Genomic DNA, 54,659 nt, shown 5'->3' with positions numbered 1-54,659 from the left:
AATCGCCGGGACGCGACCCCGCTGCTGGCTCACGCCGACGCGGAGGCGACCTGGTGGTCGGAGGGGCTGGTGGTCCAGACCCTGACCGTTCTCGCTCACTGCCAGGCGACCGAGCGGGCCGACCGGTTCGCGTGGCTCCCCGCGCTCCTCGACCACGACTCGCCACAGGTGCGGGCAACGGCGCTGTCGGCGTTCGCCCGCCAGGGCTGGCGCCGGGAGCTCCGCGAGCGCGTCGACGCCGAGCGGGCGCTCGCGGACCCGGAGCCGGCGGTCCGGACGGCGGCCTACGAGCTGTTCGGCAAGTGGGGCGACGGTGAATCGGTCGACTGGCTCCGGTACGGCGTCTACAACGATCCCGACGACCGCGCCCGGCTGGCGGCCGCCCGGACCCTCCGGCGGGTCGGCGGGCTCGAGAGCGTGACCGACGGGACGGGCCAACCGGACGAGGCGGTCGCGCGGACCGTCGCGTGGGCCGGGGCCGAACGACGGACGCCGAGGAGGGTTGCGACCGGATGGACGTAGCCGCCGGCGTCTCGACGGCCCTCTGGCTCGCCAGTTGGTTTTTCGTGCTCTACTTCGCGCTCGTCAACGGCAGCTACCTACTGATCCACCTCGTCTCGATCGCGGTTCTGGCGGGCAACGTCCGCGACTGGCTGATCGAACCGGCCTATGAACCACACAACTCGCCGTTCCTGCCGGGGATCAGCGTCGTCGTCCCCGCCTACAACGAGGAGGTGACGATCGTCGAGACCGTCCGGTCGCTTCGCAACTTAGAGTACGGAAACTACGACCTCGTCGTCGTCAACGACGGTTCGACCGACGCCACGCTCGACGTACTCGTCGAGTCCTTCGACCTCGAGCCGATCGAGGCGCCGGTCCCCGTCGACCTCCCCTGCGAGGAGGTCCGGGGAGTCTACCAGTCCCCGCGGATCGACCTCGTCGTCATCGACAAGGAAAACGGCGGAAAGGCGGACGCCCTCAACGCGGGCGTCTTCTTCACCGACCAGCCCCTGTTCTGTGCCGTCGACGCCGACACCGTCATCGAGCGGGGGGCGCTTCTGGAGGTCGCCGAACCGTTCCTCCGGGATCCCGACCGGACGATCGCCACCGGCGGGGCGGTCCGGGTCGCCAACGGCTGTTCGATCGGCCGCGGGGTCGTCCGGGAGGTCGGACTCTCGAGGAATCGTCTGGCGAACCTCCAGGTCGTCGAGTACCTCCGGGCGTTTCTCTCGGGACGGATCGGCTTGAGCGGGATCGGTGGCCTCCTGATCATCTCGGGGGCGTTCGGCCTCTTCCGGACCAGTGCCGTCCGGGAGGTGGGCGGGTACTCGACGGACACCATCACCGAGGACATGGAGCTGATCGTCCGGCTCCATCGCGAGTTCGCGGGCGAGGACTACCGGATCGAGTTCGTCCCCTACCCCGTCGTCTGGACGGAGGTGCCCGCCTCGCGGGCGGTACTGGCCCGCCAACGGGGCCGCTGGTTCCGGGGAATGGTCGAGACGCTGTGGATCCATCGCCGGATGATCGGCAATCCGAACTACGGCGTCATCGGGCTCGTTGCGCTCCCCTTTTTCCTCCTCGTCGAGACGATCGGCCCGCTGATCGAGGGCGTCGGCTACCTCCTCGTCCCGATCGCCTTCCTGCTCGGGATCCTGAACGCCCCCTTCTTCCTGCTCTTCCTGGGGATCGCCGTCGGCATAGGCACCCTCCTGTCGTGGCTCTCGGTGCTGAACGAAGTCGTCAGCTTCCGGCGCTACCGGAACCCGCGGGACATCGCTAGGCTGCTCGGCTACGGCCTCGTAGAGCACGTCCCCTACCGACAGTGGAAGTCCTGGATCGCCTGGGTCGCGGTCGTCCGGTACCTCCGCGGGGAGGGCGGGTGGGGGGAGATGATCCGGGTCGGCTTCGACCAGTAGGTGCTCCCGCCGGGACGCTTACGTGTCGATGCCCCCGCTGAACCGTTCGGGCGTTCCGAGAGTTCGTCGAACCGATTCCGGTTTCGGCGGCGGCGTCGGCTTTCTCCGGGGAGGCGCTCGACCGCCACGAGGTCGCCCTCGTCGTCGAACCACGAGAGGAGGGCGTCGCACTCGCTTGCGCCGGGGAGGATCGGGTCGTCGGTCTCGAGGACGGCCCGGTCTTCGCTCTCGACGAGGATCACGACGAACCGTCCGTCGACGATCCGGTCGACGATCGCGACCGCGGCGTCGGACGAGGTCGCAAACGGCGGACCCGTGGCCTCCCGGGGTGGGAGCCCTCCACCCTCGCCGCCGGGCGGTTCCGGGCCGGGCGGCCCGCTCCCGTCGCGGACACTGGTTGCCGTCCCGAACAGCGAGGCGAGGGCGATCGCCGCGAGCGTTCCCAGCACCTCCAGCACCGTCCGCCGTCCGTAGGCGCGGTCGGACATGGCCCGCCTGGGCCCGTCATCGCGTAAAAACTCCGGGACCGACGGGAGCTCCGAGGAGATGGACGAGGGAGTGTCGTGGACCGCCCTCTCGAGGACGGCCGTCGAGAGTCGAGACCTGCCGCCGGGAAGAGAGACTTAGTCCAGCTGTTCGCGGTCGATGGGGTCTTCGATCTCGCCGACGACCTCCTCCAGGAGATCGGTGACGGTCACCAGCCCGACGACCTCGCCGTCCTCGATCACGAGCGCGAGCTCCTGGTTTTCGGCCTGGAACTGATCGATCGCGTCGCTGACGTCGGCGTCGGGCGACAGCGTCATCGGCGGCGTCGCGATCTCGGCGAACCCGATCTCGCCGGACGCGAGTTCCTCGCGGTGTTTGGCGAACAGCGGCGAGTAGATGACGCCCTCGAAGTCGGTCAGTTTCTCGCCGACGAGGGGGTACCGGGTCCGGGGGCTCTCGGCCATCCGTCGGACGTTCTCCTCGACGGAGTCGGCCGTCGAGAGGGTGACGATCTCCTCGGCGGGCACCATCACGTCACTGACGGGCTGTTCGCCGACGTAGAGGGCGTTCATCACCTCGCCACGGCGTTCCTCGCTCAGGTCGCTCTCCTCTAGCACCGTCCCGAGACTGTTTCGCAGGTCCGCCCGGGACTCGATGACCTCCGTCTCGGTCTCGGTCCAGGAGCCGGTCATCTCGATTCCGAACAGCCGGAGGGTCCCCTTTGCGACCCAGTCGCCGAACTTGATCAGCGGCGAGATCAGCCACGCGAACCAGTACAGCGGGCCCGAGCCGTACTCACAGACCTGCTTCGAGCGCTCGACGCCGAGGTAGGTCGGCGTCTGCTCGCCGTGGGTGAGGTGGACCATGTTGATGAGGAAGAAAGCGAGGAGGGAGCCGGCACCGATCGAGGCCAGCCAGGTGTTCTGGAAGAACGGCTCGAAGATCGCGGCCAGCCCCGGTTCGGCGACGATCCCGAGGGCGATGCTGGTCCCCGAGATCCAGATCTGACAGGTCGTCAGATAGATCTCGAGGTTGTCGGTCATCTCCCAGGCCCGCCGGAGTCCGGGGGTATCGAACTCGGACTCGGGATACTGTCGCGCCCGGGTGAGGCCGAACTCGATCGCGACGAAGTAGGCGTTGATCAGAATGAGCGCGACCCCGGCAAACAGCCGCGCACCGATCTCGAGGGGTTCCATCACCGGCCGGTACCGACCCGCGCCATAAATGAGTACGGAATCCGATCAGTTGCCGTCGTCGTACTCGTATTCGGCCTCGGGGTCCTCGACCCCCTCGGCTCGCGAGCCGACCCAGGCGCCGAGCGAGATCCCGTAGACGAGGTGGGCGGCGTGAAAGAGCGCGAGTTCGTCCGCCTCGAGTCTGATGTCGAGTAGTTCGTCGAGCATGACCTGCGAGCCGAAGGCCGACATGGCCATTCCGTAGACGGCGCCCCAGACGAGCCCGCGCTGTTCGGGCTCGATCGAGCGTTCGGACTCGAGCAGAGCGAACAGCCCGCCGAAGAGGGCGCCGCCGCCGACGCCGTAGGCGAGGTGCAAGAGGAGGCCCATCGCCGGGTGGTCCTCGGGCTCGCCGCCGCTTACGTACTGCGCCCAGAAGTTCGCCGAGGGCGGCAGCGACCGGAGGATCGGGAGCCGGAAGGCGGTCATGATCAGCGTCGCGACCAGGCCCGCCTGGAGCCCACGGGCGCTTGCGTACGCCGCGTGCTCGAGCCGCGAGCGTGCGGCCGGACGGTCGGAGATCGATCGGTCGGTCACGTTCGGGCCGACGGGAAGCGGGAAGTTAAGCCCCGGTCCGGCAGGGCCAGGTTTCGGCCGGCTCCCGCCGGGTCCCTGGCCGACGAACGACGGCCGGCCGGAACACCTACTCACGTAGGGGGTGGACTCGTGCGGGGTCGGAGCCAACTACGCGTGCCGTCCACCCGCGGACGGCGGCCCCGGGGGCGCACGTGGGAAAACGGGGCCACTCCGATTCTCCTCGCCGACGCTTCGGCCGCGAGCCGGGACCCTTTATGTCGTCGTTCCGCTAGGGCGAGCCATGGCAACGGAGCCCCGGGAGGACCCGGCCGACGACCGCCGGGCGAACTACGACTACGCGAGCGACGACGTCGACCGGCCGGCCCTGGTCGCCGATCTCGAGGACCGCGTCGAGGGCGACGTCCGCTTCGATTCCTATTCGCGGGAGCTGTACGCGACCGACGCCAGCGCCTACGAGCTGACCCCGATCGGGGTCGTCTTCCCCCGCTCGACTGACGATGTCGCCGCGGTCGTGGAGTACTGTGCCTACCGGGAGATCCCGGTGCTCCCACGGGGTGGCGGGACGAGCCTCGCGGGCCAGACCGTAAACCGCGCGGTCGTCCTCGATTTCACCCGGTACATGAACGACGTCGTCGCCGTCGCGCCCGACGACCGGGAGGCGACCGTCCAGCCCGGGGCGATCCTCGGGAGCCTGAACGAGCGCCTGGCGACCCACGACCTGAAGTTCGCACCCGATCCCGCCTGGGGCGACAAGAGCGCCATCGGCGGCGCGATCGGCAACAACTCGACGGGCTCACACTCCCTGCAGTACGGCAAAACTGATGCCTATATCGACTCCTGTGAGGTCGTCCTCGCCGACGGCACTCGCACGGAGTTCGGCGAGGTCACCCTCTCGGAGATCGCGAAGCGAGCGGACCCCGACGGCGACCTCGAGGCCCGGATCTACGCCGAGATAGAACGGATTCTCGAGGAGGACGCCGATGCGATCGGCGAAGCGTACCCCGACCTCAAGCGAAACGTCTCGGGGTACAACCTGGATCGGCTCGTCTGCGAGGCGCGGGGAGAGCCCCTGCCGGGCGACGAGGAGACCGGCGAAGCCGGCACGGTCAACCTCGCGCGCCTGCTCGCGGGCAGCGAGGGAACGCTGGCGATCGTCACTGAGGCGACCGTCTCCCTCGAGCCGGTGCCCGCGACGAAGTCCGTCGCCCTCCTCTGTTATGGCGGGCTCCACGAGGCGATGGCCGACGTCGAGAACGTCCTCGCACACGATCCCGCGGCCGTCGAGGTTCTCGACGACGTCCTGATCGACCTCGCGCGCGGGACCGCCGAGTTCGGCCCCGTCACCGGGATCCTCCCCGACGGCACGAACGCCGTCTTGCTCGTGGAGTTCTACGCCTCCGGCCCCGAGGAGGGTCGCGATCGGGTCGCCGACCTGCTCGCCGACCGCGTTCCCGATGCCGATCCCGAGGGAGAACCCGCCGAGGAGATCCCCGACGGCGGGGACCCGATCGCCGTCGATGCCCTCGAGGCCTACGACGCCGAGGAGCGCGCGACGTTCTGGAAGCTCCGGAAATCGGGGCTTCCGATCTTGCTCTCGCGGACGACCGACGAGAAACACGTCTCCTTCATCGAGGACACCGCCGTTCCGCCCGAATCCCTCCCCGAGTTCCTCGAGGGGTTCGAGGAGATCCTGGAGAGCTACGACACCTACGCGAGCTTCTACGCCCACGCCGGTCCCGGCGTGCTCCACGTCCGCCCCCTGATTAACACGAAAACGGAGTTCGGGCTCGACCAGCTCCACGGCATCGCCGACGAGGTGACCGACCTCGTGGTCGAGTTGGGGGGATCGGTGTCGGGCGAACACGGCGACGGCCGCGCCCGAACCCAGTGGAACCGGAAGCTGTACGGCGAGGGGGTCTGGGAGGCGTTTCGGGGGCTGAAGACCGCCTTCGACCCAGACTGGCTCCTGAACCCGGGCCAGGTCGTCTACCGCGAGGGCGACCCCACCGATCTTCGAGAACACCTCAGGTTTTCCCCCGACTACGAGTTCGAGTCGGGCTTCGAGCCCGCACTCGAGTGGGACAACGACAACGGGATGCAGGGGATGGTCGAGCTCTGTCACGGCTGTGGGGGCTGTCGGGGCGACCAGGAGACCACCGGCGGGGTGATGTGTCCGACGTTCCGGGCGAGCCGCGAGGAGATCACGAGCACCCGCGGCCGGGCGAACGCGCTCCGGTCGGCGATGGACGGCGACCTCGAGCCCGGGGAAGCGTTCTCCGACGAGTTCGTCGAGGAGGTGATGGATCTCTGTATCGGCTGCAAGGGGTGTGCGATCGACTGCCCGAGCGAGGTCGATATGGCGAAGCTCAAAGCCGAGGTGACCCACGAGTACCACCAGCGAAACGGCGCCACGTTCCGCGACGAGCTGTTCGCCCGCGTCGAGGAACTGTCGAAGTGGGGAAGCGCCCTGGCGCCGCTGTCGAACCTCGCGCCGAAGGTTCCGGGCGCCCGCAAACTCATGGAGGCGACCGTCGGGATCGCCACGGACCGATCGCTACCGACGTTCCACCGGGAGACCTTCGAGGACTGGTTCGACGAGCGCGGGGTAAGCGCCGTCGACCCCCACGAGGCCGACCGACGGGTCGTGCTCTACCCCGATACCTACACCAACTACTCCAATCCGGCGGCGGGCCGAGCCGCGGTCCGCGTCCTGGAGGCCGCGGGCGTCCACGTCGCGGTTCCCGACGTCTCCGACACCGGTCGGCCCGCGTTCTCGAAGGGCTTTCTCGACCGCGCTCGAGAGACCGCCGAGGAGAACGTCGATGCGCTCTCGCCGGCGGTCGAGGCGGGCTACGACGTCGTCGTCGTCGAGCCCTCCGACGCGGTCATGCTCCAGTCGGACTACCTCGACCTCCTCTCCGGGGAGGCCGTTCGGGAACTCGCCGCCAACAGTTATGGAATCTGTGAGTACGTCGATCGGTTCGACCTCGACGGCCGACTCGAGTTCGAGGCACCCGGGACGGCTCTGGCCTACCACGGCCACTGCCATCAGAAGGCCGCGGCGCGGGACCACCACGCCGTCGGCGTCCTCCGGCGGGCCGGCTACGCGGTCGACCCGCTGGACTCGGGGTGTTGTGGGATGGCGGGCTCCTTTGGCTACGAGGCCGAACACGCCTCGATGAGCGAGGCAATCGGGTCGGTGCTCTACGACCAGGTCGAGGCCAGTCCCGGCGAGCGGGTCGTCGCTCCCGGCGCGTCCTGTCGGACCCAACTCGGCGACCGTCCCGGAGCGGAGGCGAAACCGCCGACGCCGATCGAACTCGTCGCGGCGGCGCTTTCGGCGGAGTGAGACGCCCTCACCCGGGCCGACGCGTAACGCCGTAACGGGCCTATCGCAAGGTTAAAGGCCGGATCGGAGGGAGATACGAACAGGAATGCTCGAGCTACCCCTCCAGGCGATCGACAACGTCCTGCGCCAGTTCAACGTGGGACAGATCATCCTGGGCGTGTTCCTGTTGTCGATCCTGGGCGTCTTGCCGCTGAAGTCGATGAAGGTCGTCGGGCTCGTCCTCATCACCTTCGGCGCGGTCTTCCTGTTGTTGCCGACCTCCCTGGCCGGCGGGTCGATGCTGTTCCGGATCGCGGGCGTCGGCCTCGTCGTCGTCGGGCCGATGATGTACGCCGTCGCCGAGAGCTGATCAGTCGCCGACGAGTTCCTCGTAGCGCGCTCCGGTCTGTTTCAGCGTCTCCGTCGAGTGGAGCCGATCGTGGGCGACCGGCAGGTAGTCCGCGGCGAGTTCGTCGATCTTCTCCCCGACCGCCTCCCGGTCGCGGCCGTGGATCATCGTAAAGAGGTTGTACGGCCATCCCTGGTCGGGCCGGCGGGGGCGGTGATAACAGAGGGTGACGTAGGGAAGCCCGCCGGCGCGCTCGCCCCACTCCTCCAGACGGTCGTCCGGGACGTCCCAGACGACCATACAGTTGGCGGTAAAGCCCGTGACGACGTGGTTGACGACGCAGCCGACGCGCTTGATACAGCCCCGCGCGAGTAGCCCTTCGATGGCCGCCGTAACGTCGCCAACGGGGACGCCGAGTTCAGCCGCGAGCGTCCGGTAGGGGGTCGCCGAGAGCTCGAGACCCTCCTGGATCGCAAGGAGGAGTCCGGCCTCGAACGCCGAGAGGTCGCCCGCGGCCTCCTCCCCGACCTGCGTCGCGGCGGCGTCCGTCGTTTCGACGCTCTCGCGGGCGAAGCGATCGCCGTTGACGACGGGGAACTCGAGGTCGATGTAGAACTCCGTGTGCATCGGGAGGTCGAGGGCCTCGAGGCCGGTGCGATCCTCGATCCCGCCGACGATCCGCTCGCGTTCGGCGAGCGAGCCCGCGGTGACGACGAACCACATGTTCCAGGCGTGGTCCCGGCGGTAGTTGTGGTTGACCTGGCGGTAGCCGTTGACGACCTCCGCGACCCTCTCGAAGCGCTCTTCGGGGACCCGGAGGGCGGCGAGCGTCGAGGAGCCGATGGCTGGCGGGTTGAGCACGGGCCCGAACCGGCGGAGGACCCCCGCCTCCCGGAGGCGGCGGACGCGCTCGACGGCCTCGTCCTCCTCGATCCCGAGGTCGCGCCCGACGGCCCGGAACGGCCGCTCCTGGATGGGGAAGCCGCTCTGGTAGCCGTCGATCAGGGCGGCATCGACGTCGTCTATCTCGTCGCGCCAGTCGCGCGACAGCTCGTTCATTGGCCGATCTAGGGACACACGGCAGGTATCGCTTTCGGCTTTCGTCGGGGGCGACCGCCCGCCAGGCCGCCCCCGGCGCGAGGATAGTTTATAGTGGCCGTGCCGCCGAGAGGGAGGTATGGGGGACCGAGAGCGGCTCCGGGAGTTCGTCGCCGACGACCTCTGGCTGCTGATCGGGATCGTCACGTTCGGCCTCATCAGCCTCGCCGGGATGGCCGGACTCGGCGGGCTCGCGGGGGCGCTCTCGATCGTAGGCTGGTTCGTCCTCGCGCCGATCTTCCTGTTCTGGGGCGAGGAGATCGCGGAGATCCTCTTCGAGGACGAGGAGCCGTCGATGTCGGCCACGAGCGAGCGCGAGGACGACGCCATCGACGAACTCAAACGCCGGTACGCCGCCGGCGAGATCGACGACGCGGAGTTCGAGGCCCGCCTCGAGCGCCTCGTCGCCGTCGAGGATCTCCCCGAGGACCTCTTTGCGGACGGCTCTTCGCGAACGGACCCGATCGGGGACCGATCGACCGAGCCGGGGTCTCGCGAGCCCGAGCGCGAGCGATAGTCCTCGCCGTCGAACGCGGGGACTCTGCCGGTTCGGACGGCGGCGGAAACTGCCCGTTCGTCCGGAATTCGAACGGAAGCGGGACGCTTTTGCGGCCGCCGGCCCAACCCGGACCATGGCACACGCGACCCAGGAGTTCGGCGAGTGGCCGCTCACGCGGCTGATGACGGAGGTCGTCGGCTCGGGACACAAGTCCGCCGAGGACATGAGCCGCGAGCAGGCTCGTGAGGCCCTCCGGCGGATCCTCGCGGACGAACCCGACCACACGACGCTGGGGGCGTTCTGGCTCGCGAACCGCTGGAAGCGCAACACGCCCGAGGAACTCGCGGCCTACGCCGACGTCATGCACGAGGAGAGCGTTTCGAGTACCGCCCCCGACTGCGATCCCGTCGACTGCGGGGCGAACTACGACGGGAAACACACCTCGGCGCTGCTGGGCGTCGGTGCCGGCGTCGTCGCCGCCGCAGCGGGCACCCCGGTCGTGACCCACTCCGGGGACCGCGTGCCGACCCAGAAGGCGACCGCGTACAAACACGTGCTCGACGAGCTCGGCGTCCGGACCGACATAGAGCCCGCAGAGAGCGCGGAGATGGTCGACGAGACCGGCTTCGGCTTCTACTACCAGCCCGCGTTCAATCCCGGCATCGACGGCCTCCACGACCGGCGGGAGATGATGGGCGTGCGCACGTTCGTCAACACGATCGAGACGCTCGCGAACCCCGCCGACGCCGACGTCCACCTCGGCTCCTTTTATCACCTCGCGTTCGCGAAGAAGACCACCGACCTCGTCGCCGAGAGCGACCACGCCTCCTTCTCTCGGGTCATCATGTTCCAGGGAATGGAGGGCTACGACGACATCCGACCCGGCTACACGAAGGTCGCCGAGTGGTCTCCTGAGCGATTCGAGGACTACGAGATCGAGACGGGCGAGTACGGGATGGACTTCGAGGGCGACGATCTCGCCGTCCCCGACATCACGGCCGACTCGGCAGCGATCACCGAGGCGGTTCTCGCGGGCGAGCGCCACGACGAGTTCGCCGACGCGATCGCGCTCAACGCCGCGTTCAGGATCTACGCCCGCCGCGACGTGGACTCGCTCGAGGAGGGCCTCGAGACCGCTCGCGACGTCATCGCCGACGGGAGCGCCGAGGCGGCCTTGGAGGAGCTCCGGGCGTTCTGATACCCGGCTACTGGATCGGGATCTCGACGAGCGCCATCCGGTCGGACGGAATCACCTCCTCGAGAGTGGTCTCGACGTCCGCCCACGTCTCCGGGCGGTGGCCCTCGATGCCGAAGCTCTCGGCGAACCCCACGAAGTCGGGGTTGGTCAGTTCGGTCCCGAAGTGGCTGCCGGTGTGTTCGATCTGTTTCTCCGAGATGAGGCCGTAGTCGTCGTCGTTGAACACGATGACGGTGTAGCCGAGACCGAGCCGCGTCGCCGTTTCCAGCTCGGCCCCGTTCATCAGGAAGCCGCCGTCACCGGTCGCGACCACGACGTTGTCGTCGGTGGCGAGATCGGCGGCGATCCCGCCGGGGACCGCGATGCCCATGCTCGCGAGGCCGTTCGAAACGATACACGTGTTCGGCTCGTACGTCGGGAACGATCTCGCGATGGCCATCTTGTGGCTCCCGACGTCGGAGAGCAACACGTCCTCGTCGGCCATCGCGTCCCGGAGATACGGGAGCGTCCGCTCGACCGAGAAGGGATCCCCCGAATCGGGCGTCCGGCGGACGTCCTCGACGATCCGTTCTCGGGGGCCACGACACCAGTCGGTCCCCCAGGTCGCGTCGATGCGCGTTCGCAGGCCGTCGAGGACGGCCGAGATGTCGGCGACCAGTTCGACGTCGGGGTTGTAGTGGCGGTAGACCTCTGCGGGCTCGTGATCGACGTGAACGATCGTCTTGTCCAGATCGGGGTTCCACGATTCGGGGTCGTGTTCGGCGATGTCGTACCCCACCGCGAGCACGCAATCGGCCCGCTCGATCGCCGCCGACGCCTCGCCGTTCGGCCCGGAGTCGAGCGTCATCAGCGAGCTGTCGTTCCGGTCCGAGATCGCTCCCTTCCCCATGTACGTCGCGACGACGGCCATCCCGGCGTGTTCGACTAACTCCTGGAGCCCCGTCGCCGCGGGCGTTCGGACCGCGCCGTTTCCCGCCAGAACCACCGGCGTATCGGCCGCCTCGATGAGGTCTGCTGCTCGATCGAGCGATCGCGTCCCCGGATCCGGTCGCTGGACGTGCTCGCGTGGGGGAAGCGGGTCCGCGTCGAGTTCCTCGGCAGCGACGTCCTCGGGGAACTCGATGTGGGTCGCGCCGGGTTTCTCGTACTCGGCCAGCTTGAACGCCTTGCGGACGGATTCGGCGATGATCTCGGGGTCCGTGATCTGTGTGTTCCACTTCACCACCGACTCGAACGTGTCGACGATATCGAGCGCCTGGTGGCTCTCCTTGTGCAGGCGCTCGAGCCCGCCCTGACCCGTGATCGCAACCAGCGGCGACTTGTCGAGATGTGCGTCGGCCACGCCGGTGAGGAGGTTCGTCGCCCCCGGTCCCAGCGTCGAGAGACAGACGCCGGCCTCGCCGGTCAGTCGGCCGTGGACGTCGGCCATGAACGCCGCGCCCTGTTCGTGACGGACGGGGATGAACTCGATATCGGACGCCTGTAACGAAAAGAGGAGATCCTCGAGTTCCTCGCCCGGGAGTCCGAAGACGTACTCGACGCCCTCGGTTTCGAGACACTCGACGAGGAGGTCGGATGCCTTCATCACTCCACCGGCACGTCGGTGTCGGGCTCGTCCGTGAGCCAGACCGTCTTTCGGTTGGTGAACTCCTTGATTCCGTCCGCCGAGAGCTCGCGACCGTACCCGGACTCTTTGATCCCCCCGAACGGAACTCTGGGATCCGATTTCACGAGTTCGTTGACGTAGACACAGCCCGCCTCGACCTCCGTGGCGAGGCGCTCCGCCCGGTCGAGATCTGTGGTCCAGAGACTCGCCCCGAGCCCGAACTCGGTGTCGTTGGCCTTCTCGATGGCTTCGGACTCCCCGCCGACGCGGTAGACCGCGGCCACGGGGCCGAACAGCTCCTCGGTGTCGGCCGGAGACCCCTCCGGGACGTCCGTGAGAACCGTCGGCGGGTAATAGGCACCCTCCCGATCGAGCGGCTCGCCGCCGGTTTCGACGGTCGCTCCCGCCTCGACGCTCGCCTCGACCTGTTCGTGAAGCTCATCCAGGAGGTCCTGGCGAGCCTGCGGCCCCATGTCCGTCTCTTCATCCATCGGATCGCCGACCGCGAGCGAGTCGACGGCGTCGACGAACCGGTCGACGAACTCGTCGTAGACCTCGTCGACGACGACGAACCGCTTGGCGGCGATACACGACTGGCCGCCGTTCTGGTTGCGCGCCCACGCGCCGGTCGTCGCCGCGGCTTCGAGGTCGGCGTCATCGAGGACGACGTACGGATCGCTCCCGCCGAGTTCGAGCACCGTCTTTTTGAGGTTCTCGCCCGCCGTGGAGGCGATCGCTCGACCGGCCCCGCCACTGCCGGTGAGCGTCGCCGCCCTCACCCGCTCGTCGCCGAGGAGGTCCTCGATCTCGTCGGAGGAGATCAGCAGGGACCTGAAGACACCCTCCGGGTAGCCCGCCTCGCGAAATACCTCCTCGATGGCGAGCGCACAGCCGGGGACGTTCGAGGCGTGTTTGAGGAAGCCGACGTTGCCCGCCGTGAGATACGGCGCGGCGAACCGGAACACCTGCCAGAACGGGAAGTTCCAGGGCATCACGGCGAGCACCGGCCCGAGCGGTTCGTACACCGTCTTGGCCGTGGTTCCCGGGGGACTCGGGTGGTGATCCGCCTCGAGATAGCTACTCGCGTGTTCGGCGTAGTGATCGCAGGCCCACGCACACTTCTCGACCTCCGAGACGGCCTGCTCGATCGGCTTTCCCATCTCCTCGGTCATCGTCTCCGCGTACTCGCCTTTGTTCTCCCGGAGGACGTCGCCGGCGGCCGCGAGGAGGTCCTCGCGTTCGCGAAGCGGGCGTCGGCGCCACTCCTCGAACGCCGAAGTCGCGTCCTCGAGGGCCGTCTCCACCTCCGACTGGGTGTGTTCGTCGTACGAGTCGACCCGCTCGCCGGTCGCGGGGTTGATCACGTCCATGCGTCCGATTGACGGTCGCCGGGACCATTACTCTTCAGCCGGCAGCGGAGAGCGATGACCCTCGCGTTCGATCCGGGACGGACTCCCCACACGGTGGCCTCGCTCGCGGCCGTACTCCCCGTCGGCAGAATCGCCGGTACCCGTTCGGCCCCGACCGGGACCACCACGGTTTTCACCCGGCACGTCGTCGGCTTCCCCATGGCAAATCCGACAGCCACGCTCCACACCACGCACGGCGACGTCGAGGTCGAACTGTTCGAGGACCGTGCGCCCCGCACCGTCGAGAACTTCCGGAAGCTGGCCGAACACGAGCCGGCCGCCGACGCAGAGCCCGCGCCCGACACCGTCACCTGGGAGGACCCCGAAAGCGGCGAGATCCGCGGCGACGGCCTCTACAACGGCGTCGAGTTCCACCGGGTCATCGAGGACTTCATGATCCAGGGCGGCGACCCGACGGGGACCGGCCGAGGCGGTCCCGGCTACAGCTTCGATGACGAGTTCCACGACGAGCTCACCCACGACTCGCCGGGAACGCTCTCGATGGCGAACTCGGGACCCGATACCAACGGCTCGCAGTTCTTCATCACCCTGGCCGAGACGCCCCACCTCGACGGCCGCCACGCCGTCTTCGGCGAGGTCACCGAGGGGATGGACGTCGTCCGCGAGATCGGTTCGACGGAGACCGACGCCGAGGACCGGCCGACCGAGGAGATCGAGATCGAGTCGGTGACGATCCACGACGAGGACTGAGTCCGGAGACCCATTTTACCGGCCGCGACCGACTTACTGCTCGACCCGCGTCACGTCCTCCAGGCTCTCGCGCCTGCGGACGATCCGATCCTCGCCCGCTTCGAGAGCCACCTCCGCGGGCCGGGGCTGTGAATGAAACTGGCTCGCGAGTTCGTAGCCGTAGGAGCCGGCCATTCCGATCGCGAGAGTGTCCCCGCGCTCGAGGCGGGCGACCGGGCGGTCGTGGGCGAAGACGTCCGCGCTCGTACAGACTGGGCCGCCGACGGTCACCGGGTGGTGGTCGCGTTCGGGTGCGGTGACGTTCACCATGGGGTGGTAAGAGCCGAACATCGCCGGCCGGATCAGCGTCGCGAGGCTGGCGTCGATCCCGACGACGGTCGTGTCGGGGGCCTCCTTGATCGTGTTCACCGTCGAGAGGATCAGCCCCGCGTCGGCGACGACGTAGCGTCCGGGTTCTAACTTGAGTTGCGCGTCGATCTCTCCCACCGCATCGCGGACCATCTCGGCGGTTCGCTCCAGGTCGAGGGGCGGCTCGTCCTCGCGGTAGGGGACGCCGTAGCCGCCGCCGACGTCCACGAACTCGAGGTCGCCCACCCGCCGGGCCATCTCGCCGACCCGGGAAATGGCCCGGCAGTGCTCCGCCAATCCGTCGGTCAGCACGCCGCTGCCGGCGTGGGCGTGGAGCCCGACGAGGTCGAACTCCGCACGGACGCGCTCCGCGACTTCGGGCACCTCCTCGTAGGGGATTCCAAATTTGGCGTCGGCGCCGGTGGCGACCTTCTCGTGGTGGCCCGTCCCGATGCCGGGATTGATCCGGATCGCGATCCGGCCGTCGTACCCCCGTTCGGCGAGGCGTTCGAGCGTGTCCGTCGCGCCGATCGTGACCGTCAGTCCCGGGTTCTCTGCGCCGAGGTCGGTCGCGTAGTCGAGATCGTGGGCCGGCGGGTTGACCGCGGTGTACTGGAGCGTGTTCGGGCCCGCGCCCGCGTCGATCGAGCGCTTGAGTTCGCCCCAGGCCGCACACTCGATCGTTCCGCCGGCTTCGAGGACGGCTTCGAGGACCGCCCGGCCGGTGTGGGCCTTCGCGGCGTACATCACGCGAGCGTCGGGGAACGCGGCCGAGAACCGCCGATAGTTGGCCTTCACGCGGTCGAGATCGATCACGTACAGCGGGGTGTCGTACTCGTCGGCCAGGGACTCGAGACGATCGGTGTCCCAGTCGGCGAGCCGGCGAACGGCGGGCGAGGGGTCGGCCATTGGCGAATAAACGCGTAGGGCGGCTAACAAGGGTTCCGTTTCCGGGTGCGGATGACGAACGCGGGGGCTCAGAGATAGCGATCGAGGAACTCGCGGTGGTATCGTTCCTGCTCGTCGCGCTCGGCCGGCGTCGCGTCCTCGTACCACAGGGGGAGACAGGCCATCGCGTCGAGACGGTCAACGAGGCGGTAGACCTCGATCCGTTCGCGGACGCCGGCGTCGAACGACCATCCCTCGCGCCCGTCGGCGTACGCGTCACGGAACGCGGTCCGGAGGCCCGCGACGAGGTCGTCGTCCTCGTCGACCGGGTCGAACAACAGTGATTCCGTGCCCGCGAGGGCGGACGCGGGCTCGGCGGCCATGGTCCCCGCCCAGTCCAGCACTGCCTGCGTCTCGCCGGTGTCCGGATCGACCAGGAGGTTCCCGTAGCGGTAGTCCCGGTGGTGGTAGGTCGGCGGTTCGGGCTCGGACAGTGTTGGGATCGTCTCCCGAAGATACTCCCGGAGCGGGTCGACGAGGTCGGCGAACCGCTCGCGGTCGTCGGCCTTCCCCGGGAAGAAGCCCCCCTCCGCGAGCGCATCCAGAGTGTCCTCGCTTCCATCGAGAACCATCTCCCTGCAATCGTCGTATGAGGGATGGTCCTCGGAATCGAGCACGGCGAGTTCGCCGTCGACGACGCCGACGGTCCCCGCCGCGGGCAGCGGTCCCAGTTCGTGGAGGGCAGCGAGGTTCCGCCCCGCGTCCCCACAGATCCGTTCGCGGACCGCCCGCCGAAGCTCCCCCGATCGGCCCTCGTGGTTCTCGCCCGCAACGTGTTCCATCAGGTAAAACGGCGCCGGAAGCGAGGGGTGGTGGTCGCGGACGCCGTAGACCGCGGGGACCGGAATCCGCGTTTCGCGGCCGACCAGCTCGAGCATCCGGGGCTCGGCGCGGGCGCTCTCGGGGGCGACGAAGCCGGCCGTCGTCGCTTTCAGAACCGCCGACCGCGGGCCGTCGGGAGTCTCGACCCCGACGACCGCGACGAAATCGGTGCCGTGCTCGACCCGTTCGATCGTCTCGACCGACCACGTCTCCCGGAGGTCGTCGACCATCTCCCGGACCGCGGCGTCGGAGAGTTCGCTCCGGGACCACTCCTCGTCGCCCATACGCCGTGGCCGGGACGGGGATTCAGAAACCTTCCGGCGGTGTGCGACGAGATCTCACTCCCGTAACGCCGCCTCACGCTCGGTGGCCTCGAGCGTCCGGTCCTCGAGATCGGTCGCGACGACAGCGGGCTTGTACGCACCTCCCGAAAAGAGGTCGTGGTCGCCGACCGAGGACTCGACGAACCGGGTAAAGGCGCGGCGTTCGGGCGGGAGTTCGCCGAACAGGATCTCCTCCCCGACGAGATCGTAGACCGGAATTCGGGGAGTGAGCAGCGTGTTCTCGCCGACGACGCTTCCCTCGCCGACGACGAACCCCGAGGTGACCCGACAGCCCGCGCCCAGCGAGACGCCGTCCTCGACTACGACCGGCGCGTCCTCGACGGGCTCCAGAACCCCGCCGATGAGGGTGTTCGCGCCGAGTTTGACGTTTTCGCCGATCTGGGCACACGAGCCCACCGTGTCACAGGAGTCGACGAGCGTACCGCTCCCGACGTGGGCGCCGATGTTGACGAAACTCGGGCTCATCATGATACAGTCCGATCCCAGATGCGCGCCCCGGCGGACCGTCGTCCCGTCGGGGGTGTTTCTGGTCCCTCGGTCGCCCAGATCCTCGGTGTCTCGAAGGGGAAGGACGTCGTAGTGGGCGACGCCGCCGTACTCGAAGGCGCGGTTCTCCCGGAGCGAGAAGTTGAGCAAGATTCCCTGTTTGACCCACTCGTTTGCCTCCCACTCCCCGTCCTGGGCCTCGGCGGCCCGGACCTCGCCGCCCTCCAAGGCCTCCAGAAACGCCTCCAGGGTAGCGAGTTCCTCGCTTCCCGCCGATGCCGCGTCGATCTCGCCGCGTTCCGTTCGCTCCCAGAGTGCCGCGATCTCGGCTTCGAGTGCGTTCGTCATATTCGGGAATGGCACACCGGAGCCCAAATAGGGTCCGATCCCTCAGCCGAGGACGTCCGCGAACTCGTAGCGCCCCGGCTCCCGGTCCGCGAGCCAGACCGCCGCGTCGAGGGCGCCGGCGGCGAAGACGCCACGGTCGGCGGCCCGGTGGGTGAGTCGAAGCTCCTCGTGGTCGTCGGCCAGCAGGACCTCGTGTTCGCCCGCAATCGCGCCCGCCCGTAGCGCGTGGACGCCGATCTCGCCCTCGACGCGAGGGTCGTCGCCCTCCCGGCCGTGTTTTCGCCCCGAAAAGTCGCCCTCGGCCTCGATCGTCTCGAGCAGGCGCTCCGCAGTCCCGCTCGGCGCGTCCCGTTTCCCGTTGTGGTGGGTCTCCGCGAGTTCGACGTCGTAGCCCGGCAGGCTCCCGACGGCCTCGCGGACGACCTCTACGAGAACGGAGACGCCCCTGGAGAAGTTCGGCGCGTGGAGGACGGGGATCGCGTCGCTCGCCCGATCCAGGGCCGTGATCTCGTCCGCTCCGAGTCCTGTCGTTCCGGTGACGAACGACACCCCCGCCTCCCCACAGGCCGCCGCGTAGCCCGCGGTCGCCTCCGGTACCGTAAAGTCGACGACGGCATCCGGTTCCCGGTCGGCGACCAGGTCCTCGAGTTCCCCCGCGGGTTCGACCTCGTATCCCTCGACGGTCGTGCCGGCGTCCGCACTCTCCGAGACCGCGAAGGCGATCTCGCAGTCCCCGCGTTGGCCCGCGGCCGCGAGCACCTCCCGGCCCATCCGGCCGGTCGCGCCGGTGACTCCCACCGCGACCGTCATCGGGGGCTGGCGGCGTCGGCTTCGGTGACTGTCTCGTCCTCGAGCCCCTCCAAGACCGCCGCGAGCTCCTCGCGGTACTCCTCTGAGAGCCGGGTGAGCGGCGGCCGGAGCACGGGCGCGGCGTCGGTCCGGATCGCCATCGCCTCGGTGACGGGGATCGGGTTGGTCTCGACGAACAGGGTTCGAAAGAGGTCGCCGAGTTCGTGGTGGAGCGCCCGTGCGCGCTCGTAGTCGCCGTCGAGTGCCGCGCCGACCATCGCGCAGGTCCGCTCGGGCTCGACGTTTCCGGCGACGCTGATCGTCCCCGTCGCCCCCACCGAGATCATCGGGAGGGTGAGCGCGTCGTCGCCCGAGAGGACCGAAAAGTCCTCCCCCTGTGTGCGCTCGACGACCTCGCCGATCTGGCCGAGGTCGCCGCTTGCGGCCTTGTAGCCCGTGATGTTTTCGTGGGCAGCGAGTTCGACCGCGGTGTCGGGCTCGATGTTTCGGCCGGTCCTCGACGGAACGTTGTAGACGATCTGGGGGAGGTCCACGGCGTCGGCGATCGTCCGGTAGTGTTCGACGAGGCCGCGCTGTTCGGGCTTGTTGTAGTACGGCGAGATCAGCAGGAGGCCGTCGGCGCCCGCGTCGGCCGCGCGCTCGGAGAGCTCGAGGGCCTCGCGGGTGTTGTTGCTCCCGGTGCCCGCGATCACGGGGACGTCCGAGACCGCCTCGATGACGGCCTCGACGACCTCGACGTGTTCGTCGTGGGTCAGGGTCGCGCTCTCGCCGGTCGAGCCGACGGGGACGAGGCCGTCGACGCCCGCACGCTCGAGGCGTCGGGCGTCTGCCTGCAGTTGGTCGAAGTCGATGCGTTCGTCGTCGTGAAACGGCGTCGTCATCGCGGGGAAGACGCCGGTGAAGTCGATGTCTGTCATGGGTGGATCCTGTGGGTTCGCCGTAGTCGCCTCGCGGTCCGAAGTCGGTCCCGAACGCGCCCGAAACGGGGTGCCAGCCCGCAGCGAGCGCTCTCAGACGCGTTTTTTCGGTTTGGAGAAGGGGGAGACGCCGCTCGGACGCGTCCGCCGTCGGCGGGAGGCGACGTCTCGCATGCCCCGACATGGTTCGTGAGTCGGCTTATTCGTTTCGCTCCCGGTCACGACCCGATTCGAAGGTCCGGTTCCGATCGATCGGTCGGGTTCCGCCGCGAGCGCTCGGACGCCTACCGTGGCGACTCCGGGATCGGAATTCCCTCCGAGTGGATCCCACGGACCGCAGGAAATGGGTTCCGCACGTTTTATCCCCTCATGGGGCCTAATCGCACGACATGACCGATTTCGGGCTGAAGATGCGGATGTTCGTCGTCGGCTCGCTGCTGGCGGCGCTGTACCTGTTCGTCGGGCTCGTCGGGATCTCGTTCCTGGGGACGGGCGCCTGGCCGATCGTCCTCCTGCTCCTGGTGACGTTCCCGGTCGTCCAGTACAAGATCGGGACCTGGAGCGCGACCCGCGGGGCGGAGGAAATGCCCGAGGAGGGCCAGTACGCCGAGATCCACCGGATGACCGAGTCACTGTCCCGGGACATGGGTATCGAGAAGCCGAAACTGATGGTCCGGGAGATGGGCGTCCCCAACGCCTTCGCGACCGGCCGGAAGGGCGCGGGCATCGTCGTCCTCTCGCCGGAGCTGATCCGTCTGCTGGAACGCGACGAACTCGAGGGCGTCGTCGCCCACGAACTCGCACACATCAAGAACCGGGACGTCCTCGCGATGACGGTCGGCAGTTCGATCGGGATGATGGTCGGCTACGCCGTCTACCTCGTCTACATGTTCGCCGGCGAGGACAATCCCGGCGGCTTCGTCGTGGGTTGGATCCTCTCGATGATCGCCCAGATGCTCGTCACGGTGCTGGTGATGGCCATCTCCCGGTACCGCGAGTACGTCGCCGACGACGACGCCCGCCAGGCCATCGGCAGCGGCGACCCGCTGGCCCGTGGCTTGGAGAAGATCTCGAAGGGAGCCGAGAACCGCGAGTCGACCATCGACGACAGCACGGCCGCCCTCTGTATCTTCAACTCTGAGCGCGGGCTCATGGAGCGAGTGTTCGCCACCCATCCGCCCGTCGAGAAGCGCATCGAGCGCCTCCGGAGCTGACCGGCCGGATCGAAGGAAGCTGTTTTGGCCCTCGCGTCCGCACGCTCTCGCATGTCAGTGAGTCATCCCGGACAGCGCGTCGCCGTTCTCGCCGACGCTCAGAACCTCTATCACACAGCCCAGACCATCTACAGCCGGAACATCGACTACTCCGAGCTCCTCGCGGAGGGCGTTTCCGGCCGCCAGCTCACCCGCGCCATCGCCTACGTCATCCGGGCGGATTCGCCCGAAGAAGAGAGCTTCTTCGAGGCCTTAGTCGACATCGGTTTCGAGCCGAAGATCAAGGAGATCAAGACGTTCTCCGACGGCTCGAAGAAGGCCGACTGGGACGTCGGGATGAGCCTCGACGCGATAACGCTCGCGAACCACATCGACACGCTCGTGCTCTGTACCGGCGACGGCGACTTCTCGCGGCTCTGTTCGCATCTCCGCCACGAGGGGGTCCGCGTCGAGGTGATGGCCTTCGAGTCCTCGACCGCCGAGGAACTGATCGAGGCCGCCGACTCCTTCGAGGACCTGGGCGAACGTCACGAGACCTACCTGCTGTGACGGGGGGAATAGGGGAGCTCGCGACTATCGCCGACTACCAGTTCGGGCGGGGAGCCGGCGAGGCCCTCTTCGGGTTCCCGGAGTCGCTGTCGGTGAGCCGGAGCTCATCCGGGCGCCCCCAGCAGGTCCACGCGCCGGAGGGCCGGCTGGTCTCCTTCGGCACCGACGGCCGCTTCACCCTCGGAATCGAGGGCGGACGCCGGCTCCAGGCGGTCCTCGAGCCCCCCGCCTACCGGGTGGTCGTCGACGACGAGAGCGAGCCGTTCGTCCGCGACGGCAAGAACGTCTTCGCGAAGTTCGTCCGCGAGGTCGGCGAGGAGATCCGGCCGGGCGACGAGGTGCTCGTCGTCCACGAGGAGGGGGACCTGCTCGCGGTCGGACGCGCCGAACTCGGTGCCGAGGCGATCGCGGACTTCGAGACCGGGATGGCGGTCAAGGTCCGCGAGGGAGTTGTGGATAGCTGAAACGGACGTTTCACTCTCCCCGAGCGTTTTACCCGTTGCTCGTCTCGAGACGGGCATGAACCGACGAGCCCTCCTCGCCAGCCTTGGCGGGGGGACTAGCGTTGCGTTCGCCGGCTGTCTCGACAGTGGGTCGGAGGGGATCGGAGACCGTGCTCCCGACGACGGCGGCGAGAACGCCTCCGGTGGGACGGAAACCGATGGAACCGACGGCGGGACGGAAGTCGATGAAGACGGTGACGACCGGACGGACGCCAGCGGGAACGATAGCCCGACCGAGGCGAACGGAACCGATCGAACCGATGGAGCCGACGAAAACGACGGAACCCACGGGGACGGTGACGGGGCGAGCGTCCCGGAACCCGACGGGAACTGTGGCCCCGACGCCGAGCCGCTCTCGAGCGCCCTCCTCGATAGGGTAGACCAGAACGAGGGGGTCTGTCACGAGGACCTGACTCCCTCGTTCGTCGTTGCAAACGAGCGCGAGGGCGCGGTGACCGCCGCAGTCGAGATCACATCGGGGGAGGAACCGATCTTCGAGGGGTCGTACTCCCTCGGGGCCAGCGAGCGCGCTATCGAGCAGGACGTAGGGGCAGCCGCGGACCTCGAGTCGGTGACCGTAACCGTCGAGGGGGACGAGGAGCTTTCCGGGGGCTGGGTCGGCACGGCCTGTTATCGCCACGCCGCGGTGCTCACGGACGACGGACTCGCGACGGGGTACGTCAGCCCGTTGGCGGGCCTCGGCGACACCCAACACGACTGCTATGCGGGCGATCCCGTTTCGATTCGGGTGTCCAACGAGGGCTCCCCGCGGACGGCGACGATAACGGTGGTCGATCACTGCCGGGAGTCCGTCGTGGAGGAGTCCCTCCCGCTGGAGGACGAGGGGGTCGCACGGCTCGAGGACGCCCTGACCAACGGCGGCCGCTACGACGTGGCCGTCGAGGTCGAAGAAGGCGGCGTCGCCGTCGAGGAGTTTCGCGACGCCTGTTGGGGATTGTCGGTCTCGATCGACGGGGAGGGCGAGCCCGAGATCGGGCCCGTCGAGATGGACTGATCGGGAGACCGTCGCCCCCTACCGGGCTGGCTCACGGAGCCGTTCGGGGACGACCGTCTCCTCGGCGAGAACCACGATCACGGCGCCGATCCAGGTCCCGATCAGTCCCTCGTAGTAGAAGAGGCCGACGGTGCCGGTGACGAGGCCGACGCCGACCACGAGCGGGATCGAGAGGACAGCGAGGCCGGCGAGGGCGTAGCCCAGGTTCTCGCGTCGTTCCCGGGGAATCCGGTCCCGGGCGGCCCAGGCGACCGGCCCCACGAGGAGGGCGGTCACGACCCCGAACGCCGCGATCAGTCCCCACGAGATCGAGCCCCGCTCGAGGAGAGCCAGCCCGGCCTGGACGACGAACAGTGAGGTCATCCCTAGACAGAGCCCACGGCGGACCCGAGGCGAGAGATCGGGAAACTCCATACGAACCCCTCATCACCGAAGGACAAGTAATTGATGGGAACGCCGGCCCATGTAGGCCCGGGCTCTATACTGCTGCTCGATGTGGGTGCCGTCGCATGTCCTACGTGACCGCCGACGACGGAACGGAGCTGTACGTTTCCGACCTCGGCTCCGGCGATCCGATCGTGTTCTTGCATGGCTGGCCGCTCAGCCATCGGATGTTCGAATACCAGTACCACGACCTGCTCGAAGAGGGGTTTCGGTGCATCGGGATCGACCTCCGCGGCTACGGGAACTCCGACAAGCCCGCGGGCGAGTACAGCTACGACCGCTTCGCCGACGACGTGAAGGCCGTCCTCGACGCCCTCGAACTCGAGGACGTCACCCTCGCAGGGTTCTCGATGGGTGGGGGGATCGCGACCCACTACATGAGCCGCCACGACGAGGCCGGAGTTGGAAAGCTCGCGCTGCTCGCCGCCGCGAGCCCGTGTCTCACCGAAAAACCCGACTTCCCCGAGGGGTTGGACGAGTCCGACGTGAACCCGCTCATCGAGGGCGCCCGGACCGACCGGGCGGCGATGAACGCCCAGTTCGACGGGATGCTCTTTCACACCGACCAGAGCGACGAGATGATGGACTGGACCTGGAGCCTCGGGATGGAGGCCTCCGGCGTCGCGACGGTCGCCTCCGCGGAGACCTGGCGCGACGCTGACCTCCGGCTGGATATGGCCGACATCACCGTTCCCACGCTCGTCTGTCACGGCGTCCACGACGAGATCACGCCCATCGAGATCACGGGCGAGGTGCTCGAGGAGGGCATTGAGAACGCCGAACTCGTCCGCTTCGAGAACAGCGGGCACGGCCTCACCGCCGACGAAACCGAGAAATTGAACGAGGAACTCGCCGGGTTCGCGGGTTGAGGACGGGGGGACGGACGGCGACAGTCTCCGTCGCCGTTCGTCCCACTGTCGGACGTTCGGTATCCTTTTTGCCGCGGCCGCCGACGGGTCGAGCATGTTCGGAGGAGGCGGCGGGGGGTTCAACCCACAGAAGATGGAACAGATGATGAAACAGATGGGGATCGACGTCGACGAGCTCGACGCCGAGGAGGTGATCATCCGGACCGAGGACACCGAGCTCGTCTTCTCGAGCCCGGACGTCACCAGGATGGACGCCCGGGGCCAGGAGACCTACCAGGTCATCGGCTCGCCCGAGGAGCGCGAGCGGGGTGCCGGCGAGGAGAGCGGGGAGCCCGCCCTCGAGGGCGGCGAGGACGCGATCCCCGACGACGACGTCGAGATCGTCGCGACCCGGACCGGTGCCACCGAGAGCGAGGCCCGCGCGGCCCTGGAGCGCCACGACGGCGACCTCGCGGCGGCCGTCGAGTACCTCGAGTGATCGCGGATCGGGCGACGCGACGGATCGAGGCCGGAGCGACGACTGGACGCGCACGCGAGCGCCGGCCGTGACGGTCCTGGTGATCGCCGAGGACGAAGACCGGGAGTTCCTCGTCGAACCCGGAGAGGAGTTCGGTACCGATCTCGGCGTTCTGGAGGTGCCCGAGGGCGTCGAGCCAGGGGCTGTAATCGAGACCCATCTCGGCACGGCGTTCCGCGTCAGACGACTCCGGGGACCCGATCTCTTCCATCACTTCGAGCGGACCGGGGCGCCGATGATCCCCCGGGACGTGGGGCTCGTCATCGGCGAGACCGGCGTGTCGGTGGATGACCGGGTGTTAGACGCGGGCACCGGAACGGGCGTGCTCGCGGCCTCGATGGCGCGGGCTGGCGCCTCGATACTGACCTACGAACGCGACCCCGAGTTCGCCGAGGTCGCACGCGAGAACATGGCGCTGGCGAACGTCTCCGATGCCGTCGAGGTCCGGACCGGCGACGTCCTCGAGGCGGTCGAAGCGGGGACGTTCGAAGCCCCCTTCGACGTGCTCACGCTCGACACCGAGGACGCCCCGTCGGTCGTCGAGCGGGCGCCCGACCTGCTCGTAGACGGCGGTTTCGTCGCCGTCTACAGCCCCTTTATCGAGTCCACTCGAGCGGTCGCCGGGACGGCCCGCGAGGTCGGGCTTTCGGGCGTTCGGACCCACGAGACGATCCAGCGCGAGATGCAGTTCGACGAGCGGGGCTCGCGACCCTCGACCGCGCCGGTGGGTCACACCGGCTATCTCACGATCGGACGGAACGGATAGCGGAGTGGAACGCTGAGGCGGGGCGGTACGGGGTTGTAGCGGAGAAATGGTCCGGTGTAGAACCGGTGGGTGCCGAAGCGGTACCGTCTACCGCGAACGAAGCGAGCGGGTTCCTGAGCGCGGCCGGCGGCCGCGCTCGGGCTTTTTCATCGACGTTTTTCGCGCGAGCGGTCGGCTGAAGGCCGGCCCGAACGGAAGAACGATCGGTCCGTCAGTTGTCGTCCTCGCGCCACTTGTGTTCGCACTCGGTACAGACGAAGAAACGGGTCTCGGACTCGTCGGCCGAGCGGATCTGTTGCATGTACCAGTACGCCCGGTCGTTGCCGCATTCGGGGCATGTGGCGTCGGTCTCGGGCAGGGAGTTCTCGCCGGAGGACTCGATGATCTCGGAGGCCTCCTGGTCCTCGGTGACGGTGTAGGACTCGGCGCTGCCTCTCGGTTTCGTAAAGCCACAGCTCCCACAGACCCACTCGCCGTCGTCGGCTTTCATCATCGAACCGCAGTCGTCACAGAATTCCATCGCATCGGAGTAGGCGGTTCGCCCGCCTTAAGCCACACGTTCGCTATCCCTCGCCCTCGGACTGGTAGGGCTCGCCGACGGCCTCCCGCGGGAGGACGGTGTGGAGTTCGGCCTCGAGGTCTCCCGCCGACTCGAACCGTTCGACGCCCATCTCGGCGACGAGCCCGCCGAGGTCGGCCTCGCCGTCGGCGAACAGGAGCGTGGTCCCCGCGAGGCGGTTCCCGGCGTCCGAGCGGGAGATCGGGTAGGGGAGGTCCTCGAGGACGGTTTCGACGCGACCGAGTTTGACCGATTGCATGGGGTGCGTAGGGAAGCGAGGGGCTTGTAGCTTCGCTGCCGGCAACCGACAGGTCGGCGGGGTGGAATGCGTGCGTTTAAGAGATCGGCCCGACAACGCCGGCGCATGGCTGTACCAACGGAGACGACGACCGACAAGGGGACGGGACTCGCGGTGGTCTTCGGCGTCCTGGCGGCTCTGGGTGCCGTCGGGATGGCGGTGCTTGCGCCCTCGCCCGACGCGGGGTTGGCCTTTGCCGCGGCGGTCGCGTTCGGCTCGATCGCGGTCGTCGGCATCCATCTCTGGGAGTGAGCCGTCGGTCGGCAGACGCCATCGGTCACAGCGGCCGATATCGCCTGCCAAGAGTTAAGACGACCACGACCCTATTACACCGAAAGGATGACCGACTATTCCGACGACGAACGGCGAATCCTCTCGTACCTCCGCGAGAGTGCAGCCCGGGGCGAACAGTACTTCCGGGCGAAGAACATCGCTGACGCCATCGGGCTCTCCTCGAAACAGGTCGGCGCGCGCCTCCCCCACCTCGCGGAGAAAAGCGAGGAGGTCGAGATCGAGAAGTGGGGCCGTGCCCGCTCGACGACCTGGCGAGTGACGGAGAGCTAAAGCGAGTGCAGTCACGGTCTTTTTACCCCCGTCTCCCGGAGAGAGTCCCATGACCGTGCGGGTAACACGGACGTTCGAAGTGACGGCCTCGCCCGAGCGCGTCTGGGAGTTCATCGTCGATCCCGAGAACCGTGCGCGGGCGATCAGCGTCGTCGAGGACTACTCCGTCAACGCGGACGGGCGACGAGCCACCTGGCATGTCGAACTCCCGATTCCGTTCGTGAGCAAGACGGTGCCGATCGAGACCGAGGACGTGACTCGCAGGGAGCCCGAGTACGTGAAGTTCCGCGGGGAGTCGAAGGCCATGACGGTGACCGGCGAACACGAGATCGTGCCGACCGACGAGGGCTGTCGCCTCGAGAACACGTTCGTCGTCGACGGCCGGCTGCCTGGCGTCGAGACGTTCTTCGAGCGCAACCTCGACGGCGAACTCGAGAACCTCCGGACCCATCTGGAGGCCTACCTCGAGGGCGAGCAGGGATGATCGACGAGGACGGCGACGGAGGGTATCGCCTCGTGCTCGCCCAGCTCCGGATCGAGGGCGGCGACGTCGCCGGCAACCGTCGTCGGGCCATGGAGGCCGTCGGGCGGGCGGCCGACCGGGGCGCGGACCTGGTCGCGCTTCCGGAGCTGTTCACCGCGGGCTACTTCGCGTTCGATCGCTACGAGGAGACCGCCGAGGGGCTGGACGGCGAGACCCTGACCCGGATCGGCGAGCTCGCGGCCGACCGGGGGGTCGCGGTGCTCGCGGGGACGGTCGTCGAGGACCTCGCGGCGACCGCCGACGCGGAACCCGACGTGGAGACCCCCGCCGACGAGGGGCTCGCGAACACCGCCGTGCTCTTCGATTCCGACGGCGAGCGCCGGCTCGTCTACCGCAAACACCACCTCTTCGGCTACGAGTCCGCCGAAAGCGAGCTGCTCGTCCCCGGGGAACGCCTCGAGACCGCGGAGATCGGCCCCTTTACCGTCGGCGTGACGACCTGCTACGACCTCCGATTTCCCGAACTCTACCGCCGGCTCGTCGAGCGGGGCGCGACGCTCGTTGTCGTCCCGAGCGCGTGGCCCTACCCCCGGCTCGACCACTGGCGGACCCTCTCGCGGGCGCGGGCGATCGAGAACCAGTGGTACCTCGCGACGGCCAACGGCAGCGGAAGCTTCGGCGGCGAGCGGCTGGTCGGCGAGTCGACCGTCTACGACCCCTGGGGGACGCCCGTCGCCGCAAGCGGCGACGAGCCGACGACGGTCGTCGCCGATCTCGACCCCGGTCGCGTCCGGGAGGTCAGAGGGGAGTTCCCCGCGCTGTCCGACCGACGGTACTGACCGGAACCGGGGGCCTTTTGGGGCTCGCGGCCGAACCGACGGCTGCCGGAACCCGACGCTTTTCACGTCGCAACCGGCACACAACGCCCGCTCCGGCCCGGCACCGCTCTCCGGAAGCGGTGCCGACCCGTCCGTCCCGACACCACTGCCGTCTCCTCTCCGTTTTCGGCTTCCCTCGAGCCGTCGGTGTCGCCGGTATCGTGATAACGGTTCGCGTGTATAGTGTGACCGATGGCCGACCCATCGACCACCAGACGCCGGCTGCTCGGGTTCGGGGGAGCGACGGCCGTAACCGCGATTGCGGGCTGTGCCGGCGACGGAGGGGACGGTAACGGGAACGGGACCGAACCGACTGACGATGAATCCGATGAAGGGACGACGGAGACGAACGCAAGCGAGGGCACGGAGACCGACGGCGACGAGACCGGAAACAGGACGGAAACCGAGACGGAGGAAAACGAAACGGACGGGAACGGCGCGGAAAACGGAACCGACGAGGGTGGGAACGAAACGGACGAGGACGTAGCGGATCTGGAACTCGCCCTCGAGACGGAGTACAACAGCCGCGAGGAGTACGCCCGGCCCGGCGACTCCTTCGACGACTTCGAGGACCTCTCTTCGTGGTCGATCACGGAGGGAGAGGCCGAGGTCGACGACGAGGTCGTCTTCGCCGGCTCCCAGAGCGTCCGGCTGTACACGGAAGAGGAGGGCGCGAACATGGTCATCGAGCGCGACCTCGAGGGCGACAACCCCGACCTGACCGACCGTGACGTCTCGATGGCCGTCCGGACGCCGACGCCCGAGAACATCGCCGTCGAGCTCCGATTCGTCGATATCTACGGCAGCAGCCGGATCTACCAGCTTCCCTCGATCGCCTACCGAACCCGCGACGTTGGCTGGTTCCGGACGGCTCCGGGCGTCTTCGAGGAGGACGAGTATCCCCCCGAGATGGATTCCCTCGCCCGCCTCGAGGTGCGGGTTCACCACACGGGCGAGGGCGCCGAGGTCTGGGTCGACGACATCCGGACCCACGGGAAGCCCGACTCGGGGTACGTCGTCCTCGGCTGGGACGACGGCCTGCGGACCTACTACGAGGAGGTCGCCCCCCTGCACGACGAGTACGGCGTCGACGCCGTCCAGTCGGTCGTCCGCCAGTGGACGAGCAACGCCCGCGAGGACGTGATGACCCGCGGGGCACTCTTAGAGCGCCAGCAAGCGGGCGACCAGATCGTCGCCCACGGCACCCACGCCCGCTTCGCCGAGATGGACCCCGGCGACCTCCGGGAGGCCCTCGAGACGGACAAACAGTGGGCGGTCAACAGCGGTTTCGAGGGCGCGAACTTCATCACCTTCCCCCACAACAGCTTCGACGCGACCGTCCTCGATATCGTTTCGGACTACTACTACGCCGGCGGCTACAACCAGGCCGGGAACGTCAACCTCACCGCCGTCCACGGCTTCGACCCTCTCGTCCTCCCCCGGACGATCGGTTACGACCTCGAGATCTGCCGGCAGTGTGTCGATCACGCGGCCGCGTACGGCCAGTGTACGGTCCTCAACTTCCACGACTTCGATCTCGACAACACCGTCGACCGCGACGAGTACGACCAGCTCCTCGAGCATATCGACGGCACCGACGGCGTCGAGGTCATCACCCTCGACGAACTCTGGCGGATGCGCCGGGAGGGCCACTAGCGCTCACTCCTCGACCGACTCGAGGGCTTCCTCGAGTAGCTCCCGGAGTTCGCGGGCTTCCCCGACGGTGAGTTCGACGTCGGCGTGGCCCGTGCCGTGGTCGCCGGCCATCGTGTCGACCGTCAGCCCGATCCTGCCCTCGACCGTCCCGACCGAGAGGTCGGCCCGGTCGGGATAGTCCCGTGGGCGGCCGATCGAGCGTTCGGTTTCGCCGCGGGTGACGCCGACGCCGACGCGCTCGGGATGGTCTACGTCGATCGAGCCGATCGTCCCCGTCTCGGAGTCGTCGGTCATGGCCGCCCCTTCTCCTGCCGGGGCCTTAGGCAGTGTGCCTCGCTCCCGCGGCACGAACGCCCTTTTGGGAGTTCGCCGACGAGCCGGTCGAAACGGGGACTTCGCGGTCGCCATTTGTACCGATCCCACCTATCCCTACAACGGGATCGACGCCGGCCGCACGGCGACACACATGCAACTGGTCGCCCGGGAGGTGGGTTGGCTCGTGTCTGTACACCACCGGCGAGGACGCCGTCGACGTGCTCGCGGTGCCCGGAGAGTACGAACTGACGGCCGTCCTCGGCTTCGGCTACCTCACACGGGAGCTCGAGGGCCGAAAGGAGCGCGAGCCCCTCGAGTCGATCGCGTTCGACGGGCGGTTCGGCGAAGAGTTGGACCTGTAGCGCCGGGACGGGGGAGGTTCGTGTCGTCATCCCGTCGGGCAGGCAGCGCGACCGGACGCCGGTCGTCGCGTCCGCCGGCCGTTCTCGAAGATCGGAAGTTCGATCGGTCGGGCCGTTACGATACTGGTGTCTCGTGGCCCGTTCGGCTCCGATCGGGAGTGATTACTCTCCGAGGGTACGCCAATCACAATCCTTATGCGGCCGCCGCGTGCTCACTGAACATGGTAGTCGACCGCATCATTACCGGTGGGACGTTGGTCACGGCCGAGGGATCCGCGTCGGGAGCCATTGCCATCGACGACGGACGCATCGTCGCCGTCGGGGACGCAGAAAACCTCCCCGACGCCGAGGAGACCGTCGACGCGACCGGCCAGTTCGTCATTCCAGGCGCGGTCGACGTCCACGTCCACGTCGACGACATGTTCTCGGTTGATAGCTACGAGACGGCGACGGGCGCCGCCGCCGCCGGCGGAACGACCACGTACATCGACTTCGCGTGGCAGGCCTGGGACGGCGACCTGAGCCTCTGGGACGAGCCGGGAACGCTCCTCGAGGGCGTCGAGCGAAAGCGCGAGAAGGGCGCCGATGCCCTCGTCGACTACGGGCTCCACGGCGCGATCACCCGCGAGGACCCGGCGGTGTTCGACGAACTCGCGGACGTGATCGATGCAGGCGTCACCTCGTTCAAGATGTTCACGACCTACGAACACGGTCTCTCGAACGGCTTCATGCGCCGGGCGATGGAGCACATCGCCGAGGAGGGCGCCGTCGGCGTCTTCCACACCGAGGACGACTCCGTCGTCGAGGAACTCACCGCCCGGTTCAAGGAGGAAGGGAAGGGCGACCCCGAGTGGTATCCGAAGTCGCGGCCGGATTACGTCGAGGCGATGGCCGCCGACGACGCGGTCCGGATGGCCAAAGAAACGGGGCTCCAGTACTACGGCATCCACACCTCGAGTCGGGCGGCCGCCGACGTGATCGACTCCTACCGCGAGGACGGCAGTCAGATCAGAGCCGAGACCTGTACGCACTACTGTACGCTCGACGACAGCGTCTTCGAGGAGATGGGGAACCTCCCGATGATCGCGCCGCCGATCAGGAAACCCGACGACATCGAGGCGATGTTCGAGTACATCCGCTCGGGAACCCTCGACGTGGTCTCGACGGACCACTGTGGCTACCGTCTCGACCAGAAGGAGGTCGACAACTGGTGGGACAGCGCCTTCGGCGCGAACGCCCTCCAGGTCAGTTTGCCGGTGTTCTACGACGAGGCCGTCAACCGCCGCGGCCTCGATCCCGCGCTCGTCGTCGAAGTGATGTGTACGAACCCAGCACGGACGTTCGGTCTCGAAGGGAAGGGGACGCTCGAGCCCGGCACCGACGCCGACGTCGTCCTCTTCGACCCCGAGGAGACCTACACGATCGACCCCGCCGACAACCACTCCGTCTCGGAGTTCTCGATCTACGAGGGTCGCGAACTCCAGGGGAAGGTGACGAAGACGTTCGTCAGAGGCGAGTTGGTCGCAGCGGACGGCGAGATCGTCGGCGAACCCGGCCACGGCGAGTTCGTCTCCCGCGAGGTCCCCGAGTGGGGGCCGGCCGGCCACACGCGGACCGCCGAATAGTTGCCGGGTACCGAGAGCTGACCGTCTCAGGACGCCTTGTGGGCCGCGAAGACGTCGATGACCTCCTCGACGTTGTCGCCGAGCGAGTAGACGACCGGCTCCGTACAGCCCGCCTCGCAGTAGTCGCCGACGCGGGAGACGACGTCCTCGGGGGTGCCCGCTGCGACGACGTTCGTCACGATCTCGTCGTCGACGAGCCGCGATGCCCGCTCGATGTCCGCTTCGCTCGCCGGCCAGCTTCCGAGTTCCTCCTTGATCTCCTCGCCGCGTTCGGGGTCGATACCACAGGCCTTCCGGATGTGGGGCTGCTGGCCGATGTACTGGGTGACGAGGTGGCGAGCGTTGTCGACGGCGGTCTCGTAGTCCTCGTCCATCGAGACCGCGATGAGCTGTGGCCGGTCGACGTCCGCGAGGGTGCCGCCCTGTTTCTCGACGCCCCGCTCGAGGCGCTCGACGCCTTCCTCGTTGTGCTCCGGGGGAATGAGGTAGTTCATGAACACCCCGCCACAGATCCCGAGGCCGACGAGTTCGCCCGTGAGTTCGTGCATCGTCGGTCCGGTCGCGCCGACGTAGATCGGGACGTCGCGGGCGTCGGCGTTCGAGCGCACCAGGTCGAGTTCGATGTCGGAGACCGAGAGCGTCTCGCCCTCGTAGGTGACGTTCTCGAGGTCGAGCAGGCGCTTGACGACGGTGCAGTACTCCCACATCCGCCGGAGGGGTTTCTCCCTCTCGATCCCGACGTTGCTCGCGAGCGGGTCCCACCACGCGCCGATCCCGAGTTTCATCCGCCCTCCGGAAAGCTCGTCGAGCGTCGAGAACGTCTGGGCCATCAGAGCGACGTTTCTGGTGTAGCAGTTCGTCACGCCCGGCGCGATGTCGATCTCGTCGGTGACCTGGGTGTAGGCGCCCATCACGGTCATCGCGTCGCGCACGAGCCGGGACTCGCCCTGCCAGACGGAGTCCAGACCCTGCTCCTCTGCGTACTGGGCATAGTGGAGTTCCTCCTCGATGTCGGGACGCTCCCAGTTCCAGATCCCGACGCGGTCGAACGTCGTCATCGGTCCTCCGTCGCGAGCTCGTAGGCCGCGTTGACGTAGGTGGTGACGGCGGCGTGGCAGTCCTCCCAGCTCGTGTATTCGGACTCGCTGTGGCTCTTGCCGTTCTCGCTGACCGCGAACACCATCCCGGTGTCCATGTGTTCGGTCATGTGGGTCGCGTCGTGGCCCGCGCCGCTGAAGATCCGTCTGGCGTCGTAGCCCGCGTCGTCGGCCGCACCCGCGACCGCCTCGACACACTGATCGGCGAACTCGACGGCGGGCGCACGCATCCGTTCCTCCCACTCCCAGTCGACGCCCTCGCGCTCGGCGGCGGCCTCCGCCTCGGCGAGCACCCGCTGGTAGGCCTCCTCGACGATCTCGTCGTCGGGGTCCCGAAAGCCCCACGTGAACGTGACCTCGCCGGGGATGATGTTGATCGAGTTCGGCTTCGCGTCGATGTAGCCCGTCGAGCCGACGGTCCGCTCGCCGAGCGTGCCCGGAATCCGCCGGATCTGGGTGATGACGTCGGCGGCGGCGACTAACGCGTCGCTTCGATACTCCATCGGCGTCGGCCCCGTGTGGTCTGCCTCGCCGTGGTACGTGATCGCGCCCCAGGTGAAGCCGACGATCCCGGTGACGACGCCGACGTCGTGGTCGCCCTCCTCCAGATACGGTCCCTGCTCGATGTGGAGTTCGAGATACGCCTCGTACTCCTCGGTCGGTTCCGCGGGAACGTCGCCCTTGTAGCCGATGCGCTCGAGTTCGTCCTCGAACCTGTTGCCGTCCTCGTCGGTCTGGTCGTACTGTTCGTCGATGTCGTGGACGCCTGCCCAGACGCCGCTTCCCTGCATCGCGGGCTGGTAGCGCGAGCCCTCCTCGTTGGTCCAGTTGACGACCTCCACGGGGTGGGCGGTCTCGATGCCCTCCTCCTCGAGCCCGCGGACGAACTCGAGTGCGGCGACGACGCCGAGCGCGCCGTCGTAGATCCCGCCGTAGGGCTGGGAGTCCAGATGCGAGCCCAGGAGGACGGTATCGAGGTCCTCGGTGCCCTCGCGCCGACCGAACATATTCCCGAACGCGTCGACCCGAACGTCGAGACCCAACTCCTCCATCTCCTCGCGGAGCCAGTCTCTGATCCGCTCGTCGTCGTCCGACAGCGTCAGTCGGTGGAGACCGCCGTCGTCGGTGGCGCCGATCTCGGCCTGTTCTTCCATCGTCTCGATGAGGCGCTCCTCGTCGACCTCGAGTCGCATGACCGTACGACGGACACCAGTGTCTTAAGTTTTGTCCAGAGTGTAGAACTGATTGGCCCGTTATTCACACTACATCGAACGATGTCCGATGAAACGCCCGTATTTACCGTTTATTTCCAGTCGATTATCCAGCGGGATCGCGCGGTGACCCCCTCGGCCGAACAGGGGACGGTCAGTCGAGGTGTCCGGCGAGGCGTTCGTGACACCGCTTCGGATGGGCGGGGTAGACCGTCACCGACTTCCCGCCCTCGACGCGGATCTCGAGCTCGTAGCGCTTGCGGTAGGTCCGATAGAGGCTCAGTGCCCCGACGACGGCGAACCCGATCCCCACAAGGGTGTTGCCCGTCATCGAGACGTAGCCGCCGACGCCGACGAGCAGGAGGCTCATCACCACCAGGTCCCACTCGACGACTCGAAGCGTGATCCGCGTGACGTCCTCCCCGCGGAGTTTGATCCGATCGTCGCGGGCGACGTAGAGGGCGTCCTCGTCGTACCCGAGCCATCCCCCCGTCCGCAGCGACGTCTTCGTGATCGAGGTTCCGGCGTCGCCCCCCGAACTCGGCGGCGATCCGGCCGCTGTCGTCGCCTCGCGGGCGTGGGCCATCAGTCGTCACCCACGGTCCTGTCGGCGGAGCCGTCGTCCGAGAGGTACCGTTCGTGGAACGGCTCGAAGGCGGTCTCGTCCTCGGTGATCTCCTCCCAGGCGGTGAGGCCGCGTTCCTCTTTGGTCCCGGGGATCGTGTTGTCGAGGACGAACGCCGCGATGCCGCCGACGGCGATCTCGGTTCCCAGCACGATCGAGATGGTGCTCGCGACCTCGGGGATGCCGAGAACGGACCCCAACACCGGAACGCCCGCGAGCCCGGCCTCGAAGGAGACGTCGGAAGCCTGGACGTTCGCGACGTACTGGGGAATCGAGAGGCCGGCGAACAGCCCGAAGCCGACGACGAACACGTTCCGGTTTTGGTTCATGTCGACGTGCTGGAGCTGTGAGAGGCCGACGCCGACGATCTGGGCGAACATCGCGAGGAACAGTCCGCCGACGATCGGGTCGGGGATCGTCGTCACGAACGCCCCGAAGTAGCCCACGTAGCCGACGATGATCATGACGACGGCACCGATCTGGACGACGTAGCGCGAGGCCACGCCCGTAATTCCGATCGCGCCGACGTTCTCGGTATACGAGGTCGAGCCGTTGCCGGTACCCATGATCCCGGCGAAGACGTTGCCGATCCCCTCCATCCCGAGGCCGTGGTTGATCCGCTTCTTGTTCGGAGCACCCTCTCCGGCCATCCGGGCGACCGAGTGGTAGTCGCCGAAGCTCTCGATCGCCGAGGCGAGCATGCCGGCGAGCATCCCGACGATGAACGATCCGGTGAACAGCGGCATCCCCCACTGGAAGGGGACGATCCCGCGGACCGGGGGTGCCGACGCCACCGGACTCAGGTCGACGACGTTCGCGATGCCGGCCACCGAAACCACGACCGCGATCAGGTAGGCGGCCCCAAGTCCGAGGAGCACGGGAAACAGCTTGAACACCTTCGAGCGCGCGTTGAGGTACTGGGAGAACAACACGATCAACGCGAGGGTCAGCCCCGCGAGATACCAGTTCTGGGTCGCGGAGGTGATCTGTCCGACGCTGAGCAGCGCCAGCCCGATGAGACTGATCACGACCGCGATCACGATCGGCCCCATGTACTTCTTCAGGCGGCCGAAGAGCCCGAAGTAGCCGATGGCGACCTCGACGAGCCCGGCGACGATGATCGCCCCCTGGAGCTCGCGCATCATCACCGTCGACGAAGCGTCGCTGGTCGCGAGTACGCCGATGATGGCGATCGCCGGCCCGAGCATCGAGAACGTCCCGCCCTGGACGATCGGATACCGGTTTCCGACCGTGGTCTGTGCGAGCGTGGCGACCCCCGAGACCACGAAGAAGGTCCCGACGAGCTGTGCGGTCTGGGCGGCGTCGAACCCGAGCGACCCCGAGAGCACAAGCGGGATCGCGATCGTCGAGCCGACCATCGTCATCCAGTGTTGGACGCCGAGCAGGATCGACTGCCCCAGCGGTGGCTTGTCGTCGACCCCGTACAGCACCATGCTCTCGTCGTCGGCCGACCCGGCGGGTGCATCGCCGCCCTCAGCCATGGGCGGGCCCCGATCGGTCGGATGAAACGTCAGTCAGTCGGTGTGCGAACATTACGCTGTGAACAACGTCGGGAGACTGACTTAGATGTTCGGGTTGTTTTCGACATTCCGAAATCTATACGAAGATTGTTTCGATGTTCGGCCCGTTTTTTGGAACGTAGTTGGATCTATGCACACCGGGGCGGCGCGAGCGTCCGGTATCGGATTCCGGGCGGACTCCTACCGGGGCGCGGACGCGGAACCTCGCTGTCGGCGACGAGCGCGGACCCGTGCCCACCGCTTACGAGTCGATACCCGCCTCGGCGTACTGTTTCCCGTCGGTGAACGCCGGGATCACCTCCCGCCCGTAGGTCTCGACGTGTCTGGCCTCCTCGCCCGACATGAGATAGACGTTGAACTGATCGACGCCCCGATCCTCGAGCTCTTCGAGCTTCGCGACGTGCTCCTCGGGCGTACCGAGGACACAGAAGCGGTCGATCATCGGGTCGGGGATCCACTCTAAATGATCCGCGTCCTGTTCTGCGTGTTCGGTGTAGTCGTAGCCGCCCTCGGCGCCCTCGCCTTTCCGGCCCTCGATGTAGTTCGTCAGCTCCTCGGGGAGCTGGTCGCCCTTGTGGTGGGTGTCGACGAGGTCGGCGACGTGGTTGCCGACCATCGCGAGGAACCACCGGAGCCTGTCGCGGGCCTCCTCTTCGTCCTCGCTGAGCCAGACCGGCGCACACGACATCACCCTGATCTCGTCGGGGTCCCGGCCGTGTTTGCGCGCGCCCTCGCGGATCTGGTCGACGAACCAGCCCACGAGATAGGGATCGGAGATCTGGAGGATCACGCCGTCGGCGATCCTGCCCGCGAGCTCGAGCATCTTCGGGCCGTAGGCGGCCACCCAGGTCACGAGCTCGGTGTCGGTCCACGTGAGTTCGATCTCCCGGCCGGTGTCAGGGTGCTCGATCGCCTCGCCACGGTGGAGCTCGCGGATGTAGTCCACCTGCTCCTCGAACTCGTGCCAGGGCACGGGCTCCTCGCCGAGCATCCGGAGCGAGCTGTCGCCGCGGCCGATGCCCAGCTCCGCGCGGCCGCCCGAGAGCTGGTTCAGTCCCGCAAAGGAGCTCGCGGTCACCGAGACGTCCCGTACTTTGGGATTGGTGACGAGCGTCCCCGTCTTCATCCGGTCGGTGTTCTCCAGCAGCTGTGTCATCTGCGGGTAGGGATCCTTCCAGAGGACGTGCGAGTCGTAGAACCAGCCGTAGTCGAACCCCGCGTCCTCCGCGAGCCCCGCGAGCGCCACCGTCCGCTCGGGCGAGATATCTCCTTTGAACGTGATCGCGAACTCCTCGAGTGGCATACGACCACACGACTCGTCCGTTCCCAATATGTCTATCGGTTCCGCTAATTGATGGTCGAACGTTCACTGTTCTTCGGAATAACTCGAATTAATTCGATAGTCGCCGCTCGAACCGACGTCGGCCGGTCGGTGCTGGCGGGTCGAACGGGCCGTTCGGGCTCAGGCGTCGGGCCAGCGCTCGATGTAGACCATCTCGTCCGTGTAGAACCGGATCATGTCGTCGCCCTGGGCGTGGAGGTCCCCGAAGAAGGAATCCTTCCAGCCGCCGAAGTGGAAGAACGCCATCGGGGCGGCGGTGCCGGCGTTGACCCCCAGGTTACCGACGTCGGCCTCGTGGCGGACCTTCCGGGCATCCGCACCGCTCGCCGTAAACAGGCTCGCGGCGTTGCCGAAGTCGCTCCGGTTCAAGACGTCGATGGCCTCCTCGACGTCGGCGACCGGCAGGAGGCCGAGCACCGGGCCGAACGTCTCCTCGCGCGCGAGGGTCATCTCGGGGTCGAGGTCGCCGAAGACGGTCGGGCCGAGGAAGTTGCCGTCGGGACGCTCCTCGACCTCGACGTCGCGGCCGTCGACGAGGAGTTCGGCCCCCTCGTCGACGCCCGTCGCGATCATGTCGCGGACGTTCGACTCGTGGTCGGCGCTGATCAGCGCGCCGATGTCAGTGTCCTCGTCGAGTCCGTCGCCGACCGTCTGGTTCTTCGCTACGTCCACGACCCGCTGGGCGAACTCGTCGTAGACCGATTCGTCGACGACGACGACGTCGTTCGCGAGACACCGCTCGCCCGCACACGCACACGCCGAGGAGACCGTCTTCTCGGCGGCAAAGTCGAGATCGGCGCTCTCGGTCACGATGACGTGGTTCTTCGCTCCACCTTGAGCCTGGACGCGCTTGCCGCTTTTGGCCGCCCGCTCGTAGATGGTGCGTGCGACGGGCGTCGAGCCGACGAAGGAAGCCCCCTCGATCCCCTCGTGGTCGAGCAGGGCGTTGACGGTGTCGACGCCGCCGTTGACGAGCTGAACCACGCCGTCCGGGAACCCGGCTTCCTCCATGAGCTCGAACAGTCGCTGGGCCACCACGGGGTCCTGTTCGCTGGGTTTGAGGACGAAGGAGTTGCCCGTCGCGACGGCGTAAGGAAGGAACCACAGCGGGATCATTCCGGGGAAGTTGAAGGGGGTGATCGCCGCGAACACGCCCAGCGGTTTCCGGACCGCGGTCTCGTCGATCTCGGGAGCGGCGTTGGGAAGGTGGCCCGCCTGCATCATCGAGGGGATCCCGCAGGCGACCTCGACGTTCTCGATCCCGCGCCGGAGTTCGCCCCTGGCCTCGGCGAGCGTCTTGCCGTGCTCCTGGACGAGAACCCGCGCGAGGTCGTCGTGGTGTTCCTCGAGGAGCTCCTTGAGCGCGAACAGCGGCTGGATCCGCTCCTCGACGGGTGTCTTCCGCCACTCCTCGAACGCCGCCTGTCCGGCCCGGACGGCCTCGTCGACCTCCTCGTCGGAGCTGAAGCCGACGTAGGAGATCGTCTCGCCGGTCGTCGGGTTGACGACGTCGAGCCCCTCCTCGGAGGGCGCGCGCCAGTCGCCGTCGATGTAGTTCCGTACGTCGTCCCACGGCGGGGTCGTATCGAGTTGCATGCGATACCCGTGCATGCGTGCTCTCGGCCTTAAGTCTTTGCGACGAAATTCATCTAAACGTCCGAATCGTCGACTTCTGTTCCGTTATTCCGCTGGCGGTCGTCCTTCGTCCGCCACTTCCGGATTTGAGCCAAAGACTAATCAGAGAGTGCTGAGTAGGGGGGACGTATGAGCGACCAGGAATCAGCCACGGAGGGCGCCAACGAGGTAGAGCGGACCGACCGCGAGCACGTCTTCGGCACGTGGTCCTATCAGAAGGAAGTCGATCCCACGCAGGTCGTCGACGCCAGCGGCGTCAGGTTCACGACTGCCGACGGGGAGGAGTACATCGACCTCTCGGGCCAGCTCATGTGCTCGAACCTGGGCCACTCCGCAGATCGGGTCGCCGACCGGGTCGCCGAACAGATCCGGGACGTCCCCTTCGTCTCGCCGGGGTACACCACCGAGGCGCGGTCGGAACTGGGGCGCGAACTCGCCGAGATCACGCCGGGCGATCTCACGAAGACGTTCTTCTCGACCAGCGGCACCGAGGCCGTCGAGGCCGCGGTCAAGATCGCACGATTCTACACGGGCAAACAGAAGATCATCTCGCGCTATCGCTCCTACCACGGCGCGACCCACGGGTCGATCAGCGTCACCGGCGACCCCCGGCGGCTGATGGCCGAGCCGGGGGTGCCGGGAACGATCAAGGCCCCCGATCCCTACGCCTACGGCTCGACGCTCGACCCCATGGAGAGCCTCGAGTACATCGACGAGATGCTCACCCTCGAGGGCGATACGGTCGCCGCGGTGGTCGTCGAGCCGATCGTTGGCTCGAACGGCATTCTGGTGCCGCCGGACGAGTACTTGCCCCGACTCAAGGAGATCGCCCACGACCACGGCGCGCTCCTGATCTGTGACGAGGTGATGAGCGGGTTCGGGCGCACGGGCGAGTGGTTCGGCTGTGACGTCTTCGGGGTCACCCCCGACATCATGACGATGGCGAAGGGACTCACGGGAGCCTACCAGCCCCTGGGCGCGACGATCGTCACCCCCGAGATCGCCGACCACTTCGAGGAGGAGATGTTCTGTCACGGCCACACCTACTCGGGCCACCCGGTCGCGGTCGCGGCTGGCCTCGCGGCGATCGAGACCTACCGCGAGGAGAACCTGATCGAGCGGGCCGGCGAGATCGGTGCCTACCTCGGCGACCGACTCGACGAACTCGACGAGGCTCACCCGAGCGTGGGCGAGACGCGCGGGGTCGGCCTGTTCCGGGGGATCGAACTCACGAAACGCGCCGACGAGCGCGTCCCCTTCGGCGAACGCGAGGACAAGATCTCCCCCGGTACCACCGTCGTCGACGAGGTGGCCGCGACCGCGGGCGACCACGGCACCTACGTCGCGAACATGATCAACACGCTGATCCTCGCTCCGCCGCTTTCGATCACCGAGGACGACGTCGACGAGGCCGTCGAGGCCCTCGACGCAGGTCTCGACGTCTCCGACGACGCGATGGACGACTGAACGGGCCGATCGCCATCGGGGAGCGCCGACGGTGAGAGCCGAGTGGTTCATGGTCCGGTACCCTCGACTAGGGGCCATGAGCGATTCCCGTCGCACGGCCCCCGATCTCGACGAGACGGACCTCGCGCTGCTCGAGCAGGTTGAAGCCGACTTCGACGTCAATTTGGAGACGATCGCCGACGAGCTCGACCTCTCGAAGTCCGCGGTCCACTACCGGCTGAACAAGCTCAAAGAGGAGGGTGTCATCCAGGGGATCACGGCCGACGTCGATCCCCTGGCGCTCGGACTGGAACTGACCGCGATCACCGACGTCATGGTGGCCCACGAACGGGGGTACTCCGAGGACATCGGCGAGAACCTGCTCGCGCTCTCCGGCGTCGAGCAGGTCTACTACACCATGGGCGACGTCGATTTCGTCGCCGTGAGCCGCGTCCAGACGCGCGATCAGTTGAATGACCTCATCGACCGGATCGTCGCGATCGACGGCGTCAACGAGACGTCCTCGAAGTTCGTCCTCGGGGAGTTCGAGAACGACCGTGCGGTGTCGTCGAACCTCACTTCAGAGGCGAGGGAGGCGGTGCTCGACGGGGACGGGTCGTCGTAGTCGGCCCGTCGAGTGCGACCGCTCGAGTCCTCTCGGCGTCCGCTGATCGAGCGGCGCCGTCTCAGTCCTCGTCGGTCCCGCCCGTCCTGATGTCCGCCGACAGCCCCTGGGCCATCTCGATCTCCTTCGAGTTGTTGAGCGTCCAGGCGGTCCGTTCCGTTACTGCTTCGATCGCCTCCCGGGCGCTCGGATAGCCGTTGCCCGAGTTCTTGACGCCGCCGAAGGGAAGCTGGACCTCCGCGCCGATACAGGGGAGGTTGCCGTATGAGAGGCCGACCTCGGCGTAGTCCCGGAAGTGGTTGATCTGGCGGTAGTCCTCGCTAATGATCGCGCCCGCCAGCCCGTAGGGCGTGTCGTTGTGGATCTCGACGGCCCGCTCGATGTCCCCCTCGTACTCGACCAGGGCGACGTGGGGACCGAAACACTCCTCTTTGAGACATCGAAGTTCGGGATCGTAGCCGATCTCGTAGACGAACGGACCGACCCAGTGGCCCTCCTCCCGATCGGCGTCGCCGGCGAGGTCCTCGCCCTCCAGGTCGAACCGATCGACCAGTACCTCTGCACCTTCCTCGCGGGCGACCTCGTTGTGCCGACCGATCTTCTCGACGTGGTCGGCCTCGATCGCGGGGCCCATGAACGACTCCTCAGTAAGGGGATCGCCGACGGTGACGTCGGCGGCGAGATCCACGAACCGTTCTTTGAACTCGTCGTAGACGTCGGTGTGAACGATCAGGCGCTCGCTCGAAACGCAGCGCTGGCCGGTCGTCTTGAAGCTGGACATGATCGCCGAGTGGACGGCGATATCGAGGTCGGCCTTTTCGGTAATGACGATCCCGTTTTTGCCGCCCATCTCGCAGGCCGCGAGCTTGCCGGGTTCGCCGCCGACCGAACTCGCGATCTCCTGGCCGACCTCCGCCGAGCCGGTAAAGAGGACGGTATCGACGCGGTCGTCCTCGACGATCGACGCGCCGGCGTCGCCGAAGCCCTGGACCATGTTGAACACGCCGTCGGGAATCCCGCTCTCCTCGAACATCTCGGCGATGATCTGACCGCACCAGGGGGTCTGCTCGGCGGGCTTCCAGACGACGGTGTTGCCCTCGACCAGCGAGATCGCCATGTGCCAGAAGGGGATCGCGACCGGGAAGTTCCAGGGGGTGATACAGCCGACGACGCCCCGGGGCTTGCGGCGCATGTAGGCGTCCTTGGCACCGACCTCGCTGGGGACGACATCGCCGTGGGGGTGGCGGGCGTTGCCAGCCGCCCACTCGACCATGTGCCAGGCCTCGGCGACGTCGGCTTTCCCCTCCGAGAGTTCCTTCCCGCACTCCTTGGTAACGATCTCGCCGAGTTCGTCGTGGCGGTCCCGGAGCTCGTGGTAGATCTCCCAGAGGTACTCCGCGCGGTCGATGTACGACAGCCGGCGCCACTCCGCGAAGGCGTCGTCGGCGGCCGAAAGCGCCCGGTCGACCTCGCTCTCGTCGCCTCTGGCGAACGTCGCCAGCGTCTCACCGGTCGCCGGATTCCTGCTCTCGAAGCTCTCGCCGTCGCCCTCGACCCACTCGCCGTCGACGTAGTGGCCGTAACCCTGATCGCTCATTACTGGCAATACTCGCCGGGCGCCGTGAAAAAGCCTGCTATGCGCCGGAGGTTACTCGCCGAGGTCGGCGACCTTCTCGAGTTCGCTGCGGAGCCGCGTCGAGTCGAACTCGTGGTCGGGGCGCAGCCGGACGAAATCGAGGAACTCCCGGGCGGCGAGTAAGTCCTCGGACCCGTAGGTCCCGTAGGCGACCGCGACCGCCTCCCGGGCGCCCAGTCGGGGCTCGAGCACCGCGAGGGCACACGCGAGGTCGTAGGCCCGCGTCTCTCTGGCCCGGCCCGCCTGGAGGCGGGTCGCGTCGATGAAGTAGATCTCGTCGTCGCGGATCAGGACGTTCTCCGCGCGGAGATCGCCGTGGGCGAGGCCGTGGTCGTGGAGCGCGGCGAGCATCGAAAAGAGGTCGGGCGCGCGCTCGCGGACCTCGTCGTCGGGAAGGTCATCGAACGTCTCGAAGGCGGGGAGGTACTCGAGGACGAGGACCCCGAGCCCGTTGACCTCGAAGGCGTCGACGGGCCGGGGCGCGTTGAGTCCGATCTCGCGCATCCGCTCGGTGGCCTCGTGCTCGTGTTCGACCATCTGGAGTGGGGTGTCGAACCGGTCGAAGAAGCCCTCCGTCCCCGACGAGAAGGCGCCGACGTTCCGCCCCGTAGTGAGCAGGCCGTGGACGAGGGCGTTCTGGCGGGAGACGATCTTGACGAACCACTCCTCGTCGATCACCAGCGGCGTCGAGAGCCAGTTGTCGCTCTCTACGAACTCGACGCGGACCTCCTCGCGGCCGTAGCGCTCGGCGAGAGTTCGGACCACCCGCTCGATCCGGCCCCACTCGACGGTGCCCCGGGCGAGCTGGCGGAGGTCCATGTGTAGACGCCTAGCAACCACGCGGTAAATGTGTCCCGGACTGGACGAGCGGACAGTCTGCCGGATGGCTGGTGAACTTCTGGGGCATTGATCCCGACGGCACCACGACGGCAACCCGCCAGCGACAGGACGGTGCGTTTATTCCCCTCGTCGGTAACGAACGACCATGGACTTCGACGTGCCCGACGAACACCGGATGATCCGGGAGACCGTCCGGGAGTTCTGTGAGGCCGAGATCGCCCCGATCGCCCAGGAGATCGAGGACGACCACCGCTACCCCGAGGAGGTCTTCGACCAGCTCGCCGACCTCGACGTGATGGGCGTCCCGGTAAGCGAGGAGTTCGGGGGGTTGGGCGGCGACCAGCTCATGTACGCCGTCATCACCGAGGAACTCGGCCGGGTATCGGGCTCGATCGGGCTCTCCTACGCCGCCCACGTCTCGCTGGCCTCGAAACCGATCGAGCTCTTCGGGACGCGAGAGCAGAAAGAGGAGTGGCTCCGGCCGCTCGCCGAGGGCGAGTACGTGGGCGGCTGGGCGCTGACCGAACCCGAGAGCGGGTCCGACGCCTCGAACATGTCCACGACTGCCCGACAGGAGGGCGACGAGTGGGTGCTGAATGGTACAAAGCAGTTCATCACGAACGCCTCCGAGGCCGGATCGATACTGGTGAAGGCCGTCACGGACCCCGAGGCGGGCTACGATGGGATCTCGACGTTCATCGTCGATCCCGACGACGACGGCTTCGAGGTCACGACGATCTGGGAGAAGATGGGGCTTAACGCCTCGCCGACCTGTGAGATCCAGCTCGACGGGGTCCGGCTCCCCGAGAACCGACTGCTCGGCGAAGAGGGTGAGGGCTGGGAGCAGACCAAGCGAACTCTCGACGGCGGGCGGATCTCGATCGCGGCGCTCTCGACGGGGCTCGCCCAGGGTGCCTACGAGGCCGCCCGCGACTACAGCACCGAGCGCGAGCAGTTCGGCCAGCCGATCTCGGAGTTCGACGCCGTCCGGGACATGGTCGTGGACATGCATCGAAAGACCGAGCGCGCGCGCCTCTTGACCCATCGGGCGGCCTGGCGCTACGACCAGGGCGACCCCGTTACTCGCGAGTCAGCGCTGGCGAAACTCGACGCCAGCGAGGCGGCCCGCGAGGTCGCAGAGGACGCCGTCCAGGTCCTGGGTGGGTACGGCTACACCACCGACTTCGCGCCCCAGCGGTTCTACCGCGACGCGAAGCTGATGGAGATCGGCGAGGGAACCAGCGAGATCCAGCACCTCGTCATCGGGCGGGAACTCGGGCTCTAACTACCGCCGTAGCCGATCCACGAACGAGGAAACCGCCGCGGCCGGGGAGAGCGGTCGTCCCGTCTCCCGGCGACGGCGGTGTTCGCGGGCGATCCGCAGGGAGAGGGCGTAGCCCGCGGCCGCGAGGACGAGGGCGATCACGAGGTTGCCCAGCACGAGAAGCTGGACGGCGGTCACCGCGGCGTCGGCGAGCGGCCGGTCGAAGACGGCGACCGGTTCGGTGCCGAAGGCGAGGGCACCGAGCTGGTAGCTGGCGACGTAAACCACCGGCTTGACCAGGGGGTTGAGGACGACTGCGGAGGCGAAGATGGCGGTCTTGCTGACCCACTCGAGGTAATAGGCGAGAACGACGAACAGTCCGAGGCCGAGCCCGCCGGTTGGCATCGCGGTGATGAAGGTTCCGAGGGCGAAGCTCGCGGCGATCTCCCGGTCGGTGTGTTCTTCCTCCAGGGCGGCCGTGAACGCTCTCCGGACGCGGTCGCGGTAGACGGAGAGCCGTTCGAGGAGCATTGACGACGCTCTCCGGGATTCCCCGCCGGAACAAAAGGCTGTCGCCCGGTCGCTACGCGCCGGGGAAGGTACCGGACTCCTCGTAGGCGTCTACAACCCGCTGGACGGCGACGACGTAGGCCGCGGTCCGGAAGTCCTCGGCGCCGTGGTTCTCGTAGGCGTCGGTCAGGGCGTCGAAGGCGTCGACGACCATCGTCTCGAGCTCGTCGTTGACACGCTCTTCGGACCAGTGGAAACGTTGGCGGTTCTGGACCCACTCGAAGTAGGAGACGGTGACGCCGCCCGAGTTCGCGAGGATGTCGGGAACGACCGTCACCTCGCTCTCGGCAAGGACGTCGTCGGCCCGCGGCGTCAGCGGCCCGTTGGCGGCCTCGACGATCAGGTCGGCCTCGACGTCCTCGGCGAGGTCGCCGTCGATGGCGTTCTCCAGGGCCGCGGGGATCAGGACGTCGACGTCGGCCGTGAGGAGTTCCTCGTTGGTGAGTTCGCTGTCGGCGTCGGGGTAGCCGACGACGCTGCCGGTTTCCTCCTTGTGGGACTTGACGGCCCGCGGGTCGAGGCGGTCGTCGCTTCGGATCCCGCCGCTGGAGTCCGAGACGGCGACCACGCGCGCGCCCCGTTCGTCGGCCAGTCGGGCGGCGATCGAGCCCGCGTTGCCGTAACCCTGGACGGCGACCGTCGCGCCCTCGATCTCCCGGCCGAGGTACTCCAGGGCCTCGTGTGCGGCGATCACCGTCGAGCGGCCGGTCGCCTCGACGCGGCCCTCGCTGCCGCCACTCGAGAGCGACTTCCCGGTGACGACTCCCGGCGCCGTCGTGTTCTCGAGGGTCTCGTAGGTGTCCTTGATCCAGTTCATCTCCCGTTGGCCCGTGTTGACGTCGGGTGCGGGCACGTCCCGGTCCTCGCCGATCAGCGGGCGGAGTTCGGCCGCGAACGCGCGGGTGACGCGCTCAAGTTCGGTCTCGCTGTACTCCGCGGGGTCGATCGCGATCCCACCCTTCCCCCCGCCGTAGGGGATGTCCACGATCGCACACTTGTAGACCATCCACCCCGAGAGGGCCTTGACCTCCTCGCGGCTGACGTGTGGGTGATAGCGGATGCCCCCCTTGTAGGGGCCGCGGTCACCGTTGAACTGCGAGCGGAAGGCCTTGAACCGCTCCAGGGTACCGTCGTCGCGCTCTACGGTCAGGTTCGTCTCGAGGACCCGCTCGGGGTGTTTGAGCCGCTCGACGACGTCGTCGGCGACGTCCATGTGGGCCGCGGCCTCGTCGATCTGGGACTGGAGGCTCTCGAAAGGGTTCACGTCGGCAGACATGCCTAGTGGATTCGGCGAACGTGGGATAAGTGTGGCGAACATCACCGTAAATCATGGGGTTCGTGCCCGAACGGCATATAATCCCCCTAAAGGAGTGGACGGGCGTGGGCCGGAGTCACTCCGCGCTCGCCAGCTCGAGGATCCGCTCGGCGCGGGAGAGAAGCGGCGCGTCGATCATCTCGCCGTCGGCCTCGAACACCCCTCCCTTGGCCTCCCGTTCGGCCGCGAGGACGCGCTCGGCCCACTCGATTTCCTCGGGGTCGGGCCGGAAGGCGTCGTGGATCGCCTCGATCTGGTCGGGGTGGATCGCGAGCTTTCCGTCGTAGCCCAGCCGGCGGGCCCGTGCCGTCTCCGCGCGAAGCCCCTCGCTGTCCCCGAACTCCGTGAAGACGGTGTCGATCGCGTCCCGGTCGTAGGCGGCGGCGGCGAGCACGACCCGCTGGCGGGCATAGAGGACCTCCGTCCCCTCTCGGCTCCGGGAGGCCCCGAGGTCGGCCGCGAGGTCCTCGGCGCCGAAGATCAGCGCCTCCGTCCGGTCGTGGGCGGCGATCTCGTGGGCGGAAAGCACTCCCCGGGCGCTCTCGATCAGCGCGAACACGCCCGCCGCCGAGTCGCGGTTCGTCAAGAGCGCCGCGACCGCCTCGACGTCCTCGGCCGCCGCGACCTTCGGGAGGACGACCGTGTCGAGGCGTGCGTTCGGACCGAGGACCGCGTCGAGATCCTCGGCCGCCCGCCCGGACTCGACGCGGACGCAGACCTCGCTTTCGGCATCTGCGGCGTCGGCCAGCAGGTCGCCCACCGCCTCGCGCGCGGCGGTCTTCCGGTCGGGCGAGACCGCGTCCTCCAGGTCGAAGATCACGGCGTCGGCCCCCGACTCGAGGGCCGTTCGCATCATCTCGGGACGGTCGCCGGGGGTAAAGAGCAGGCTTCGTCGGGCCATATCCTCACTGCTCTCCGGGGCACCGTCAATCGTGGGGCCGGCGGCGAGCGTTTTTGGGGGTCGTGGTGCTACACCGGATATGGCCGGACGCTACTTCGAGGAGTTCACCGTCGGCGAGACGATCGACCACGAGAAACGCCGAACGGTAAGTGAGGGCGACAACCAGCGGTTCTGTGACATGACGATGAACCAGCAGCCTCTGCACCTGGATCGGGAGTTCGCTGCCGACACCGAGTTCGGCGAGCGGGTCGTCAACGGCCTCTACACGATGAGCCTGGCCGTCGGGCTCTCGATCCCCGAGACCACCGACGGGACGATCGTCGCGAACCTCTCGTACGACGGCGTCGAACACCCAAACCCCGTGTTCCACGGCGACACGATCCGCGCGCGCTCGACGGTCACCGACAAGCGCGAGACCAGCGACGGCGAGCGCGGGGTCGTCACGATGCGCGTCGAGGCGTTCAACGGCGACGACGAACTGGTCTGTGGGTTCGAGCGAACCGTCCTCTCGCTGAAACGCGCGGTCGCCGAGCGCGAGTGACCTACGGCCACGCTTCCCACACCCGCGACAACGCTTTTGTGCGACCGTCCGTCGGAGGACCCATGGATCTGTTCCCCGAGACGATCGAGACCGACCGACTGCGCCTCGAGGCCGCCGACCCCGAGACGGTCGACGTCCTCGAGTTCTACGAGATCTGTTCGTCGGACCCGGGGATAGACGAGGTCACCGAGTACGTCACCTGGGAGCCCCACAGTACGCCAAAGGAGACCGTTGACTTTCTGGAGCGCGTCGACGAGGGTCGCGAGGAGAACGAACGGGCGTCCTACATGGTCTACCCCCGCGAGGGCGAGGAGGGCGCCGGCGAGATCGCCGGGATGGCCGGCTTCGGCGTCGACTGGGATCGGCGGACGATGACGCTCGGCACCTGGCTCCGGAAACGGTTCTGGGGCCGGGGGTACTCCGGCGAGCGCGCCGCCGCGTTCATGGCGGTGGCGTTTGACCGCCTCGACCTCGACTGCGTGGCGGTCACCGCGGACGCGGACAACGACCGCTCGAACCGCGCCATCGAGAAGTACGTCGAGGCCCACGGTGGCCGCCGCGAGGGACTGGTACGGAACTTCGTCGTCATCGACGGCGAGCCCGAAGACTGCCATCGCTACACCGTCTCCCGCGAGGAGTGGGAGGCCAGCGAGTCGGAGGTCGCGGTGCGGACGGAGGGGTAGGAGCTACTCGGCGTCCGTCTCCCCCGAGCGCGCCTCGAGGTATCCCCCTTCCCACTCGTGGCGGGCCCGGAGCCGCTCGTAGCCCGCCTCGGTCAGCGAGTAGTAGTTCGTCCGCCCGTCGAGTTCCCCCTTCTCGACGAACCCCGCCTCGACGAGTTCGTCCAGGTTCGAGTAGAGCCGGCCGTGGAGCACCGACCGATCCTGGGACTGTTCGACCTCGCGCATGATCTCGCTTCCGCTCGGCGTGTCCATCCCACAGAGGACGAACAACAAATCTCGCTGGAAGCCGGTCAACTCGGCCAACATGGTTCCCCGTTCGAGGCTCCCTGCATAAATACATTCCCTATCGTATGGAATTTATGTGGGGGCTAACCGGCGGAACGGAGTCTCCCGGTTCCCTCCCGGAGATCCTTCCCGCGGGGTTCGGGCGTCGTTCCCTCGCTGCCGACACCGTCGCTGTTCCCGGGCACGACGGACGAAGCGGGCGTTTAGCGCCAGTATAATAACCCACGGACCCCGTACTTGGGCCAACGACCGCTACGCCGGCGATCGGCGGGAAGCGGACTCCGACCCACGATGAACGGGACCGACGGAGAGGACGGATCGAGCCACGACCGGGAGCGACCGGACCCCGGGGACGCTTCGCGCCCGCCCTGGGAGGAGGTTCGGGACCTCGACCTCCAGTCGGGGCTCGTCGCCGCCGGAATCGGCGTCTTCGTCCTCGGTACGATCCTCACGGTCGGCGGCCCACTCGTAGTGGACGCCCTCGTCGGCTCCGACGACGACCCGGCGGGGAGTGGCCCGGAACTCGAGGGCGGGGAGCCGGCAACGGCCACCGACGATGGGGGTGGCGCGAACGGGGCCGACGCGAGGAGCGACGGCTCCCCGGAGACCGCGGGTGACGGAGAGGAGTCGGGCGACGCCGACTCCGAGGGGACTGGGGAGGGGACGGGAGGCGACACGCCGACCGACGAGGGCGAGAGCCAGGACGACGAACCCGGAGACGACGGACCCGACCGGCCCGCGGACGGTCGGTCGGCCGACGGCGCTGACGGGGAGGGCGACGGGAGCGAGGCGAACGACGAGGACGCAGGTGCGGACGACGCGACCGACAGCAGCGACGACGAGTCGTTCGGCGACGAGGACGGCGACGGGACCCCGGCGAGCGATCCCTCAAGCGACGGCGAGGACGGTGACGGCGGAACGGACGACAGCGGAGCGGACGACGACCTCGGGTCCCTGTTCGACGACGCGGACGACGGCGAAGCGGACGACGAGGACGGACCCACGGCCGGCGACGGGGCCGGTCCCGGAAGCCAGGGGAACGGAGCGGGCGACGGTCGAAACGAGAACGACGGGGGACCGGCCGACGGGAGCGATGACGGCGGCGATGGCCTCTCGAGTGACTCCGACGGTCCGGGCTTCGATGACGACGGGGATGACGGAGGCGACGACTCGAGCGACGGGGACGATGATAACGACTCCGGCGATGGCGACATCGGGATCGAGTTCTGAGCTCCGAGGCCGCCATGTCGTAAGGTTGATGGATCGGAGGGGGGTTTCCAGGGACATGTTCGACAAACTCGGGGCCGTCGGGATCGCCGGGCTGGCGCTCGTCCTCGTCGGGATCGCGCTCGTCGCCTACGCGAACCTGATCGTCGCGGCGGGGATCGCGCTCGCCATCGCGGGGCTGGGCCTCGTCGTGAAGGGACTGCTCAACTCGCTGCTTGGAGCCTGGGGAATGCAGTAAGCAGGTCAGGCCTCGTTGTCGCCCGCGCGGTGTTCGCTGATGAGCCGATCGACCATCGAGGCCTTCCGTGCTTTCTCCCTGTCCTCGGCCCGATCGCGCCACTCCTCGATCGCCGCCTCGACTTCCTCCTCGCGGGCGACGGCGAGTTCGTCGACCTCCTGCATCGCGACGTCGTCGGCGGGGGCGACCGGCACCTCCCGGTCGAAGAGGATGGCGTCGGCCATCTCCGAGAGCCCGCCCTCCTTCAGCACGATTCGGGGATCGAACTCCGCGAGGAGTTCGGCGGTCGAGCGCCCGGCGCCACTGGCGTCCCGTAGGTAGACCACGTCGTCGGAGGCGATGCCGTACGCCTCGTCCGCGGCCCGGATCGCCTCGTTGGTGAACTTCTCGACGACCTTCACCGGGACGAGGCCCGCACGCTCCTCGGAGACGTCCGCGAAGTTCGAGTGATCGAGCTTCCAGAGTTCCTTCATCCGCTCGACCTTCCGTTCCAACGCCTCGACCTCCTCGCGGGCCTCGTCGCGTTCGTCCTCGACGGCGTTCACTCTGCGCTCGAGGCGGGTCACCTCCCGGTTTCTCCGGACCTCGCGGCGCTCCTCGCTGCGGCTCTCCGCGAGTTTTCCCTCGAGCTCCTCGATGCGCTCGTCGCGCTGCTGGAGCCGGTTCTCGAGGCGGTCGACGTGGGAGTCGAGTCGATCGACTTGGGCTTCGAGGTCCTTGATCCGTCGTTCCTCCTCGGTGAGTTCCCGGGGCTCGTGGTCCGTGGCCTCGTCCTCGGCCTCCTCGTCGTCGTCGAGATCCCGGAGGACGGCTTCGACGCTCTCGCCGCCGGCGACGACGCGGGCGGTGACCGCCCCGCGGTCGAGGCCGGGCGGGACCTTGCGCGCGATCCGCTCGAACTGGTCCGCGTGGTCGTCGACGGCGAACAGCGCCGCGGCCATCGCGTCGCGCTGGTGGTCGTTCTCGTAGGCCTCATCGCGCGTCCGGTGTTGTTTCTCGTCGATCGGGAGGTCGCTGTCGGGCGTCCAGGCCGCAGCGTCGAAGCTCCGGCGGATCTTCTCGACGGTCTCGGGCATCGGCGTCACGTCGGCGGCGACGACGACCGGCCGGCCCCGCTCGACGATCCACTCGATGACGTCGGCGTGGTCGCCGGTCCGCGAGCTCCGGACGTCGAGGACTTCCCCCGAGAGCGAGACGATGGCGACCGCGGTCGTCGTCCCGGGGTCGATCCCGACGAGGACGTGGTCGCGGCGTTTCGCGAGCGGGCGAAACTCGATGCCGTCCCGGCGGACGCGTTCGATCTCGACCCTGACGTCGCCCGAGCGGTGGGCCGAGACCGGGATCTCCTCCGGGCGGGCCTCGACGGAGAAGACGGCGTTCGAGTAGCCGCCGTACTTCTCGGTGATATCGACCTCGTACTCCAGGTTTGCTCCTTCGAGATCGGATTCGACCTCCCGGGCCCGTTTCCTGACCGAGCCGTGGATCCGGCGGGTGTAGCGGTCCTCGCTCCAGCCGCCCCCGCCCGTCGAGCGCCCGCGCGAGACCTTCACCTCCGTCCGGTCGGTGAACGCCGAGACCTCGTAGCCGACGTTGTGGGCGGCCAGGCGGGCCGCCGCCTCGGCTTCCGCCATCGGCTCCTTGGCGTAGGGGACCCCGTGGCGTTTGGCGACCCGCGAGAGGGGTTCCGGGCGTTCGTCGCCGGTGACCTGGACGAGCTTCGTTCCCGCCGGGAGAGCGCCCAGGAAGTGGACCAGTCGGTCCTTGTCCTCGGCCAGCTCGTACATATTGTCGGTCGCAACGATCGCCGGCTTGCGCTCCTCGATCAGCCGGCGCAGCTTCCGGCCGGAGACGACGTCGCGCTCGACTCCCTCGCCGTCGTAGGCGACGAGCGCGTAGGAGGGCGAATCCCCACGGACGTCCCCGCTCTGGACGTCGACGCCGAAGACGGTGTCGTCGAGCGCACTCGTTCGCGTGCTCACGGAACGGGGTAGGGGCGAACGGGGTATAAATCCGACGCGGGCAGGGGCTATCGATCCGCTCCGGCGAACGCCTCCCGGATGACCTCGTAGGACTCCTTGCGCCGCTCGTGGTAGCTGGGCTCCTCCCAGCCCTCCCACTCGAACGTCGACTCGGGACCGAACTCGAGTCGGCTCCCCGAGAGGTCGCCGATCGCGTCGGTGACGGTCGCCTCGCCGTCGCCCGCCGACAGCTCGGGCTCGGCGTCCGGATCCTCGGGTGCGAACGTGGCCGCCGCGACCGAGACCCCGTCGGCTGTCCGGCCTTCGATGCCGTCCTCCCAGAGGTCGGCGACGATCTCGTGGCGACTCGGATCCCTGAGGTTGATCAGGAGCCAGGGGAGCCGAACCTCGATCGTGTCCTCGGCGGGGGCGACGTGGACGTCGGACAGCGAGTCGTACTCCGGGCTCTCGGGATCGCCGTTGCCGAAGCGAAGCCGTCCGGTCTCGTGGCTCTCGAACCCGATCGTCCGGTCCTGGCTCGGGATGCGGAGCTCCCGATTGAGCGCGAGTTCGATCGGGTGGAACTCGCCGCTGTCTCTCTCCCCGGCGTACTCGACGGTCGGGATCGACTCGAGGAGCTCGGCGTAGAGGTAGTAGAAGACGTCGTAGTAGCTGTCGACGACGACCCGCGAACTCCCGGGGCCGGCGAGGTGGACGACGAAATCGACGCCCCGGTCGGTCCCCAGGCCCGTCCCGAACGGCAGCGAGGTGTTGCCCTGTCCGGGGGCCAGATCGAGCGCGAGGAGGGTGTTCGCTCGGTTCCAGTCGAGGTCGGCGAGGTCGTCGAAGGAAACCCGGAGATGGAGGTAGCGCTCGTCGGCCCCGGCCTCGAGCCCGGTCAGGTTCCGTGCGCCGTCGTGACCGTCCTCCAGGGCAACCAGCGGCGAGGGATCGGGGTCGTCGTCGAGTCGGGTTGCCGCGTCCCACTCGTCGGGAGATCCCGAGAGGGTGAAGCCGGGCTCGTCGCCGGGGTCGAAGCCGAGCACCCCGAACATCTGCTCGCAGGTCTGGACGTCCGACCAGAACGGCCGCCGGTCGGGGTTCATGTAGTCCATCGTGTTCCAGGTGCGTTTGAACCACTCGTCCTGCCAGGTGAAGACGAGGCCGCCCAGCGTGTCGGCGCCGACGATGTGCTCGTAGAGTTTGACGTTCATCTCGCCTTGCTGGCGTTCGGTGTGGCCGCCCTGGTCGAAGCCGTAGACGTGGCTGTGGGTCTTCCCCCGCGACGCCGGGACGCCGAACTCGCCGACGAGTACCGGGTGGTCATTGGCGTCAACGAGGTCCTCGAGATACCCCCGATAGCTGCTCCGCTCGCCGTCCTCGGCGACGTACTCGACGTACTCCTCCTCGTAGTTGAGGAAGTCGGGGTAGTAGGGGTAGACGTGGTAGGTCGCGAACAGCCCGCGGTCGAAGGCGTCGGTCGTCCGGTGGTGGTTGGCGGTGACGCTGACGAGGTCTTCCTCCTCGAGGGGTTCGGCGGGATGCTCGAGATGGTCCGCGGTCGGCCAGTTCGTGAAGCTCAGCGGACGGGTTTCGTCGTACTGCTCGTCCTCGTAGGCCGCGACCTCGTCCAGCCGCTTTGCGAGCCAGTGCTCGAACGGCG

The 54,659-nt window shown here is 67.9% G+C and carries 57 protein-coding genes (2 of these 57 cut by a window edge); 28 read left to right on the top strand and 29 right to left on the bottom strand.

The features are described from left to right. Together DVH23_RS15280 and DVH23_RS15275 are read left to right on the top strand one after the other, a co-directional pair. On the top strand, nt 1-522 hold the end of the coding sequence (locus DVH23_RS15280; RefSeq protein WP_114578296.1) for a HEAT repeat domain-containing protein. The gene continues 567 nt to the left of window position 1, outside the view; the window shows 522 of its 1,089 coding nt (coding positions 568-1,089); its start codon lies beyond the left edge, outside the window; it ends in the stop codon at nt 520-522. Then, nucleotides 513-1,919 (top strand): glycosyltransferase family 2 protein, encoded by a 1,407-nt coding sequence (locus tag DVH23_RS15275; RefSeq protein ID WP_114578295.1) that lies wholly within the window; start codon nt 513-515, stop codon nt 1,917-1,919. The genes DVH23_RS15280 and DVH23_RS15275 overlap by 10 nt, the downstream gene beginning before the upstream one ends. On the opposite strand, the gene DVH23_RS15270 is transcribed toward DVH23_RS15275, so the two are convergent. From DVH23_RS15270 to DVH23_RS15260, 3 genes are all read right to left on the bottom strand, one after another. After that, nucleotides 1,817-2,407 carry a hypothetical protein gene (locus DVH23_RS15270; RefSeq protein ID WP_114578294.1) on the bottom strand — a complete coding sequence of 197 codons (591 nt, stop codon included), beginning with the start codon at nt 2,405-2,407 and terminating at the stop codon, nt 1,817-1,819. The two genes, DVH23_RS15275 and DVH23_RS15270, sit on opposite strands and share 103 nt — an antisense overlap. Before the next feature lie 135 nt (nt 2,408-2,542). Next, entirely contained in the window at nt 2,543-3,601 is a 1,059-nt protein-coding gene (locus DVH23_RS15265) for a CNNM domain-containing protein (RefSeq protein ID WP_114578293.1), read from the bottom strand. A 45-nt stretch (nt 3,602-3,646) separates the two neighbouring features. Beyond that, complete coding sequence (locus tag DVH23_RS15260; RefSeq protein WP_224828655.1) at nt 3,647-4,177, bottom strand: DUF6789 family protein; 531 nt, start codon at nt 4,175-4,177, stop codon at nt 3,647-3,649. A gap of 280 nt (nt 4,178-4,457) precedes the next feature. Here DVH23_RS15260 and DVH23_RS15255 point away from each other — a divergent pair, with 280 nt between their 5' ends. After that, the gene (locus DVH23_RS15255; RefSeq protein ID WP_114578292.1) at nt 4,458-7,526 is read left to right on the top strand and encodes an FAD-binding and (Fe-S)-binding domain-containing protein; all 3,069 of its coding nucleotides are present in this window, start codon (nt 4,458-4,460) and stop codon (nt 7,524-7,526) included. A gap of 85 nt (nt 7,527-7,611) precedes the next feature. Continuing rightward, on the top strand, nt 7,612-7,875 hold the full coding sequence (locus DVH23_RS15250) for a hypothetical protein (RefSeq protein ID WP_114578291.1): 264 nt from the start codon (nt 7,612-7,614) through the stop codon (nt 7,873-7,875). Here DVH23_RS15250 and DVH23_RS15245 read toward each other — a convergent pair whose 3' ends face one another. Next, a complete protein-coding gene (locus DVH23_RS15245; RefSeq protein WP_114578290.1) occupies nt 7,876-8,913 on the bottom strand; it encodes an Lrp/AsnC family transcriptional regulator in 1,038 nt (345 codons plus the stop codon). Nucleotides 8,914-9,031: 118 nt separating this feature from the next. Between DVH23_RS15245 and DVH23_RS15240 the strand changes: the two genes are divergently transcribed. Then, nucleotides 9,032-9,469: an SHOCT domain-containing protein gene (locus DVH23_RS15240; protein ID WP_114578289.1), complete on the top strand. Its 438-nt coding sequence runs from the start codon at nt 9,032-9,034 to the stop codon at nt 9,467-9,469. Between the two features lie 115 nt (nt 9,470-9,584). Beyond that, a complete protein-coding gene (locus DVH23_RS15235) occupies nt 9,585-10,649 on the top strand; it encodes an anthranilate phosphoribosyltransferase (protein ID WP_114578288.1) in 1,065 nt (354 codons plus the stop codon). A gap of 7 nt (nt 10,650-10,656) precedes the next feature. On the opposite strand, the gene DVH23_RS15230 is transcribed toward DVH23_RS15235, so the two are convergent. Further along, on the bottom strand, nt 10,657-12,234 hold the full coding sequence (locus tag DVH23_RS15230) for an acetolactate synthase large subunit (RefSeq protein ID WP_114578287.1): 1,578 nt from the start codon (nt 12,232-12,234) through the stop codon (nt 10,657-10,659). After that, nucleotides 12,234-13,625 carry an NAD-dependent succinate-semialdehyde dehydrogenase gene (locus DVH23_RS15225; protein ID WP_114578286.1) on the bottom strand — a complete coding sequence of 464 codons (1,392 nt, stop codon included), beginning with the start codon at nt 13,623-13,625 and terminating at the stop codon, nt 12,234-12,236. The genes DVH23_RS15230 and DVH23_RS15225 overlap by 1 nt, the downstream gene beginning before the upstream one ends. A gap of 198 nt (nt 13,626-13,823) precedes the next feature. On the opposite strand from DVH23_RS15225, the gene DVH23_RS15220 reads away from it, so the two are divergent. Beyond that, complete coding sequence (locus DVH23_RS15220; protein ID WP_114578328.1) at nt 13,824-14,375, top strand: peptidylprolyl isomerase; 552 nt, start codon at nt 13,824-13,826, stop codon at nt 14,373-14,375. Nucleotides 14,376-14,408: 33 nt separating this feature from the next. On the opposite strand, the gene lysA is transcribed toward DVH23_RS15220, so the two are convergent. From lysA to dapA, 5 genes are all read right to left on the bottom strand, one after another. After that, nucleotides 14,409-15,632, bottom strand: coding sequence for a diaminopimelate decarboxylase (lysA, locus tag DVH23_RS15215; RefSeq protein ID WP_114578285.1), 1,224 nt, complete (start codon nt 15,630-15,632; stop codon nt 14,409-14,411). Between the two features lie 68 nt (nt 15,633-15,700). Then, nucleotides 15,701-16,777, bottom strand: a complete 1,077-nt coding sequence (locus tag DVH23_RS15210; RefSeq protein ID WP_198667944.1) for a phosphotransferase family protein — start codon at nt 16,775-16,777, stop codon at nt 15,701-15,703. A gap of 54 nt (nt 16,778-16,831) precedes the next feature. Beyond that, nucleotides 16,832-17,671 (bottom strand): 2,3,4,5-tetrahydropyridine-2,6-dicarboxylate N-succinyltransferase, encoded by an 840-nt coding sequence (locus tag DVH23_RS15205; protein WP_114578284.1) that lies wholly within the window; start codon nt 17,669-17,671, stop codon nt 16,832-16,834. Nucleotides 17,672-17,713: 42 nt separating this feature from the next. Then, nucleotides 17,714-18,481, bottom strand: a complete 768-nt coding sequence (gene dapB, locus DVH23_RS15200) for a 4-hydroxy-tetrahydrodipicolinate reductase (protein ID WP_114578283.1) — start codon at nt 18,479-18,481, stop codon at nt 17,714-17,716. Continuing rightward, nucleotides 18,478-19,398 carry a 4-hydroxy-tetrahydrodipicolinate synthase gene (gene dapA, locus DVH23_RS15195; RefSeq protein WP_114578282.1) on the bottom strand — a complete coding sequence of 307 codons (921 nt, stop codon included), beginning with the start codon at nt 19,396-19,398 and terminating at the stop codon, nt 18,478-18,480. Before dapA ends, dapB begins: the two co-directional genes overlap by 4 nt. A 389-nt stretch (nt 19,399-19,787) precedes the next feature. On the opposite strand from dapA, the gene DVH23_RS15190 reads away from it, so the two are divergent. From DVH23_RS15190 to DVH23_RS15175, 4 genes are read left to right on the top strand one after another with little or no spacing between them, the layout of a single operon-like run. After that, a complete protein-coding gene (locus DVH23_RS15190; protein WP_114578281.1) occupies nt 19,788-20,612 on the top strand; it encodes a M48 family metallopeptidase in 825 nt (274 codons plus the stop codon). A 51-nt stretch (nt 20,613-20,663) separates the two neighbouring features. Next, nucleotides 20,664-21,161, top strand: a complete 498-nt coding sequence (locus DVH23_RS15185) for an NYN domain-containing protein (RefSeq protein ID WP_114578280.1) — start codon at nt 20,664-20,666, stop codon at nt 21,159-21,161. Continuing rightward, nucleotides 21,158-21,625 (top strand): PUA domain-containing protein, encoded by a 468-nt coding sequence (locus DVH23_RS15180; RefSeq protein WP_114578279.1) that lies wholly within the window; start codon nt 21,158-21,160, stop codon nt 21,623-21,625. Before DVH23_RS15185 ends, DVH23_RS15180 begins: the two co-directional genes overlap by 4 nt. 55 nt (nt 21,626-21,680) lie before the next feature. Continuing rightward, nucleotides 21,681-22,679: a hypothetical protein gene (locus DVH23_RS15175; protein ID WP_114578278.1), complete on the top strand. Its 999-nt coding sequence runs from the start codon at nt 21,681-21,683 to the stop codon at nt 22,677-22,679. Nucleotides 22,680-22,697: 18 nt separating this feature from the next. Here the strand turns inward: DVH23_RS15175 and DVH23_RS15170 are convergent, their stop codons facing one another. Continuing rightward, a complete protein-coding gene (locus DVH23_RS15170) occupies nt 22,698-23,093 on the bottom strand; it encodes a hypothetical protein (protein WP_114578277.1) in 396 nt (131 codons plus the stop codon). 95 nt (nt 23,094-23,188) lie between these two features. Between DVH23_RS15170 and DVH23_RS15165 the strand changes: the two genes are divergently transcribed. The 3 genes from DVH23_RS15165 to DVH23_RS15155 all read left to right on the top strand — a co-directional run bounded on the left by DVH23_RS15165 (nt 23,189) and on the right by DVH23_RS15155 (nt 25,275). Then, on the top strand, nt 23,189-23,992 hold the full coding sequence (locus DVH23_RS15165) for an alpha/beta fold hydrolase (protein WP_114578276.1): 804 nt from the start codon (nt 23,189-23,191) through the stop codon (nt 23,990-23,992). A gap of 94 nt (nt 23,993-24,086) precedes the next feature. After that, nucleotides 24,087-24,470, top strand: coding sequence for a nascent polypeptide-associated complex protein (locus DVH23_RS15160; protein WP_114578275.1), 384 nt, complete (start codon nt 24,087-24,089; stop codon nt 24,468-24,470). Between the two features lie 67 nt (nt 24,471-24,537). Beyond that, nucleotides 24,538-25,275 carry a methyltransferase domain-containing protein gene (locus DVH23_RS15155; RefSeq protein WP_114578274.1) on the top strand — a complete coding sequence of 246 codons (738 nt, stop codon included), beginning with the start codon at nt 24,538-24,540 and terminating at the stop codon, nt 25,273-25,275. 211 nt (nt 25,276-25,486) lie between these two features. Here DVH23_RS15155 and DVH23_RS15150 read toward each other — a convergent pair whose 3' ends face one another. Beyond that, a complete protein-coding gene (locus DVH23_RS15150; RefSeq protein WP_114578273.1) occupies nt 25,487-25,795 on the bottom strand; it encodes a transcription factor S in 309 nt (102 codons plus the stop codon). 43 nt (nt 25,796-25,838) lie between these two features. Then, nucleotides 25,839-26,093 carry a hypothetical protein gene (locus DVH23_RS15145; RefSeq protein WP_114578272.1) on the bottom strand — a complete coding sequence of 85 codons (255 nt, stop codon included), beginning with the start codon at nt 26,091-26,093 and terminating at the stop codon, nt 25,839-25,841. A 105-nt stretch (nt 26,094-26,198) separates the two neighbouring features. Between DVH23_RS15145 and DVH23_RS15140 the strand changes: the two genes are divergently transcribed. The 5 genes from DVH23_RS15140 (at nt 26,199) to DVH23_RS15120 (ending at nt 29,714) form a co-directional block, all read left to right on the top strand. Next, a complete protein-coding gene (locus DVH23_RS15140) occupies nt 26,199-26,384 on the top strand; it encodes a hypothetical protein (protein WP_114578271.1) in 186 nt (61 codons plus the stop codon). An 87-nt stretch (nt 26,385-26,471) separates the two neighbouring features. Further along, nucleotides 26,472-26,696 carry a hypothetical protein gene (locus tag DVH23_RS15135; protein ID WP_114578270.1) on the top strand — a complete coding sequence of 75 codons (225 nt, stop codon included), beginning with the start codon at nt 26,472-26,474 and terminating at the stop codon, nt 26,694-26,696. A 49-nt stretch (nt 26,697-26,745) separates the two neighbouring features. Beyond that, nucleotides 26,746-27,180, top strand: a complete 435-nt coding sequence (locus DVH23_RS15130; protein WP_114578269.1) for an SRPBCC family protein — start codon at nt 26,746-26,748, stop codon at nt 27,178-27,180. Further along, a complete protein-coding gene (locus DVH23_RS15125) occupies nt 27,177-28,019 on the top strand; it encodes a carbon-nitrogen family hydrolase (RefSeq protein WP_114578268.1) in 843 nt (280 codons plus the stop codon). The genes DVH23_RS15130 and DVH23_RS15125 overlap by 4 nt, the downstream gene beginning before the upstream one ends. A gap of 231 nt (nt 28,020-28,250) precedes the next feature. Continuing rightward, on the top strand, nt 28,251-29,714 hold the full coding sequence (locus tag DVH23_RS15120; RefSeq protein WP_114578267.1) for a polysaccharide deacetylase family protein: 1,464 nt from the start codon (nt 28,251-28,253) through the stop codon (nt 29,712-29,714). 3 nt (nt 29,715-29,717) lie between these two features. Here DVH23_RS15120 and DVH23_RS15115 read toward each other — a convergent pair whose 3' ends face one another. Then, nucleotides 29,718-30,008 (bottom strand): hypothetical protein, encoded by a 291-nt coding sequence (locus DVH23_RS15115; RefSeq protein WP_114578266.1) that lies wholly within the window; start codon nt 30,006-30,008, stop codon nt 29,718-29,720. A 32-nt stretch (nt 30,009-30,040) separates the two neighbouring features. Here DVH23_RS15115 and DVH23_RS23605 point away from each other — a divergent pair, with 32 nt between their 5' ends. After that, a complete protein-coding gene (locus tag DVH23_RS23605) occupies nt 30,041-30,391 on the top strand; it encodes a hypothetical protein (RefSeq protein ID WP_157972410.1) in 351 nt (116 codons plus the stop codon). A gap of 221 nt (nt 30,392-30,612) precedes the next feature. Next, the gene (locus DVH23_RS15110; protein WP_114578265.1) at nt 30,613-32,016 is read left to right on the top strand and encodes a dihydroorotase family protein; all 1,404 of its coding nucleotides are present in this window, start codon (nt 30,613-30,615) and stop codon (nt 32,014-32,016) included. Nucleotides 32,017-32,042: 26 nt separating this feature from the next. Here DVH23_RS15110 and DVH23_RS15105 read toward each other — a convergent pair whose 3' ends face one another. From DVH23_RS15105 to DVH23_RS15080, 6 genes are all read right to left on the bottom strand, one after another. Next, nucleotides 32,043-33,074, bottom strand: a complete 1,032-nt coding sequence (locus tag DVH23_RS15105; RefSeq protein ID WP_114578264.1) for an LLM class flavin-dependent oxidoreductase — start codon at nt 33,072-33,074, stop codon at nt 32,043-32,045. After that, entirely contained in the window at nt 33,071-34,306 is a 1,236-nt protein-coding gene (locus DVH23_RS15100; RefSeq protein ID WP_114578263.1) for a Zn-dependent hydrolase, read from the bottom strand. Before DVH23_RS15100 ends, DVH23_RS15105 begins: the two co-directional genes overlap by 4 nt. Before the next feature lie 172 nt (nt 34,307-34,478). Next, complete coding sequence (locus DVH23_RS15095) at nt 34,479-34,910, bottom strand: hypothetical protein (protein WP_114578262.1); 432 nt, start codon at nt 34,908-34,910, stop codon at nt 34,479-34,481. Next, a complete protein-coding gene (locus DVH23_RS15090; protein WP_198667943.1) occupies nt 34,910-36,451 on the bottom strand; it encodes a uracil-xanthine permease family protein in 1,542 nt (513 codons plus the stop codon). Before DVH23_RS15090 ends, DVH23_RS15095 begins: the two co-directional genes overlap by 1 nt. Before the next feature lie 280 nt (nt 36,452-36,731). Further along, a complete protein-coding gene (locus DVH23_RS15085; RefSeq protein ID WP_114578261.1) occupies nt 36,732-37,793 on the bottom strand; it encodes a TIGR03842 family LLM class F420-dependent oxidoreductase in 1,062 nt (353 codons plus the stop codon). A gap of 159 nt (nt 37,794-37,952) precedes the next feature. Then, entirely contained in the window at nt 37,953-39,428 is a 1,476-nt protein-coding gene (locus DVH23_RS15080; RefSeq protein WP_114578260.1) for a CoA-acylating methylmalonate-semialdehyde dehydrogenase, read from the bottom strand. A 168-nt stretch (nt 39,429-39,596) separates the two neighbouring features. Here DVH23_RS15080 and DVH23_RS15075 point away from each other — a divergent pair, with 168 nt between their 5' ends. Then, nucleotides 39,597-40,934 (top strand): aspartate aminotransferase family protein, encoded by a 1,338-nt coding sequence (locus DVH23_RS15075; protein WP_114578259.1) that lies wholly within the window; start codon nt 39,597-39,599, stop codon nt 40,932-40,934. Between the two features lie 76 nt (nt 40,935-41,010). After that, the gene (locus DVH23_RS15070) at nt 41,011-41,538 is read left to right on the top strand and encodes an Lrp/AsnC family transcriptional regulator (RefSeq protein WP_114578258.1); all 528 of its coding nucleotides are present in this window, start codon (nt 41,011-41,013) and stop codon (nt 41,536-41,538) included. 61 nt (nt 41,539-41,599) lie between these two features. On the opposite strand, the gene DVH23_RS15065 is transcribed toward DVH23_RS15070, so the two are convergent. Both DVH23_RS15065 and DVH23_RS15060 read right to left on the bottom strand, forming a co-directional pair. After that, nucleotides 41,600-43,135 (bottom strand): aldehyde dehydrogenase family protein, encoded by a 1,536-nt coding sequence (locus tag DVH23_RS15065; protein ID WP_114578257.1) that lies wholly within the window; start codon nt 43,133-43,135, stop codon nt 41,600-41,602. Between the two features lie 51 nt (nt 43,136-43,186). Continuing rightward, on the bottom strand, nt 43,187-43,993 hold the full coding sequence (locus DVH23_RS15060) for an RIO1 family regulatory kinase/ATPase (RefSeq protein ID WP_114578256.1): 807 nt from the start codon (nt 43,991-43,993) through the stop codon (nt 43,187-43,189). 166 nt (nt 43,994-44,159) lie between these two features. Here DVH23_RS15060 and DVH23_RS15055 point away from each other — a divergent pair, with 166 nt between their 5' ends. Then, nucleotides 44,160-45,299 carry an acyl-CoA dehydrogenase family protein gene (locus DVH23_RS15055; RefSeq protein WP_114578255.1) on the top strand — a complete coding sequence of 380 codons (1,140 nt, stop codon included), beginning with the start codon at nt 44,160-44,162 and terminating at the stop codon, nt 45,297-45,299. Here DVH23_RS15055 and DVH23_RS15050 read toward each other — a convergent pair whose 3' ends face one another. The 3 genes from DVH23_RS15050 to DVH23_RS15040 form a co-directional block, all read right to left on the bottom strand. Next, complete coding sequence (locus tag DVH23_RS15050) at nt 45,300-45,809, bottom strand: DUF2062 domain-containing protein (protein ID WP_114578254.1); 510 nt, start codon at nt 45,807-45,809, stop codon at nt 45,300-45,302. Nucleotides 45,810-45,861: 52 nt separating this feature from the next. After that, complete coding sequence (locus DVH23_RS15045) at nt 45,862-47,124, bottom strand: Glu/Leu/Phe/Val dehydrogenase (RefSeq protein ID WP_114578253.1); 1,263 nt, start codon at nt 47,122-47,124, stop codon at nt 45,862-45,864. 115 nt (nt 47,125-47,239) lie between these two features. After that, nucleotides 47,240-48,064: a CoA ester lyase gene (locus tag DVH23_RS15040; protein WP_114578252.1), complete on the bottom strand. Its 825-nt coding sequence runs from the start codon at nt 48,062-48,064 to the stop codon at nt 47,240-47,242. 79 nt (nt 48,065-48,143) lie between these two features. On the opposite strand from DVH23_RS15040, the gene DVH23_RS15035 reads away from it, so the two are divergent. Both DVH23_RS15035 and DVH23_RS15030 read left to right on the top strand, forming a co-directional pair. After that, on the top strand, nt 48,144-48,605 hold the full coding sequence (locus DVH23_RS15035; protein ID WP_114578251.1) for a MaoC family dehydratase: 462 nt from the start codon (nt 48,144-48,146) through the stop codon (nt 48,603-48,605). A gap of 68 nt (nt 48,606-48,673) precedes the next feature. Then, entirely contained in the window at nt 48,674-49,288 is a 615-nt protein-coding gene (locus DVH23_RS15030; RefSeq protein ID WP_114578325.1) for a GNAT family N-acetyltransferase, read from the top strand. Nucleotides 49,289-49,291: 3 nt separating this feature from the next. On the opposite strand, the gene DVH23_RS15025 is transcribed toward DVH23_RS15030, so the two are convergent. Continuing rightward, entirely contained in the window at nt 49,292-49,591 is a 300-nt protein-coding gene (locus DVH23_RS15025) for a PadR family transcriptional regulator (RefSeq protein WP_114578324.1), read from the bottom strand. A 273-nt stretch (nt 49,592-49,864) separates the two neighbouring features. Between DVH23_RS15025 and DVH23_RS15020 the strand changes: the two genes are divergently transcribed. Both DVH23_RS15020 and DVH23_RS15015 read left to right on the top strand, forming a co-directional pair. Beyond that, entirely contained in the window at nt 49,865-50,803 is a 939-nt protein-coding gene (locus DVH23_RS15020; protein WP_114578250.1) for a hypothetical protein, read from the top strand. Nucleotides 50,804-50,858: 55 nt separating this feature from the next. Next, a complete protein-coding gene (locus DVH23_RS15015; RefSeq protein ID WP_114578249.1) occupies nt 50,859-51,038 on the top strand; it encodes a hypothetical protein in 180 nt (59 codons plus the stop codon). Nucleotides 51,039-51,043: 5 nt separating this feature from the next. On the opposite strand, the gene DVH23_RS15010 is transcribed toward DVH23_RS15015, so the two are convergent. Both DVH23_RS15010 and DVH23_RS15005 read right to left on the bottom strand, forming a co-directional pair. Beyond that, nucleotides 51,044-53,017 (bottom strand): DUF460 domain-containing protein, encoded by a 1,974-nt coding sequence (locus DVH23_RS15010; protein ID WP_114578248.1) that lies wholly within the window; start codon nt 53,015-53,017, stop codon nt 51,044-51,046. 47 nt (nt 53,018-53,064) lie between these two features. Then, nucleotides 53,065-54,659, bottom strand: the 3' portion of a protein-coding gene (locus DVH23_RS15005) for a hypothetical protein (protein WP_114578247.1). It continues 664 nt past the right edge of the window; the window shows 1,595 of its 2,259 coding nt (coding positions 665-2,259); the start codon falls outside the window, past its right edge; it ends in the stop codon at nt 53,065-53,067.

This window comes from Saliphagus sp. LR7 (genome assembly GCF_003344565.1).
GTDB classification, from domain to species: Archaea; Halobacteriota; Halobacteria; order Halobacteriales; family Natrialbaceae; genus Saliphagus; species Saliphagus infecundisoli.
The sequence above is the reverse complement of the archived record's forward strand: the minus strand, read 5'-3'. Positions and strand labels throughout refer to the sequence as shown.

Bases quoted from the DNA above. Each gene is read 5' to 3' on its own strand.
- DVH23_RS15275 (WP_114578295.1), top strand. From the start codon at position 513: ATGGACGTAGCCGCCGGCGTCTCGACGGCCCTCTGGCTCGCCAGTTGG.
- DVH23_RS15270 (WP_114578294.1), bottom strand. From the start codon at position 2,407: ATGTCCGACCGCGCCTACGGACGGCGGACGGTGCTGGAGGTGCTGGGA.
- DVH23_RS15265 (WP_114578293.1), bottom strand. From the start codon at position 3,601: ATGGAACCCCTCGAGATCGGTGCGCGGCTGTTTGCCGGGGTCGCGCTC.
- DVH23_RS15255 (WP_114578292.1), top strand. From the start codon at position 4,458: ATGGCAACGGAGCCCCGGGAGGACCCGGCCGACGACCGCCGGGCGAAC.
- DVH23_RS15250 (WP_114578291.1), top strand. From the start codon at position 7,612: ATGCTCGAGCTACCCCTCCAGGCGATCGACAACGTCCTGCGCCAGTTC.
- DVH23_RS15245 (WP_114578290.1), bottom strand. From the start codon at position 8,913: ATGAACGAGCTGTCGCGCGACTGGCGCGACGAGATAGACGACGTCGAT.
- DVH23_RS15240 (WP_114578289.1), top strand. From the start codon at position 9,032: ATGGGGGACCGAGAGCGGCTCCGGGAGTTCGTCGCCGACGACCTCTGG.
- DVH23_RS15235 (WP_114578288.1), top strand. From the start codon at position 9,585: ATGGCACACGCGACCCAGGAGTTCGGCGAGTGGCCGCTCACGCGGCTG.
- DVH23_RS15230 (WP_114578287.1), bottom strand. From the start codon at position 12,234: ATGAAGGCATCCGACCTCCTCGTCGAGTGTCTCGAAACCGAGGGCGTC.
- DVH23_RS15225 (WP_114578286.1), bottom strand. From the start codon at position 13,625: ATGGACGTGATCAACCCCGCGACCGGCGAGCGGGTCGACTCGTACGAC.
- DVH23_RS15220 (WP_114578328.1), top strand. From the start codon at position 13,824: ATGGCAAATCCGACAGCCACGCTCCACACCACGCACGGCGACGTCGAG.
- lysA (WP_114578285.1), bottom strand. From the start codon at position 15,632: ATGGCCGACCCCTCGCCCGCCGTTCGCCGGCTCGCCGACTGGGACACC.
- DVH23_RS15210 (WP_198667944.1), bottom strand. From the start codon at position 16,777: ATGGGCGACGAGGAGTGGTCCCGGAGCGAACTCTCCGACGCCGCGGTC.
- DVH23_RS15205 (WP_114578284.1), bottom strand. From the start codon at position 17,671: ATGACGAACGCACTCGAAGCCGAGATCGCGGCACTCTGGGAGCGAACG.
- dapB (WP_114578283.1), bottom strand. From the start codon at position 18,481: ATGACGGTCGCGGTGGGAGTCACCGGCGCGACCGGCCGGATGGGCCGG.
- dapA (WP_114578282.1), bottom strand. From the start codon at position 19,398: ATGACAGACATCGACTTCACCGGCGTCTTCCCCGCGATGACGACGCCG.
- DVH23_RS15190 (WP_114578281.1), top strand. From the start codon at position 19,788: ATGACCGATTTCGGGCTGAAGATGCGGATGTTCGTCGTCGGCTCGCTG.
- DVH23_RS15185 (WP_114578280.1), top strand. From the start codon at position 20,664: ATGTCAGTGAGTCATCCCGGACAGCGCGTCGCCGTTCTCGCCGACGCT.
- DVH23_RS15175 (WP_114578278.1), top strand. From the start codon at position 21,681: ATGAACCGACGAGCCCTCCTCGCCAGCCTTGGCGGGGGGACTAGCGTT.
- DVH23_RS15170 (WP_114578277.1), bottom strand. From the start codon at position 23,093: ATGGAGTTTCCCGATCTCTCGCCTCGGGTCCGCCGTGGGCTCTGTCTA.
- DVH23_RS15165 (WP_114578276.1), top strand. From the start codon at position 23,189: ATGTCCTACGTGACCGCCGACGACGGAACGGAGCTGTACGTTTCCGAC.
- DVH23_RS15160 (WP_114578275.1), top strand. From the start codon at position 24,087: ATGTTCGGAGGAGGCGGCGGGGGGTTCAACCCACAGAAGATGGAACAG.
- DVH23_RS15150 (WP_114578273.1), bottom strand. From the start codon at position 25,795: ATGGAATTCTGTGACGACTGCGGTTCGATGATGAAAGCCGACGACGGC.
- DVH23_RS15145 (WP_114578272.1), bottom strand. From the start codon at position 26,093: ATGCAATCGGTCAAACTCGGTCGCGTCGAAACCGTCCTCGAGGACCTC.
- DVH23_RS15140 (WP_114578271.1), top strand. From the start codon at position 26,199: ATGGCTGTACCAACGGAGACGACGACCGACAAGGGGACGGGACTCGCG.
- DVH23_RS15135 (WP_114578270.1), top strand. From the start codon at position 26,472: ATGACCGACTATTCCGACGACGAACGGCGAATCCTCTCGTACCTCCGC.
- DVH23_RS15130 (WP_114578269.1), top strand. From the start codon at position 26,746: ATGACCGTGCGGGTAACACGGACGTTCGAAGTGACGGCCTCGCCCGAG.
- DVH23_RS15125 (WP_114578268.1), top strand. From the start codon at position 27,177: ATGATCGACGAGGACGGCGACGGAGGGTATCGCCTCGTGCTCGCCCAG.
- DVH23_RS15120 (WP_114578267.1), top strand. From the start codon at position 28,251: ATGGCCGACCCATCGACCACCAGACGCCGGCTGCTCGGGTTCGGGGGA.
- DVH23_RS15115 (WP_114578266.1), bottom strand. From the start codon at position 30,008: ATGACCGACGACTCCGAGACGGGGACGATCGGCTCGATCGACGTAGAC.
- DVH23_RS15110 (WP_114578265.1), top strand. From the start codon at position 30,613: ATGGTAGTCGACCGCATCATTACCGGTGGGACGTTGGTCACGGCCGAG.
- DVH23_RS15105 (WP_114578264.1), bottom strand. From the start codon at position 33,074: ATGACGACGTTCGACCGCGTCGGGATCTGGAACTGGGAGCGTCCCGAC.
- DVH23_RS15100 (WP_114578263.1), bottom strand. From the start codon at position 34,306: ATGCGACTCGAGGTCGACGAGGAGCGCCTCATCGAGACGATGGAAGAA.
- DVH23_RS15095 (WP_114578262.1), bottom strand. From the start codon at position 34,910: ATGGCCCACGCCCGCGAGGCGACGACAGCGGCCGGATCGCCGCCGAGT.
- DVH23_RS15090 (WP_198667943.1), bottom strand. From the start codon at position 36,451: ATGGCTGAGGGCGGCGATGCACCCGCCGGGTCGGCCGACGACGAGAGC.
- DVH23_RS15085 (WP_114578261.1), bottom strand. From the start codon at position 37,793: ATGCCACTCGAGGAGTTCGCGATCACGTTCAAAGGAGATATCTCGCCC.
- DVH23_RS15080 (WP_114578260.1), bottom strand. From the start codon at position 39,428: ATGCAACTCGATACGACCCCGCCGTGGGACGACGTACGGAACTACATC.
- DVH23_RS15075 (WP_114578259.1), top strand. From the start codon at position 39,597: ATGAGCGACCAGGAATCAGCCACGGAGGGCGCCAACGAGGTAGAGCGG.
- DVH23_RS15070 (WP_114578258.1), top strand. From the start codon at position 41,011: ATGAGCGATTCCCGTCGCACGGCCCCCGATCTCGACGAGACGGACCTC.
- DVH23_RS15065 (WP_114578257.1), bottom strand. From the start codon at position 43,135: ATGAGCGATCAGGGTTACGGCCACTACGTCGACGGCGAGTGGGTCGAG.
- DVH23_RS15060 (WP_114578256.1), bottom strand. From the start codon at position 43,993: ATGGACCTCCGCCAGCTCGCCCGGGGCACCGTCGAGTGGGGCCGGATC.
- DVH23_RS15055 (WP_114578255.1), top strand. From the start codon at position 44,160: ATGGACTTCGACGTGCCCGACGAACACCGGATGATCCGGGAGACCGTC.
- DVH23_RS15050 (WP_114578254.1), bottom strand. From the start codon at position 45,809: ATGCTCCTCGAACGGCTCTCCGTCTACCGCGACCGCGTCCGGAGAGCG.
- DVH23_RS15045 (WP_114578253.1), bottom strand. From the start codon at position 47,124: ATGTCTGCCGACGTGAACCCTTTCGAGAGCCTCCAGTCCCAGATCGAC.
- DVH23_RS15040 (WP_114578252.1), bottom strand. From the start codon at position 48,064: ATGGCCCGACGAAGCCTGCTCTTTACCCCCGGCGACCGTCCCGAGATG.
- DVH23_RS15035 (WP_114578251.1), top strand. From the start codon at position 48,144: ATGGCCGGACGCTACTTCGAGGAGTTCACCGTCGGCGAGACGATCGAC.
- DVH23_RS15020 (WP_114578250.1), top strand. From the start codon at position 49,865: ATGAACGGGACCGACGGAGAGGACGGATCGAGCCACGACCGGGAGCGA.
- DVH23_RS15015 (WP_114578249.1), top strand. From the start codon at position 50,859: ATGTTCGACAAACTCGGGGCCGTCGGGATCGCCGGGCTGGCGCTCGTC.